A 57,671-nucleotide genomic window follows, 5' to 3' on the forward strand; every position below is an offset into this window, starting at 1 on the left:
ATATCATGTGTTTTCAAGAAATCTCTTAAAACTGCCTTGTTTTCTTCACCTATATGGTCAATTTCTATTTGATGTTTCATCGATTTATCCATCATATTTACATGTTCAGGCATACTTTTATACCCTCTACGAATACTTTTATTTACCAATAAATAGCACCCTGTTACCCCCGCATAGTATGGACCATTTTCTCCTCTTTCAGTAGTAACCCAACAAAGCCAGTATGCTTTTGCACCTTCACCTTCTACTACGTCTTTTTCTTTGATCCATTTTACGCCTTTTTCAACGCTAGCACGCGCATGCATTCCACCAATATCTATAAAAGCTTCCTTATTCTCAACATCAATAAATACGGGAGCGACATTATCTAAACTAATTGAACCAATATTCGTACCTTTATGTCCATCTAGCGGATCATTTTTTACTATATTAAACTTAAATCCTTTATTTTCAGCCACTAGAAAGCACCTCCTGTAATTTCAAACTCTTTAGTTTACGTTAACTATACTCATAAATACACTTTAAAACTCTGATTTATTCATCATACAGTTAATTGTATTTTACAATTTTTATACCATAAAACTCAAATCACTAAATTATCAACAAGACTGTGGTTCGCAATTATTATTAATTTAATTCATTTAATATACTAATAATCGCATTACGCACATGATCATCTTCTATTTCAGTAATAAGTTCTTTCGGATAATACAGTTTATAATCTTCTCTGTTTATTCCTGTAATACTGGAAATCACAAGTGATTGACTACTAATTTCTCTAATCTTACCATTGCGTCTCAACAAATGGATTGGCTGTCTGTTTGAACCTGGACGATCATAATCATAAGGTAAATCAGTAAATGATTCACTCACAAAGTAATAATTAGGATCTATACCTGCTTGTATGAATAAGTCATTCAATTCAGTGATTGTTATGATAGAACCATCAAATGGCATGTGTTTAAATAAATCACGGTTGATAAAACGACGCGCTAAATCGCTTAATATTTCATCTTCTTCATTAACCCATGCTTTTAAGTAATATAATACAACGACTTCATCCAAATCAACGTATTGTTCAATTGTCATGGTTCCTTCAAAGAATGGGATAAAATCGTTAGGCTGCATTTTAAATATATAACCTTCATCGTATAGTTGCTTAGCGCGTTTCAAACAACTATTAAGTAATACCTCTCCGCCCCTACTTACAGGATGAAAATAGATTTGCCAATACATTTGATAGCGACTCATAATAAAGTTCTCTACCGCATGCATACCACTTTCTTTAATTAACACTTCATCTTTAGAAGGACGCATTAATCTTAAAATACGTTCCATATCAAATTGACCGTAAGAAACGCCTGTAAAATAAGCATCTCGTTGCAAATAATCCATTCTGTCTGCATCAATTTGTGACGATATCATGGAAATCACTAACTTATTATCGTGTGTTTTATTAATAACTTCTGCCACTTGTTCCGGAAAATCATCAGAAACACGGCGCAGCACCTCATTTACTTCTGTCTCTCCAGTAATGATAGCTTGTGTAAATGCCTCATGATCAGTATTAAATATCTTTTCAAAACTATGTGAAAAAGGTCCATGTCCTAAATCATGTAAGAGCGCGGCGCATAGCGCTAATGGTCTATCTTCATTATTCCAAGCTTCTCTTCCATCAAAAGAGTCATCAATCAATCTACGCACAATTTCATATACTCCTAGAGAATGCCCAAATCGACTATGCTCTGCTGTATGAAATGATAAATATAAAGTACCCAATTGTTTAATGCGTCTTAATCGTTGAAATTCCTTTGTCTTGATTAAATCCCAAATGACTTGGTCTTTAACATGAATATATCTATGAATCGGATCTTTAAATACTTTTTCTTCAGGTAACTTCTGTGTAGCATAACTTGTAAATGTCAATTTAGTCCTCCTAGTTCACCACTATACTTGGCATATCATTTTAACGATTTACGCATCAATGCTAAGTCCATAGCTTCACCATACATTACATGAGTATATGAACGCACTTTTTCAAAACCTTTTTGTTCATAGAATGATACAGCATCGTCATTTTTATTATCGACTTCTAAATAAATATCGTCATATTCATTTTTAAAATAACTCAACCCTTCACTTAATAGGTTTGAGCCGTAACCATTATGTTTCCATGAAGGTCTAACGTAATGTGCAGACAAATATAACTCAGTTCCATTTATAAAGTTTGCGAATCCTATGATTTCATCATCTTCTTCAACAACTAAAAACAATTGATCTTCTAATCGTTTCAACAGATGTTGCTCATTATATGAAGCAGCTAACAATTCATTGACTGTCTTAGCTGCATAGATGTTTAGATATGTGTTATACCAAGCTTTCGTTGCTACATCTCTGATGCCAACAACATCTTCTGGCGTTGCTTTTCTAACTTTATGCATGATGCTCTCCCCTTATTTACGATAGGTAATAATAGCTATATTATATCATAATTCTAGTGTTCAAAATACTTTATCTGATTAGATAAAAAAAGTTTGAACAATAAAAATCATCGCTCAAACTTCCAACCATATATTTATTTATTACTTAATGTTTGTTGCCATTCTTCCGCTCTTTTCAGTGCATAAATGTCTTTTTCAATGTCACCTGGTTTTTCAGCAGTTCCAATAATATAACCAGCTAAACTTGCCCCTAAAAACTCCAAACTATATTTAACCTGTGTAATACATGGTTTCGCTTTTACTTTAGGGCAATCGCCACCAACAATAATCAATCTAAAATCTTTTTTAGACATTTGTGCTTTGAAATCTTTATATTTAGGATCCATTAATGTTTCAGACCAATGATCAATGAACGCCTTCATAGAGGCAGATAAACTATACCAATAAATTGGAGAAGCGATAATGACAGTATCACTTGCTAACACTTTATCAATAATCATTTTATAATCATCTTGATAAGATTCTATAAGCGTATTATCATGCCTTACATCTCTAACCGGATTCAATTGATATTCTGTTAAATCTATCCATTCGTAGTCGTATCCTTCTATGGCCATCTTAGTTAAATGAGCAGTATTTCCATCTGGTCGACTGCCCCCGAATAAAACTGTGATCATATTAATCTCCTTCTACTACCTTTTTAATGATATACTCATTCAAAATTTAAAAAATTACATTTTTATCAATCTACTAAACTTAATTAATAATCCTACACTAAACGGTAAGATTATTAAATAGTAGATTAAAAATACATTTATAATTTTATTTATTTGTTTCGAATACAGATATACATTTGTATATAATATATAAAAAGTAGACAAACGCACTTGGTTCATCTACTTCTTGCGCCTATTTTACTGGAAATATTTGTTCGATTTTCTCTATTTCGTCATCTGTTAACTTAACATCAAGTGTTGTTAAATTATCAACAACTTGATCAGAACGTTTAGCTCCAGGAATTACTACATCTAAAGATGGTCTAGTTAAATAAAATGCCAATACAATATGTGCCACATCTACTTTATGATTATCTGCAATATCTCTCAATTGTTCTACTTTTTCTAGATTTTCTTTAAATTTTTCACCTTGGAACTCAGGATTTTCAGCTCGTAAATCATTAAATGTACTATGCTCTGTATATTTACCAGCTAAAATTCCTGATACTAATGGGAAATATGGAATAAATGTAATTTGGTTTTCTACAGCATATTTGAAAATATGTTCATTTTCACGATTCAACAAGTTATATTCCATTTGTACCACATCTACATAACCATCTTTATTTGCTTCTTTTAATTGGTCTAAATTAAAATTCGATACACCAATCGCTTTAATCTTGCCTTCATCTTTAAGTTCCTTAAGTGCTGCTACCGCTTCATTTTTAGGCGTAGATTCATCAGGAAAATGTATATAATACAAATCAATATAATCTAGCTGAAGACGTTTTAGACTTTGCTCAACTTGTTCTTTTAAAAACTCAGGATTATTGGATAAATGTACATTACCATCTTCATCAAAATAGTGTGCACCCTTTGTAGCAATAGCATACTCATCTCTCGAAAATTCTTTCACTGTTTCTCCTACTAATTCTTCAGAACGCTCTGGACCGTATATAAAAGCAGTATCCAATAATGTAATACCATTCCTAACCGCCGTACGAACAGTTTCTTTACCTTGTTCTTCATCTAAATCATTATATAAATTATGTCCACCTACTGCATTTGTACCTAGCGCAATTGGTGATACATATACATCTGATTTTCCTAGTTGTACTTTTTTAGTCATTGTCTCAGCTCCCTGTAAAAATTGTTGGTTTAAAATTATCTCGATTAAACATATAGCGCTTGAATCACTCTTTTTTGCAAACTTCACTTTTATGTTTACCCCATTCAAACCATTTTAATAGTCCTTTATCATAATATTTTTATATAAAAACATTATAATTTATCCCTAAACAAATAATCTATATAAAATTTAGCATTATTTTACTAATATGATAAATATATTGCCTATAAAACGTTTTTTAATTATTCCTCGTAATTTACAAAAATCATATTGTCAAACTTCTTTTATCCATTCATTGGTAAAAGAAGTCTATAAAAAATCTAATATAGTACTCGCTCACTTCTCTTATTGCATGTTTTCCATAGCACTTAGTTTATAACAATGTGATAATTCCCATGAACACTGACAGTGAAATGCTTATAATCTCATATCATTAAATAATTCTGCATTAAAAAAATACACCTCTGTTTTAAACAGAAGTGCCTTTATTTTAAATAAGCTACTTATATAAGCGTCTCTTTTGGTGTTTAGTTCGTATTTTTTCGACGTGCTAACTTCTCTTTGAGCTTTTTATCTTGCTCTTCTTTACGACGCTTACGTTCTTCATTGCGTTCTCTTAAACGTTCTTCTTCTTCTGGATCTCTAGGTTTCTGTAGTTGCTTGACTACTTTGTCCATAAGTTCTTCTTCAGTCAGTGCAGCTAGCGGACGATTGTTCACAAACGCAAATGTTTTTCGTCTACCAGGGCCACAATAAGACTGACAACCAATTTCAATTTCTGCTTCAGGATCTAGCTTTGTTAATTTTTTTTCCAACGATTTACAATTAACACCCTGACAATCATCACAAATCAAAAATTTATTTTGCAACTACGTCTCCACCTTTCTAAATAGAATACTAATTTAAGTCTTACAACGTTAAGTTTCTGTTTTAATAATATAGACATATATCGATATATTCAATGTATTGTGAGCCTTATATTTACCAATTTCAACTCTACTTATTTTACTCTTTTCAGTAAAAATTTCAAGTTCTAAATTAAGTATGTAATGCAATAGTTCACCTATTTGTGTTCGCACAATGTGTATTCATAAATTAAAAAAGCAAATTATAATATGCGCATTACCCATACTATAATTTGCTTGAATCATATTGGTATTTTATGTCCACCATAGTTCTGGTGAAGCTTGTTCTATATTCACTGCTTTTAAATTACTCACGGCTTTATTAAATCCTTCTTCTATCGACATGATAGGATCTTCATGTTCTATACTTACTACATAATCATAACCGTTAATTCTAAGTGCGCTAATCATTTCCCCCCACACTTGTGGACTATGACCATAACCTACCGTACGGAATGTCCAAGCTCGAGTCTGTACATTACCATAGGGTTGCATGTCTGTTAAGCCATACATATTCACATTTTCTTGATCAATATATGTGTCTTTTGCATGAAAATGATGAATGGCATTTTCACGGCCTAATATTTTTATAGCAGCCACCGGATCAATACCTTGCCACCATAAGTGACTCGGATCCAAGTTAGCGCCAATAGCATCATTCGTTGCTTCTCTCAATTTCAACAAAGTATAAGGTGTATGTACTAAAAAACCCGCATGAAGCTCAATACCAATCTTCACGTTGTGCGCTTTTGCATAATCTGCTGCTTTTTTCCAATATGGTATTAACTTTTCTTCCCATTGCCATTCTAAAATCTTAGAATAATCTGTGGGCCATGGTGTGACTGGCCAATTCGGCAGTTTAGCTGTTTCATCTGATCCTGCTACTCCAGAAAATGTATTAACTACTGGAATCTTTAGTAAAGAAGCTAATTTAATCGTTTTAAATAACGTATCATGGTCGCGTTGTGCCTCTTCTAAATTAGGTGATATCGGGTTATTGTGACAACTCAACGCACTAATACTTAATCCTCTTTGCTGAATCGTTTCTAAAAATTTGTTGCGCTTATTTTCATCTGATAACAATGCCTCTAATGGACAAAAGTGATTTCCTGGATTGCCACCTGTACCAACTTCAATCATATCAACACCAGCACGCGCAACATAATCTAACATTTCCTCAAAATTTTTATCTTGAAATAAAACTGAAAACACGCCTATTTTCATATCCAACGCCCCTTTATTTTAATCATATTACAATCGAATACTATGACCCAATTCATCACTTTTATATATTGCATCTATTAAAACATTTATTTTTTGTGCTTGCATTGGTTGTACAACTAATGACGCTTGACCAAGACAACTTTTCACAAAATTAAGTGCTTGTCTTTGCGCAGCTATCTCCTCATCATGCTCAGCAGTTGCTTGTTCAGTAAAAAATGTGCCGAATCTCGGCTGGTAAATTTCAAAAGGATATAGACTGATTCCGCCATCTACACCAGAAATACTCAATTGTTTTGTATCTTCTTTAATATTGGCCGACCATGAACATTCAAACTGCATGGAAGATTTATCTTCAAAAGTAATAAAACTTGTGACATGATCATCAACATCAAACAATTCATTATCGAACGCCCCCCAGTCGTTAATCTGGTTAGGTATCTTACTGAGTCTATTGTAGGTCTTACCCATTACTTCTACTGGTTCAACATCACCTAACAACCACAATGATAAATCTAATAAATGACATCCATAGTCAATTAAACTGCCACCGCCTTGTAAAGATTTATTCGTAAAAACGCCCCATCCTGGTACTTTTCTTCTTCGTAACGCTTGCACTCGCGTTACCAATGCCTCACCAACAACTTTATCGTCTATAGCATTTTTGGCAGTAATAGCCGCATCTGTAAAACGGTAATGATATCCTATTGCAAGCAGTTTTCCAGCACGTGTTGATGCTTCTATCATTTGTTCACACTCTAACTGATTCATAGCCATAGGTTTTTCACAAAATACATGCACACCTGCATTTAATGCTGCAATACTTATCTCTGCATGAAACTTATTTGGTGTACAAATGGCCACAGCATCCACATATTCAAATAACGTTTCATATCGCTCAAATGTGTGCTCAATATGAAAATCTCGAGCAGTATTTTGCGCCAATGTCGAGTTGATATCTTGAACTGCAACGATTTCAACTAAATGGCTCAAATTTTGAAAAGATGGTATATGTCTCTGACGTGCGATGCCACCACAACCAATAATACCTACTTTCAACTTATCCATAGTATCAAACCTCCCCAACCTATTTCTCATCTATTTTTTCTAATGGTTGAGCATTTCCATATTGATGTTTCGGCGTTTGATTATTACACGCCCACTTCACACCATTTTTAATAATTTGTTGTACTTGTTTATTATAGTATGTCGGATAACTTTCATGACCTGGTCTAAAATAAAATATCTTGCCATTACCTCTCTTGAAAGTCACACCACTTCGGAATACTTCTCCACCTTCAAACCAGCTAATGAGTACCGTCTCATCAGGAACAGGTATATCAAAATGTTCACCATACATCTCTTCTTGTTCTAATTCAATGTAACTATCTATACCTTCAACAATAGGGTGTGTAGGGTCAACCACCCATAATCGTTCTTTTTCATCTGCTTCTCGCCATTTCAAATCACACGTAGTTCCCATTAATGACTTAAAGATTTTAGAAAAATGAGCAGAATGTAAAACTACAAGACCCATACCATCTAATACACGTGATTTTACTCTTTCTACAACTGATTCATCTACTTCTTCATGTGCTTTATGTCCCCACCAAATTAAAACGTCTGTTTGCTCTAGTAATTGTTCAGTTAACCCATGTTCTACTTCATCTAAAGTTGCCGTTTCCACATGATGTATTTCTTTTAAAAAAGAAGCAAGCGCGTGATGAATACCTTCAGGATAAACTTTTTTTACTTCAACATTTTCTCTTTCATGACGATATTCATTCCATATTGTAATATTCATATATTTTCTCCTCACTTTTATGCATTATCATTAAGATAAACTGCTTTTCCAGATTGCGCTGATTCATAAATAGCTTCTAATATCTGTGTTACTACAAAAGCCTCTTGTGGTTTAACGACAGGTTCCGTATCGTGAATGATGCTTTGAATCCATGAACGGGCTTCTTCTTCAGCTTCATCAATCTTTTCACTATCGTAGAAATCCACTCCTTCATTATCAACTTCAATTTTCGAAGTGTATAATGTTCCTAGATTTTCACCGTGAATTCTTAAGCCCTCTTTCATATCTGCACCACCATCTGTCCCAGATAAAGAGCATTTAGCTTCATCTACATCTAAGGAATTTAACGCCCAACTCGCCTCTAATACAATTGTTGCACCATTTTTCATCTTAATAAATCCGAATGCTGAATCTTCAACAGTAAAATGTTCAGGGTCCCATGGTCCCCATGCATTTGCAGCATTTTCTTTTTTGCCTAATTTATGGAAAGTCGAACCCATAACAGATTCTGCTTCATAATTATCCATCATCCATAACGTTAAATCTAAAGCATGTGTTCCAATATCTATTAATGGGCCGCCACCTTGTTTTTCTTCATCTAAAAATACGCCCCATGTAGGAACAGCACGTCTACGAATTGCATGTGCCTTACTATAATAGATTTCCCCAAGCTCACCTTGCTGCGTCACTTCATGTAAATATTGACTATCAGCTCTAAATCTATTTTGATAACCTATAGTTAGTTTTCTATTGTTACGTTTCGCAGCTTCAATCATACTTCTTGCTTCTTTGGAAGTTTTAGCCATAGGTTTTTCACACATGACATGTTTTCCAGCATCTAATGCTGCAACAGTTATGTCTTTATGTGTATTATTAGGCGTACACACATGAATGACGTCAATACTATCATCATGTAATAAATCATTGTAATCTTCATATACTCGTGCATTTTCCACACCATAATTTTCAGCTGCCTCTTTTGCTTTGTTAATGTCTATATCACAAAAAGCTACCACAGATACTTCAGTTAATTTTTTTAAACTTGGTAAATGTTTACCATTAGCAATACCGCCGCAACCAATGATTCCTACTTTTAACTTCATGATTTCATCCCCTTTTTAATTACCAATAAAAGAAAACGCTTACAAAAAATATTTTATAAACTTTTTTATACCTTTCATTCATAGTAAAATATAATGTTAAAAACACCAATAAGTTTGACGTATTTAGAAATTATATATTAAGATTAGAATGTATTTTCAAAATTCGGAAAATTTTCCAATGGATAGGTGGCCTCATTTCATATGATACTGGATCAACTCATAAATAAACACTTTGAACATTTAACAGAAAATGATTTACATATTATCAATGTCATACACCAATACAACGATCAAATTTCAAATATGAAAATTCACGACTTAAGTTTAAAAACACATACCTCAATTTCTACAATCCACAGGCTAGTTAAAAAACTTGGATTCGAAGGATATAGTGACTTCAAATTTTACTTGAAAATGGAAAGTAATGTACCACCTTCTCATCCAGTAGGCATCGATCCTATTATTGAAGATATTCAAAGAACTGTAGAACATCTCGAAATGTTCGATTACAAACCGCTTAATCAATTAATAGAAGCAGCGCCATTCATCTATATCTTTGGCACTGGCATGGCCCAACAAAATGTGGCACGTGAAGCACAACGTCATATGTTGTCCATTTCTAAAAAGTCTATTGTGCTTAATGATGAAACAGAATTTAAATTAGCTATCAATCAAATGAACGCTGATGATTTATTATTTATTATTTCTCTTTCAGGTGAAACTAAAAATTTAAAAGAACCTATACAATTAATCAAATCACGTGAATTTCGTTATGTGTCTATCACAACGTTACATGATAATTATATTGCTAAAAATGCAGCTTTCAATATATATGTTAATAGTGCACCAATTCAATTTTTTAATAAAACTGAGTATTTTAGTTTCACACCTTATTATGTTGTTTTTGACTTTATCGCAAGATCCTACCATAACTATAAAATTTCTTCAACATAAGGTCTTGTGTTGTTTTATATCGGAAAAATTATTTACAACTTATGAATAAATGCTAAGTGTCTTTATTTATAAGTTGTTCAAATGCTTCACGAACTTGTGATACAGATAAGCCGACAATCACTTGAACATTCTGACCACTCTTTACCAAACCATGTGCGCCGCCAGATGTTTTAAAGTAACTGTCATTTTTGACCTTTTCAGGATCTTTTACAGTAACACGTAACCTTGTCGCACAATTTGTTACATCGATGATATTACGCTTACCGCCCAAACCTTCTAAATACACATTTGCCTTTTCAACGTATTCATTTTCTGATGTTTGTTGATTTTCATTATTATGTTTCTTATTCGATTTATAGTCTTTTTTCGTATACAATTTTGTGTCGATATCTTCTTTTTCTCTACCCGGCATCGGTATATCAAATTTCAATATAATCCATCTAAATAGATAATAATATATAAATATGAAAAGAATACCTATTACAAACTGAGCGATATATGTCCCCCAATGTGTCCCAAATAGTGGAATCCAATTCGTAGCGGCTATTTCAATAAAACCGCCTCCTAAATTTCCTACTAATCCGAACATATTCATAATTGTAACCATTGTCGCACCTAATATAGCATGAATTAAAAATAAAAATGGTGCTACAAAAATAAAGGTAAATTCTAAAGGTTCTGTTATACCTGCAAAAACTGCTGTTAATGTTGCTGCAATTAATAGCGCGCCGACTTCTTTCTTTTTATGTGCTTTCGCCGTAGAATATATCGCTAGCGCAATACCAATAGAACCAAACATTTTAATATTTCCTTGTAGTAAGAAACCACCACCTGGATAGATTTCTTTTAATGGCTTGGTCGTTTTAGAGTATTCAGTAAGATGAGAAATCCAATAAGATTTAACACCTCCGTTCACAACAGCTGGACCATATTCAAATGGCGTATAAATAAAGTGATGTAGTCCTGTTGGAATTAATATTCTTTCTAAAAAATGGAATAACCATACACCAATATAACCAGATGAGGCTAAAAATACTTGTAATGATGCAATCCAATCTTGTACAATTGGCCATCCCCAGCTTGTCAGAAACGCTAACGGAATCATACAAAAGAAAGCAATCATTATAACAAATGGCGATCCTTGAAAAATACCCACAGATTCCGGTAATTTTTTATCATAATATCGATTATGCAGCCAAATCGCAATCCCTGAAATGATAAGTGCACCTATAATATTCGTATCTAAAGTTTTAATACCTGCTAATTCTGTGATTCCTGTTCCTTCACCTGCACTACCTTTAAAATCAACGCCAAAAGTAGGTCCCCATGTGCTTAATATGCCATTAATAAAATAATTAAACATTAAATAAGTAACTACGGATGACATGACAGCATGTCCTGCTGATTTTTTAGCAAGCGATATCGGTAATCCAATCACAAAAATAAGTTCAATATTTTCAAATAATGTCCAACCACCATTTTCAATTAACGACCATATTTGATACCACAAACTATGGCTATCAGCCAATTTTCCCATAATTGCCTCATTTTTAAAAAGTGTTGCGATACCAATGATAATACCAAAGAAAGGAAACAATAAAACTGGCACAATCATTGCACCACCAAATCTACGTATTGCTCCTCCAAATTTACGTGCTATATTCATAAAATCACCTTTTCGTTCGGTATTTTGAAAACGCTTTCTTAAAGTGATAATATGCCTAATTCACTTCTAGTTCAATGTTCGCTCAACATTTAGAGAAAAGATATCGAGGAATGATTTCTTTTTCACTAAATGGTAAATTTTCCAGTCTTTCACTACTTTGTTCTCATAAATAATTTCAACGCTTTTTAAAACCAAAAAAACAGTATTCTAATATTGCTACTAGAATACTGTTTCCTTATTATTGTCCGTTATATATATTAAATTCTAGTGGTTTTACTTCGTTTTCTATCCATTCATCATAAATCAAGCGCTTATTAATATCACTATTGATAATTGTGATACCACAATCGCCGCCGCCTGCACCAGACGTTTTAGCTGCGCCACCATATTTTTCAGCAACTGAACACAACACTTTTAAATGTGATGTTTCTATATCAATCGTAGCCTCTTTATCCATAGATTGTATAATTTCACGATTCAAGCGGATCATTTGCTGTACACCTTTAATATGATTCGTTTTAAACGCATGAATCAACTTTTCGACACATGCATGTGATCGTTCCAAGAATTTACCATAAAATGTAGGATCTGACTTCAAACGTTTAACTTCACTCACAAGATGATGAGATGAAGCTGGAGAACCAGTCCAACCAATAAGTACTTCCATGTTCTCAGGTGCCTGCAAAGGTTCAATATGAAGACCTGGCCAATTTTTCTTTAGCACTTCATTTACTGAAGTATCTTCTATTTGTTGTGAGACCCATTCATGATCAAAGGTGCTATATGCTAACCAACCTGTATAGACACTTACAGCAATATCTCCGCATGAGCTTAAGCTTTGTAGTTTCATATTAGCGATAACAGCAAGTTTATAGATATAGAGATTCGACAAATGCGTATCATAAAATTCATTTAACACTTTAACAACTGATACTAAGACTGCTGCACTTGAACCCAAACCATATTTATGACCGTTTGCATCGTCTAAATTACTATCAATCGTTAAATTAAAATGTTTTAGATGAATCTGGTTACTACGAACATATTGTTCAAATACTTCTATTGCTGTAATTACATATTTTAACTGTTTGGCTGCATGTACATCTGAGACTACAATTTTGTCTTCATTTCTTTGAAATGTTACAGGCTCATGATGTAAAGTCTTAGAATGTATAGTGCCATGGATTGCATTTGATTCTTCTATTGAAGCTGTTACAAAACGGTCTACTGCAATTAACACAGATTTATATCCAGGTTCAGTAACCGCGTATTCACCTGCAATATAAAGCTTTCCTGGTGCTTTTACTTGAATCATTTTATCTCTTCCTTATTCAATAATTTCAACGCCTGTACGTGTGATATCACTTGCAATCACTTGTTCTTCATCGAATGATTTATGTAGCGCATCTATTACAGCTTTTTGATTTTTCTTTTCCACTAGTATTTTAACATTGGGTCCAGCATCCATTGTAAAGTAACAAGGGTAGCCAGCTTCTCGACATTGATGAACAATTTCCATCACTTGATAACTATCACTTACCATATAAGTAAATGGTGGTTGTGCTCCTAAATTCGTAGCATGCATTCTTAAACCATTTGCTTCAATCACTTCACCTAATTGCGCAAAATCTTTTTGTTTGATTGCATGTTTAACTGCCGTTATATCTTCATCTACATGATCTAACCAATATTGATAGAAACGTGATGTATCACGTGTTAAAGACATACCGGTGCGGCTTGAAACTTTTTTCGACTTATTATTTATCACAACAAAAATCATCGCTAAATCATCTTCCCAATGGTCTGCCTCAATAGGAAAACTGTATGATGTCTTATCATTATGCCCTTTTTCCCATTCCACAAAACCACCAAAAATACTTCTAGATGCCGATCCAGAGCCCCTACGTGCGAGTCTAGATAAATCTTTATCTGTTAATTCTAAATTTAAAGCTTCATTACAGGCTGCTGCTAATGCAGCGTATGCACTTGCTGAAGATGCTAAACCTGCTGCTGTGGGAACAAAATTATCACTTTCAATATATGCATACATTGAAGTGCCACCTTGTTCTCGCACGATATTCATGAATTTGTTTATTTTAGTCGCTTCACTTTCATTTACAGCTTCTCCATTTAAAATAAGTGTATCTTTTGTATAGCGTTCATCAAATGTAACTTTTGTTTCTGTATAAAAGCGATCTAATGTCACAGATAAACTATTATTCATTGGAATAATGTAAGTTTCATCCGCTTTCCCCCAATATTTAATCAATGCAATATTTGTATGCGCACGTGCTTTACCACTATTAACCAATGTCATTAACCTCCTAAATATTCAATCCATGTATGATGTGCGCCTAAGCTCTGTGCGCTTTGTGCGATTTTTTCAGCAATTTCTAAATTTGTAGCAAGTACAATCATGCTACCACCACGTCCACCGCCTGTTAGTTTTCCAGCGATTGCACCTTGTTTTATACTTGCTTCAAGTAATGTTTCAATTTTATCATGGCTTACTGTTAAAGTTCTTAAATTATCTTGGCACAGATTGAAGATTGTAGCTAATTTTTCAAAGTTATGGTGCTCGATTGCATCACTTGCTTCAAAGACAAGTTTTCCAATGTGTTCCACATATTGCAGATACATTTCGTCTTCTTTACATAAATTATGAACATCTTCTACAGCTTGTTTTGTAGAACCACGTACACCTGTATCAATTACAACCATATATCCATTTAATTCCAAAGGTTTTAACATGGTTACTTCACCCTGCTGAAACCACACTGGTTTATTTGAAACAATAGTTTGCGTATCGATACCACTTGGCTTACCATGCGCAATACGCTCTGCCCAGTTAGCTTCCTCTATCAGTGTTTCATCTGATAAAGGTTTATTCAAATAGTCAAAACTTGCACGTACAAATGCTACTGCCATTGCTGCACTAGACCCTAAACCTCTAGAAGCTGGCAAATTCGTATCAATTGAAACTTTAATTGGCGTTGCTATATTGTACTTTTCTATAAAACGTGTAATGACAGCCTTCAAATGTTCAGGTGCGTATTCTAGCTCGCCATCATAAACATCACTACTTATGTATGAAGAATGTGAATCTTCAATAGCATCTATAGTCGCTCTCACTCTTCCAGTTGTAAAAGGAATGGCAATTGCTGGTTCTCCGAAAGTCACCGCATGCTCTCCAATTAATATTACTTTACCATTCGCTTCCCCGTATCCATGTTGTGCCATATTCTCAATCACCTTTAGTATATTCTTTAAATTTATATTTTATGTACTTCACACATCATTTTAGACGAAATCTTAATTTACGTTACTTCGCATATAATTATGCTACCGTAATAATTTCCCAGGAAATTTTACGCTTATTTCAATTATTCGACAATCTACTACACATTTATTTTAAGTATATATACTTGCTGTCTATGCTGGTATAAATATATAGATGTTTAGCTGAATTTCATTTTTATCATTATATATTATCTCATATTTTGCATATAATGCTATACATCTCAAGTCATAGTTATTTCTTCTATTATTATAATTATTCATAGTATTTAAAGTTATAAAAAAGTTAACACCTGCTACTAATTATAATCAATACGTTCCCATTATAAAACTCTGCGGTCTTATATTCAAAAAGTTAAGTTGAATTTCAATGAATTTATTCATAAACGTATTTTTAACTACACTTTCACTATATTACTTTTTTACCTTCTATAATTCAACAATTAGCAAAAACCAACCAGGAAAATTTCTTAATTAATGCATAATTATCACTCTTAATTTCCTGAAAAATTTGTTTCGAAATTTTAATCACTTTCTATATCATACGCTATTCAGAGCGTAACTATGGCAAAATATTAAATGTTTTGAGCTTTATATAGCTTGCTTTAAGTGTATGTATATTATATATATCGCTATATTTAATAAAAAAACGCAAATCGATATTTGTTAAACAAAGTATCGACCTGCGTTTTATTTATATTATTCCATTTTACGATTAATTTTTGCGTTACGCTCTATCATTTTTTCAAAATAGCCTTCATAACTCGCCCATTCATCATCTGTAATAGGCTCCATATTTAAACGTCCACCTAAATCTTTGAGTGCATATAATAATTGGAACATCACATCTTGTACGGTAATTGTTCTACCTAACAACGTTTCAAGTGAAGCCATACATAGCGGATCTATATTAGGATATTTGAATTTTGTTTCTTGTCCTTTTAGTGCGTGTTGGTAAAAAGCTCTCATCATAGCCGCACGTTCACTACCGTCACCTTCTACGCAAAGGTACACTTGAACAGCAATACCACCACGAACACGTCGCTGAGAAATGCCAGCAAATTTTTTACCATTAATACTTAAATCAAATTTCCCTGGACAATAAGATTGTTCTATCTCATGTGTTTCAATTTCCACATCTTCGTCTTCAAACATTTTAGCTATTAATAAATACATTACTGTAAATGCTTCATCAATTGTAATTTCATTTTTTCCTTTAAAAATAAGTGAAATATTAAGTATCCCTTGATCTAATACAACGCCAAGCCCACCGGAATTTCTTACAATCGCATTATACCCACGTGTTTCAGTTAGGTAACGTATGCCATCCTGTAAAAATGGTAAACGTGAGTCATGTATACCCAAAATAACAGTATGTTGGTGTATCCACGTACGTACCACATTACTAGATAAATCATTGCCCACACTTTCTGAAAATGTATCATCAAATGCAAATGACTGCATCGGTGCTAATCCAGATGAGTGGTCAATATAACGCCAATCTATACCACTAAAATATTTACTTGCTAAATCCATTATTGTAATGCTTGAGCAGCAGTGATGATTGATAAGTTATACACGTCTTCTATAGAACAACCACGAGATAAATCATTCACTGGTGAATTAAGTCCTTGTAATACTGGTCCTACTGCATCGTAACCTCCAAGACGTTGTGCAATTTTGTATCCAATATTACCCGCTTCTAAGCTTGGGAAGATAAATACATTTGCATCCCCTTGAATCTTAGCGTCAGGTGCTTTTTTCTTAGCAACTTCGGGCACAATTGCTGCGTCAAATTGGAATTCTCCATCAACAATAACGTCTTCAATGTTGTCAGCTGCAATTTTTTCTTGCGCTAAGCCTACTGCAGTTGATACTTTTTCAACATCGTCTGATTTTGCAGAACCTTTTGTTGAAAAACTTAACATTGCAACACGAGGTGTCATGCCAAAGCTTTTCGCAGATTTAGCACTTTCTACTGCAATTTCAGCTAAATCTTGTGCTTCAAGCGTAGGATTGATTGCACAATCACCAAAGATGTATTGCTCGTCTCCTTTAATCATAAAGAAGATACCAGAGGTTTTAGTTACACCTGGTTTTGTTTTAATAATTTGTAATGCTGGACGCACTGTGTCTCCTGTAGAGTGCGCTGCGCCACTTACTAGACCATCAGCTTTACCTGTATAAACAAGCATCGTACCGAAATAGTTTACATTTTTCAACATTTCTTGTGCTTGTGCTTCAGTCGCTTTACCTTTACGGCGCTCAACAAAAGCTGTCACTAATTCTTGCGTTAACTCACTTGTTTCTGGATCTATAATTTCTAACTCAGAAATATCCAATCCTTTTTCACTAGCTAAAGCCTTCACATTAGATTCGTTACCTAATAGCACAGGCGTAACATAATCTGTAGCTTGTAATTGAGTTGCTGCTGTTAATACACGTTCATCTTCACCTTCAGGTAATACGATTTTTACATTTTCACCTGAAAGTTTTTCTTGTAATACATCTAATAAAGACATAATGGCCTCCTCGAATTTTTAAATCTATTTATTTTCCATCACTATTATACGTCATTTTTTTATAGAATTCCATGTCACCAATTTGTAATCATTTGCTTATGTTATCTTCTTGCCTTTATGGTAGAATTTTGTTGTAAAGACAAAGAAACTTTAAAGGAGCGATTCAAATGCCACAAGCACCAGAAACATTAGACGGTTGGTATAGTTTACATTTATTATATGCTATTGATTGGTCTAGCCTACGTTTAGTTCCAGAAGAAGAACGACAATCTCTCGTAGAAGAGTTACAATCATTTTTAAATAAGCATGAACAGGCACGCACAAATCACGTTGGCGATCACGCACTTTATAATATTACAGGTCAAAAAGCTGATATTCTTTTATGGGCATTACGTCCTGAACTGAAAGACTTAAATGCTTTTGAAAATGAATTTAATAAATTAAAAATTACGGATTTCTTAATTCCAACATATTCATTTGTATCCATTATTGAATTGGGTAACTATCTTGCCGGAAAATCAGATGAAGATCCATACGAAAACCCGCATATTAAACCAAGACTCTATCCAGAATTACCACAATCTGAATATATATGCTTCTATCCAATGGATAAGCGTCGTAACGAAACATATAACTGGTACATGCTTTCATTAGAAGAACGACAAGAGCTTATGTATAACCATGGTAAAATTGGTCGTCAATATGCTGGAAAAATCAAACAATTCATCACTGGTTCAGTCGGTTTCGATGACTATGAATGGGGCGTTACCCTATTTGCAGAAGATCCATTACAATTCAAAAAAATTGTATATCAAATGAGATTTGATGAAACTACTGCAAGATATGGCGACTTTGGAAGTTTTTATGTTGGCCATATCATTACAAAAGAAAATTTACAAAGTCTTTTTTCAGTATAATTTACTGTCAGTAATATCTGCTTATATTGATTGTATTACTTATAACTGTCGACAAGGTCCATCACCTTGTTGGCAGTTTTTTGTTTTTATAATATATGCTATTGATTATAGAGATAACATTTATTGTGCTGATGCTTAATAATTCATTAATATGAATGCGTATAAATATAAAAAGGCACCCTTATTCAAATATAAGGGGCCTTTTTATGTAGTGTGTCTGGGAGAACTTTAAATCACTACTTCATTATTAACTGTTATATTGTCGCTACTCAATATATGTCTGTAACAGTTAACTAATATTATATTAACCTATTTGAAACATTTGAAACATAAATGACTTCCTAGAATTGTACAAAATTTATTTTTCCACTACTTTACTCATAAATTAATACGCCAATTCGTAATAATAAAGTGTTACAATGAAAAATAATAATTCAATAACTTATTCCCACCCAATGTTTCCATTAAGCATTGCGTTAGTTAAATACTTTATTATTGGTGATTAAATGACAACATACACTCAAAATATAGAAGGTTATGATGAACGATTAATTAAAGATGTTATCGTACTTGCTGGGAGAATTTTACTTGAATCTGGTGCCGAAGCCTCCCGTGTTGAAGATACAATGACACGCATTTCAACTACGTTAGGCTATACAGAGAGTCATAGCTTTGTTACAAACACAGTCATAAACTTTGTGTTGCATAACGAGTCATACCCGAGAATTTTCAGGATAAAAACGAGAGATACTAACCTCCATAGAATTTCAAGAACAAATGAAGTTTCTCGACAATTATCCTTAGGTAACCTTTCTCTTGAAGATGCTTATCAAGAACTAACTCAGATTCACACGGAACAAAGTATAAACCATGATTTACTTTTCAAATTTATAGCTTCTGCAATCATTTCAATCAGCTTTTTATATTTACAAGCTGGTCATTTCGTCGACGTAATTTCAACCCTTGTGGCTGGTTCCTTTGGCTATATTGTTGTCGAAATATTAGATCGCAAATTACACACACAATTCATACCCGAATTCATGGGGGCACTTGTCATCGGACTCTTTGCTGTAACTGGTCATTATTTCATACCAGGTGGTTCGATATCAACGATTATTATAGCGGCAGTAATGCCCATTGTACCTGGTGTATTAATTACAAATGCGATTCAAGATTTATTTGCTGGTCATATGTTAATGTTTACTACTAAATCTTTAGAAGCTCTAGTGACTGCTTTCGGAATCGGGGCTGGCGTTGGTACGATACTCATTATTTTTTAGGAGCAATGCCTATGTTTTGGATATTAAATTTATTATTTAGTTATACGGCTTCATTATTCTTCGGTGTCATATTTGATGTGCCGAAACGATTGTATAATACAGTTGGCATTGTAGGTGCTTGTGGTTGGATGATATATACACTTTTTTTCGAAGCCTTTCAATTACACACCATATACTCAAGTTTTTTTGGCAGTCTAGCACTTGGACTTTTAAGCCACATTATGGCCCGATTAAAAAAGGAACCCGTAATTCTATTTATGATACCAGGGATTATTCCACTTGTACCAGGTGGCCTGGCATTCGATGCCACTAAAAACCTTATAATATTGCAGTTCAGTAAAGCAATTAATACCATATTAGAAGTAATGTTAATCGCTGGTGCAATTGCATTAGGTTTACTTTTTGCCGATCAGATTTCAAAGCTCATTATTTCTGGGAATACAAAACGAAAAAAACGAATTTAAAATACAACGCTTTATTTAATGCAAACCAAAAAGCGACTCAACCCTTAGCGGACTGAATCGCTTTTTGATTTGCATTTCTTAAACAAGTACTTATTGATATTTAAAAATCCTCTGTGATATGCATCAAGAATTGTGCATTGAATCTAGCATATTGCTGTTACTATAGTAGCTACACTTTCTCTAACATTCTCAATCATATTTATACCTACTACACATTCCTAATAGGAAGCATCATGACAGCTCTACATATCTGGTAAAACAATATACGAATTAAAAGCCAACAAAGTATATGAACTTTGTTGGCTTTTAAAAATAGCACAAGTTATAACCATCACATGTAAATAACATGTTTTAAACTCTGGAAATCTTAAATACTATGCTTTATCTCCTTTATTTTCATTGATTAATATTTCCACTTCATCTTCTGTTCGATTCAAAATAAGTCTGCTCAGTTTATCATTATCCATTTTTTTCAACTTCGGATAACGTACTACAAAGAATATAAGACCTATCACTAACCAACCACCTAACGCAATGTAAGACGGCGCCGAAAGTGAAGCTGGCGAACCAGGAACTAAAAGTAGGAGTAAGAATACAAATGATACAATTGTGCCTATGATTGCAAATGTCTTGTATACTGGACCATATGTGTTACTCGATTTTTTATAACTAAAAAGTTTAGCTGCTGATAAACAAGTAATAAAGTATGCAATAGATACGCCTGTCGAAGACATGTCAACAATCCATGTTAATGCTGTACGTCCTAACCATGGTGCAATTAACGTAATAACCACTAAGAAAATAATTGCCACATATGGCGTTTTATATTTCTTATGTAACTTACTGAATATCGAAGGCATGATGCCTGAACGCCCCATTGAAAATAGCAAGCGACTAGAACTCATTAAGAATCCATTTAATCCTGTAAATATTCCCATTATTATTGCGATAGCTAATACAGCTAAACCGATATAACCAAAAGCATCTTGTGTTACTGCACCAGTTAACCATAAATTACCATTTAAGCTTGTAGAAGAAGTACTTAACCAACTTGTATAAAGTATCATCAATACATAAGTAAGTGCTGCAGCAAACAAACTATAAACGATTAATTTAAAAGTCTTATTAGGTGAAAAATCAAATTCTTCTGCTGTTTGAGGAATATTGTCAAAACCAACATATGCCCATGGCGCCACTGCCACAATCATAATAATGGAGGTAAACCAACCTTGCTTTTCATTTGTTAACGGCTGTAAATGTTCTAAAGAAAAATTACTGCCAAAAAATGATCCGAAAAACAATAGTAAGATTGTAATAACCATTGCCACACAGAAGTAAAACTGCAATGATCCCGACACACTAGAGCCTTTAATAGCAATGAACATAAAGACGATTAATAAAACTGATGCAATAAGTATTTCAGTAATATAAACGTCCCATCCTGCAATCGTATAAAGCTTGCCAGTCTCCAAAAGATCCGGCAATAAAAATTTGATTAATAAACTAAATGCTGTTGCGTTTAACGCTACAACACAAATGTACCCAAACGTTAAAAACCAGGAAGAAAAGAAACTTACGTATCTTCCAAAACCTAAAAAACTAAATGCAAATGCGCCACCAGAAACTGGAAAACGTTCAACTAATGCACCATAACTTACTGCGATAAGTATCATTAATAAAGCACCAATGACAATACCTATTGCTGCAGATATAGGACCAGATTGTCCTATCCAGTCACCAGGTAGAATAAATGCTCCCCATCCTATGCATGAACCATAAGCAATTGCCCACACAAATTTTTCAGATAAGTTTTGCTTTAAATCGCCTCTATCGACTTGATTGTTATTTTCACTCATAAATAAAATTCACCTCAGGGTTGTATTATAACCCCAAGGCGAATTCTTAAACAATTATATTTTTATAATTTAAACGTTCCGATGACGAGCATTAACCAACCAACGATAAATAAAACCCCTCCGATTGGTGTAACGGCACCAAGTATACGAATTTGTGTTAATGCTAAAATATAGAGAGAGCCACTGAAAAATACAATACCAAAGAATAATAACCAGCCTGACCAATTAACATTGATAGAAGTAGTACCACTAATTATGCCAAGAGCTATTAACCCTAGACCATGATACATTTGATAAGTAGTTGCCTTTTCCCAAACTGACATATATTTCTCTGATAATTTATTTTCTAATCCATGTGCACCGAAGGCTCCTGTTCCTACTGCCATCATTGCATTTAGTGCACCTAATATTATAAACACTTTCATCATATTAAATTACATCCTTCCAAATTTAAAAATCAAAAATTGAATCGCCATTTCCTATTTCATCATCAGTTACTAACTTATTAGATGAAAGTGAGGTATCTGAAACTGTATGCGGTTGTGCTTGTGACGTTACATTCCCACCCATTGCGCGAAGCTCTTCAGCAGATATTCCGTGATGATTTTGCTTTGTTTGAGACACTGGATTATCCATATTGCTTTGAGATGTCGATTTGAATGAGTTAGATACTGAAGACATATTATTATCTTTATAAGTTTGATTTGACGTATGTGTAATAAGACCGGTAAGTGTGTGAATGGCATACATATGCTTTTCAAACTCTACACTGTTATGTGCTTCATCTGCTTGCACTAGTTCTTGTTCAATCAATTGTATAATTTTCTCTTTTTCCATTTTTATTCCTCACCTTCACACCAATTTATAGGAGTCATCCCCTTTTCTTGCAAGTACATATTCGTTTGTGAATATGGTTTAGAACCAAAGAAACCTCGATAAGCAGATAATGGACTGGGGTGCGGTGACTGAATAACATGATGTTTCGCAGTATCAATTAATTTAATTTTCTGCTGTGCGGGTTTTCCCCATAAAATGAACACAACATTGGATAACTTCTTAGAAACAGCTGTTATTACTTCATCAGTAAAGGTTTCCCAACCAATATTTTTATGTGAATGCGCCTCACCTTGGCGAACGGTAAGTACTGTATTCAGCAACAAGACCCCTTCTTGAGCCCAATCTTGTAAATGAGGCGTAGTCCTTTTACAACCTAAATCATCTTCAAGCTCTTTATACATATTTTTGAGTGAAGGTGGAAATTTGGCATCTGGTTGTACTGAAAATGCTAAACCATGCGCTTGATTTGGCCCATGATAGGGATCTTGACCTAATATGACAACCTTCACATGCTCAAATGGTGTTAGATCAAAAGCCTGATATATATTATCTCTATCTGGATATATGATTTCTGTCGTATATTCTTTTTCTAGAAAATCATGCATAGCACTAAAATCATGTTTCGTGGTAATTTCATGAAAAACATCTGACCATTCCATATGCGTCTCACCTCATTTAATATATTAACATATCCCAATTACGTAAGTTAGAACCACTTCTCAATTTATTGAGATTAGTGGTTCTTATGCATGAGCCTTGGCTCACGTATTCCTTTTTACACTTCTCAATTTATTGAGATTAGTGGTTCTTATGCATGAGCCTTGGCTCACGTATTCCTTTTTACACTTCTCAATTTATTGAGATTAGTGGTTCTTATGCATGAGTCTTGGCTCATGTATTCCTTCTTTCACTTCTCAATTTATTGAGATTAGTGGTTCTTATGCATGAGCCTTGGCTCACGTATTCCTTTTTACACTTCTCAATTTATTGAGATTAGTGGTTCTTATGCATGAGCCTTGGCTCACGTATTCCTTTTTACACTTCTCAATTTATTGAGATTAGTGGTTCTTATGCACTCATGCGTTCTAGTCATATGGCATACAAACCTTCCAATTATCCTATCAAAAAATTAATTTCAAGGTCTTATTTTAACGCTTATATAACAATAACTACATATTTAGAATACTCGACAAACGTGATATGATATATTAAAAGATATTTAGGGAGTGAAGATTCATGGCATTGAAAAAAACATTAACAATTGCTGGTTCAGATACGAGCGCTGGTGCAGGTATGCAAGCAGATTTAAAAACTTTTCAAGAGCTAAACACATACGGCATTGTAGCACTTACCTCAATCGTTACAATGGATAAGGCAACTTGGTCTCACGATGTGACTCCAATTCCATTTGATGTATTCGAGAAACAATTAGAAACAGCAATTTCAATCGGTCCAGATGCTGTAAAGACAGGTATGTTAGGAACGCAAGAAATCATTAAACGTGCTGGTGAAGCATATATCGAGTCCGGTGCTAATTACTTTGTCGTTGATCCTGTTATGGTCTGTAAAGGGGAAAATGAAGTATTGAATCCTGGAAATACAGATGCGATGATTGAACATTTATTACCAAAAGCAACTGTCGTAACACCCAATCTATTTGAAGCAGGACAGCTTTCAAACTTAGGAACACTACACACTATTGAAGACATGAAAAAAGCCGCTGAAGTTATACATAAACAAGGTGCACAACATGTCATTATTAAAGGTGGAAAAGCCCTAGATCAAGATAAATCATATGATCTTTATTTTGATGGCTCACAATTCTATCAATTATCAACAGACATGTTCCAACAAAGTTATAATCATGGTGCTGGTTGTACTTTTGCAGCTGCTACTACGGCTTACTTGGCAAATGGAAAATCACCAAAAGAAGCTGTCATTGCAGCCAAAGCATTTGTCGCATCTGCTATTAAAAATGGTTGGAAAATGAATGATTTTGTAGGACCTGTTGATCACGGGGCATACAACCGTATTGAACATATTGACATTGAAGTGACTGAAGTTTAAAAATAATAATCTCACTTTAATATGTTGATACAAGCGAAAACATAGACTTCTGCTCGTATTATTTAATAGTAAACCCCCACACTGTAATTTGATATAGTGTGGGGGTTTTACATTCGCTCACCTTCTAAGATACTGTAACACTTTTCACATAACCATTAGTCATATGAAAAATAATATTTCCCTCGCCAACCTGATATTCATATAAGCCATCTGATGCACTTACCTTTTCACCATGAATTGGTGGCTGATATGTGAAATTCGCTCCAAATTGCACTCTCATTTCTTCTAAACTAACTGCATGCTCTTGTAAATCAAATTCAACTGAATTTGCTTTATCGCCATGTACTTGTTGGAAAATTTGATCATTAATGATTTTAACTGATGGCTGAGCTACATATTGACTGTTTACTTTAATACCATTAAATGTAACATTCCCTGAATTTAACCCATTATAAAAAGATTGACTTAACACAAATTTGCCGCCATCTGCTGTATATCCATAATAACTAAAGGAGGATTGCGTCGTAGTTGCAGTCGCTTCATTCTGAGAGATACTTCCTTCTGTAATGCTTACTCCAAGTGCAGTTCCGAATACCATACTAGTTGCTAACATTACTTTAGCAATCTTGTTCATAAAGCACCACTCCATTTCTTTTTAGAGTAATATTACTATTCAATTACAATGTTACATCTATATTACAAAATATGCAATGTGTATTTTATATAATAGCTAATTAAATGCTTCGTCTTTTGTATTATTTACTATGCGTGCTATGAAATTTACTGTTCTCTCAATATTTCACTACTTCGTCCTACGATAGTCGGATATGAAGTTGATACGGAAGCCCCATGTGATTGATTAATATATGTATTAGTATAATAAGTGTAGAGAGATAAAGGAGGGAATTACAACATGATTATCTACAAACAGGCTTTTGAAAATGGTAACCCCATATATGAAATTATCACCAAAACTTTCAAAGCGATAACTGTTAAATTCGATGAAAACTTCAGCAAAAACGAATTATATAAGTTACTCTCTCTACTTGAAGATGATATTGATAACATGAAATTGAGTTATTAAAAGCATTTTCAATCCATCGAAGAGACAACAGAAGTCCTATTGCAATAAAAAATTAGAAGAAACGATATACAAATAACTCCCGATAAGAACTTAAAAAGGTAACAAATCAAAGTATAGATAGGCCGTCCCCTTATCTATTACTTTGAATAACACATCCTTATAAACACTCACCCCTTATGAGTGACACATGAATTAGACAAAGATTGTCCCCTTTGTTTTGGCTTGGAGAGCAACCTCGAAGCTATTCTAATTCATGCGTCACTCTTTTTTATATGCAAAAAACATTTATTATGGTTACATAACATAAAAATCACCGTGTTCATCAACATTCTATTATTTTAAAAATAAAAAAAGACTCGAACTAAGTTCGAGTCGAGAACACATTTTATGCTTTATTTTAATTATACGCGCTTATCTTTTGCCCACCACATAGCTTTATCAGGATTATTTGCATAATACTCAGCTTCTTTATCAGTTTCTACATTTGGATAAGAACCTTTGAGTGATTTACCTGAAGTACTCACATGTAACAATGAAATGACTATAATACCTATCACACTAATTGCTGCCAAGTAATACGCAGGAGATAATGGATCACCTGTCTTAGCTACTAATGAAGAAGCAATTAATGGTGTTGTACCACCAAATAATGATACGGATACATTAAAAGTCACAGCTAATGTTCTATATCTAATATGTGTGTAGAACATTGTAGGTAATGAACCCGGCATAGTCGCTTCATAAGTTGATAAGAAAAAGCCTAAGATAAAGATTCCTACACAAATTAACACTAATGATGAAGATTGGAATAATGAGAATGAGATTACACTAAATACTGCTGTACCAATTAAACCAATTAAAAATACTTTTTTCTCACCTATTTTATCAGCAATTCTACCAAACATTAATGCTAATGGTATCATTACAGCCATAACCAATGTAATAAGTAAAGAAACTGTTGTACTATCAAGGTTTACAATTTCTTGTAAATACGACGGCATATAAGACGTTACCATATAGTTTGTACAATTAAAGAAGGCTACTGCTACGAAACATACCAATATATCTTTATAATAATATCTTACAATTGTTAAGAAACCTACGTTGTCTCTCTTTGTTTTAGTTGCTATTTCATTTTCATAAACTGGTGATTCTTCTAGTTTTCTTCTTAAATAGAAACCAAAAATACCTAAGAATAAACCAAGTATAAATGGAATTCTCCAACCCCATGATGCCATTTGGTCATCACTTAAGAAATAGAATAATAAACCACTTAATACTGATGCTGCTATATAACCTGATAATGTTCCTATTTCAAGGCCAGAACCAAGCGTATTTCGTTTTTTATCTGGCGTAGACTCTGCTACATACACCATTGCGCCTGCATATTCTCCACCTGTTGAGAATCCTTGTAATACTCTACCAAGTAAGAGTAATATTGGGGCCCAAACACCAATTTGATCATATGTAGGTAATAAACCAATGAGTAGCGTTGAGAATGCCATCATAATAATTGTTGTGGTTAATACTACTTTCCTACCGTATTTATCTCCAATCATACCAAAGATAATCCCACCTACTGGTCTAAGCAGGAACGCAATTGCAAATGTCGCAAATGTAAAAATTGTTTTGAGTTGATCATTTTCTACCGAACTGAAAAAGTTTTGTCCGAGTATAACTGCTAAATAAGAATATAGGCCAAAGTCAAACCATTCCATAGCATTGCCAATACCTGTAGCAAACACAGTCTTTTTGGCAGCTTTAGGATCCACCTTATTTATGTTACTTTTATCAAAATCCTTGTCATAATCCATGAACATGTCACTCCTTTAACATGTTATATTATTATACGTAGTTAATTTATTTTGTCAAATTGAATACAATTTTCTAATTTTTTATTTTATTATTTCTATTCAAAAAGCAATAAATTAGAATAAAAAAGAAAAAAGTAATCACATTTACTTTTTTTAATAAATCAACACTATATAAAAATACGCTGTCATTTAATTTTTAAGGATGTGGATTTTTACCCTCTTATCAAGATCCGAAACAATTACCTTCTCATTTTCAATATACTCAAAATGAATAAACTCATTTACTTCAACACTTTCAATGTACTTTATTTTATAAGCACTCCAATTTAATTTCAGCTTTGCAAAAACGATTTGCACTATCATTTGTCCAGGTACTATATGATTATGGATTGGATTTTCATCTTTTATAAGTTGTAAATATATTTTCACTTCATAGGGGGTAATTTGCATCATTTGAAATATCCTCCAAAAATATTTGTGTAATAGAAATACAATTTTCTTTATTTTTATTTATTTCTAATTTAAAGGTATATTTCATAAATTGACGCACTTTTTGTTTTCCTAAAAAATACATGTGGGCATTGTACTTTTCGTTTATATGAATTGTTGCCCTTTGGTCAATTTTAGTTTCCCTCAACAATATGTTTTGACGTAAAAACGGTTGGAACAGTTGAAATTCTGACCACAATCGTGCGCAAAATAAAGATGGAACTATAGTTGATGGTTGAAGCTTAAACAAATGATTATATGTTTGTACTTCTATTTCATCAAACATAATTTCTAATACTTCATGACCATCGTTCAAATAAGATTGCATTACCCATTCCACCCCCAATGCCCATCGTTGCAATTGTTCTATGGTGTTGTTCCATGTAAAATAATCTTGTTACTAACGCTGCACCACTTGCACCATAGGGGTGTCCTGTGGCAATTGCACCACCATAGATGTTTAGTTTCATTTCTGGTATGTTTAGTGCATGCTGACTTGCTATTACTTGAGAGGCAAAAGCTTCATTTAACTCGAATGCATCGATATCCTCTATTGCATAGTTTTGTCTTTTCAATAATTTCGAAACTGCTGGTACAGGCCCTATACCTAATAATGTTGGATCAACACCGACTGTACTACTGTCTATAAAATCTAACCCTGACTTAAATCCATAATCATGAGCGGTTTCCTTTTCCATCACCATTAGTAAGACCGCGCCGTCATTCTTCATACAGCAATTTCCCACTGTGATTGTTCCATTAGGTAACATCGGTTTCAAACGAGATAAAGTCCGCTGAGTTAATTTAGGTTTTATACTTTCATCTTTGTTAAACACTTTGCCATTGACATTAAAAGGCAGTATCTCTCGAGAAATAGTTTGATTTTCATATGCTTCTATAGCTTTTCTATGACTTTTCCAGGCATAATCATCCTGTGCTTCTCGTGGCACTTGATATACATGAGCTACTTTCTCTGCCGCTTCTATCATTGATGGGTCTTGTCCCTCTGGAGCAAAGGAAGCTCTCTCATAGAACTCAGGTAAATATGTCTCATATATAGATTGTGGCCTTTTAATTTTCCACGGTGCGCGACTGATACTCTCAACACCACCTGCTATGAATATTGTACCTGCACCTGCTTGAATCATCCGACAGGCATGAATAACAGCATCTAACCCTGAACCACACTGTCTATCAATTGTCACGCCAGGAATTTGTTGATTTAATCCAGCTTCTAGTAATGACTTCCTCGCTATATTTCCTCCGTTGCCAGTAACATTTCCCAAAATGACATCATCTATCGCTAACATAACCTGTGGATGCACATCTTTGAAATGGTTAAACAAAGGTTTTAATAATTGTTCAGGTTCTAAATGTTTAACCATTCCTCCATATTTACCGAAAGCCGTTCTTTTAGCTGCTACGATAACCGCTTCTTTCATGAGTTAAATCCTCCTTCTAAATAGCGCTGTTTCATTTGCTTACGTGCGATTTTACCACTTTGTGTGTATTCCATTTTATCTACTTTAATTAGTTTCGATGGTATTTGATACCGTGCTAAATGCTTTGATAAAAAGGTTTTACATGCTCGGTATGATACCTTTATATCACCTGTGTAAAGTAAAACTGAAATTTCTCCAAATTTTGCATGAGGTACTCCAATAACTAACACCTCATCAAAATATTCATAGGATTGCGCCACACGTTCAACTTCAGTAGGATAAACATTGCTTCCGCCAATAATCATACGGTCATATTTGCGACCGTGTAAAAATAAATATCCTTGTTTATCAAGTGAAGCAAAGTCTCCGGTTTCTATCCATTCTTTTTCTGAATCTTCGTCACCAACATAACCACTGAACGCCATATTACTTTGAATATTTAATAAACCTACCCCCTTTTCATCTCGATTGATTAATTGGATATTCACATTCTCAAAAGGCATGCCTACGGAATAAAGAGGAGCTTTATCATGGTAATTATAGCTAATAAAACTTGCTTCAGAGGTACCAAAAAACTCTATTAAACTAGCATTAGGTAGAAGTTGTTCTACTCTATTTCTAATTTTATATTGGAGCTTATCCCCCGTTGTAAAAATATAATGCCGCTGATATATCACTGTACGATGCGCAGTGTATGCTTCTAACATTGTAGGTACTAAAAACATAGCCACATGCTTACACTTAAGAAGCTGTATAGAATGTAATAAATTAGTCGCATCAAAGTGCGTTTGTCCTATAAATGTTCTCCCACTATACAATGCATAGATACATGCGTATAAAGATAACGAATGAGACAAAGGCCCTGGTGCAACTATCACATCTACCGTTGTATCAAAGAGCTTGTCATTCTGTTCAAATGAATAAATCCATGAAAGCTCGTTACGGTAATAGGCTTTTGGCAAACCGGTTGTTCCGGATGTAAATCCAACATGTAATAATGTCGCATCTTGCTTAATTAATTTACTATCTTGCTTCATCATCTTGATAACTTGATTATTACTATCAATAATAAAAGACATTCCATAATAGCTTATTAAAGTATCTATTTGTTGTTGCGACCACCTATAATCTAATAAACACGGAATACAGTCCTTTTCTAACAAAGCTAAATAATAAGTAATTGTTTGTAACGGATCTTCTATAATTAATGCTACATAACTCTGTCTCGGAATTTCATATAACGATTGCGCGCACTGCTGAACATTTTGTTCTAATGTTTGATAACTCACAGCAGATTGTTCAAATTTTAATGCACACTGGCTGGGTTGCACCCGTGCATGTTGTCTCATTTTATTTAACAGTTCTAACATCTAATCACACCATTTTGTAAACTTTTATATATTTTATATTAACATTACTAAATTAAAATATCTTCTTAATTTGGTGGTGACTACTTCAATAATATTCCCTTTTTTTCTACAGAAACTATTAACAATAGCTCATGCATTCGCCTATAAGTTATTAACAAAGTAAAATTGGGTAACTATTCCGATTCTATGTATTTAAAAAGCATTAACAATATAAATATTGTTAATGCTTTGAGATATAACCACCTATTCTAAATTTGCGTGGTTTTGTTGCATTGTTTCTTCATCAATATTGAGTTCAGACATTAAGTCTAACACAATGCTATCTAAAAATATTTGCGCCGCTTGTTCAAACAAACTACCTAATGGTTGTGTTGAACCTTCAGCATCATACTTGGTACCTGCAGGCAATTCAATAATAGAACTAGCAAGTTGACCAATGGCTGATGCTGGATTCGTCGTTAATAATACGACCTCAGCACCTATAGATTTCGCTTTATCCGCTAATAATTTTAAATGCTCCGTAGAACCCGATCCTGAAATAATTATAAATATATCATTCTCAGTAATTGAAGGTGTAGTAGATTCTCCAACAACATGCGCATACTTACCTAACTGGTTCAGACGCATTGCAAAACTGTTTGCAACGAAACCTGAACGCCCTTTTCCTGAGACAAATACTTGGTTTGCATTAACCACTTGAGTTAAAAACGCTTGCGCTTCACTATCTCTAACGTGAGACAATGTATGATCCAATTCATCTAAGATTAAACGATAATTTGTAATTTCACTCATATTATTTTCCTTCAATCGCAGCTTTACACTGTTTTGCTGCTTCAACAGGATCATCGGCATTGGCGATACCGCCACCTACTACAACTAAATCAGGATTCTCTGCAACAACTTCTTCAATTGTATCTGGTTTGATACCACCAATTACTGCAACTTTAGAATTCGTAATTACTGATTTAACTTGGCGTAAACTTTCTAGTGGGGATTCTCCTTCTGCTTGTAAATCATATCCAGTATGAACCGCAATATAATCTGCGCCTAAGGCATCCAATTCTTTAGCACGTTGTTTTAAATCTTGTACTGCAATCATGTCTACTAATAATTCTTTACCATTTTTATGTGCTTCTTCTACTGCACCTTTTATTGAAGCATCTTCAGCCACACCTAAAATTGTTATAACGTCAGCACCATATTTTATTGCCTGACTAACTTCATAATCTGCTGCATCCATAATTTTCAAATCTGCTAATACTTTAACGCCTTCAATGTTATCATCTAAATATTGTACTGCAGGTAATCCTTCATTAATAACGATTGGCGTGCCAATTTCTACAATATCAACATAATCTTTAACCTTATTGGCAAGTTCTGCTGCCTCTTCTTTATTTAATAAGTCAATTGCAAGTTGTAATTCCAATATGATCATCCCTTCTTGAATTAATGTATCATTAATAACTTAATAACCCATATTGCATCATGAAACATCAAATACTTTCACACAAAATGTTTACCCAAAGTGCGTTATATTAAACGAATTTATAGTTGTTGTGCTGATGCATCATCGACATATACTTCGACATTAGGGTGTGTGTGTAATATAGATGCTGGAAATTGGGAATCTGACTTAGTTTGTAATAACTTTTTAATTGCTACGCTCTTTTTTTCACCAAAAGCTAACAAAATAATTTTCTTTGCCTGCATTATAGTTGATAAGCCCATGGAAATAGCTTGTTTCGGAACTTCTGCCTCATCTTCAAAGTAACGGCTATTAGCTTTGATCGTACTATAAGTTAAGTCCACGATGTGCGTCCGACTATTTATATCTGTGCCTGGCTCATTAAAACCAATATGTCCATTTTCACCTATGCCTAAAATTTGAATATCAACAGGTCCTTGTTGATTGATAAGCGTTTCGTACCTTTGCGCCTCTTCATCTAGACATTCAGCATTGCCATTAGGTAAATGTATAAGGGAGGCATTAAAATGAGGATAACGTTTGAATAGATTTTCATTCATATAATAATGGTAACTTTCTTCATGATTATCAACCAACCCAACATATTCATCTAAATTAAATGTTTCAATTCCAGAAACATCTATATTATTACGAGAAAGTAACTCTACCAAAAAACGATAAACTTCTATCATCGTACCTCCAGTAGCTAACCCTAATTTACTATGGGGATGCTGTGTTATTTGTTTATATAATTCACAGGCTACATAAAAAGATGCATAGTCTCTTGTACCTAAATTAGTTATATTCATTATTTCTGCCCCCTAAACATGTAATAAAAGCATTTCTATATTTTTAGTATGTCATACTACTTACATATATTCATTATATGTGTCTATGATATATTTGACAGAAATAGATTTCCCTAATCATTTTAAGCTAAATATAAATTCTTTTATAAATAATTGAGCAGAGTTATACATTTCTGGTGTGGTTTTTAGTAGAATAGATAAATAATCTTAAAATAAATTGCGCTTGTTATATATAAAATTCACATTACTGGTAGAAAATGTATACAAGTCAGTTTAAACTATAAGGTAGACTTATATATTCTAAAATAATTGCGTAAAGCAATGACTATAATTGAATTTTGTAGTGTTAGGTTATGAAAGCAAGGAGGCAAAATTTTGGAACAAATAAATACGGAAAAAGTACAAGATTTACTTTCTTCATATGCAAATCAGCCTGTATACTTACATGTCGAAACCACAAACGGTGCATACGCTGCACACTTTGACCAACGTGTATTTAATGCAGGAACTTTTTTAAGAAACATCCAAGTTACTTACGAACATGCACAACTTAAAGGTGGTAACAAAGACCCTTATCGTGTAGGACTTAAACTTAAAGATAATGGTTGGGTCTATGTTCAAGGATTAACGCACTATGAAGTTAATGATAACGGTGAATTTCTATTAGCAGGTTTTAACTATGAAGGTCAACTTGCTGCTGCTCTAGAAATTAGTACGCAACCGTTTCAAGTATAAGGAGGGCGAATCATGGCAGAGGAAAGCCAAGTTTTAGTAATATTTCCACATCCAGATGATGAATCGTTCTCATCTGCAGGAACTTTAGCAAGATATATTGACAACGGTATTCCAGTCACATACGCATGCTTAACACTCGGACAAATGGGCCGCAATTTAGGTAACCCGCCATTTGCAACACGTGAATCGTTACCTAATATTCGAGAAAAAGAATTAGAAAATGCAATGGAAGCAATTGGTATTACTGATTTACGTAAAATGGGTTTACGTGATAAAACAGTAGAATTTGAACCCCATGACGAAATGGATGCAATGGTAAAATCTCTTATAGATGAATTAAATCCATCTGTGATTATTTCTTTCTACCCACAATTCGCTGTTCATCCAGACCACGAAGCGACTGCAGAAGCGGTCGTAAGAACTGTTGGTCGTATGCCTGAATCAGAAAGACCACGTTTACAACTTGTAGCATTTAGCAATGACGCACCTGAAAAATTAGGTGAACCTGACATTCTAAATGAGATCAGTGATTATAAAGAGGTTAAACTACGCGCATTTGAAGCTCATGCATCTCAAACAGGTCCATTCTTAGAACAACTTGCAACACCTGATGTCCCTGGCGAGAAAGTACACAGCTTCTTAGAAGTAGAACCTTATTGGACTTATAACTTTGAATCTTAAGTGGAGGCAATAGCATGACTGAATTTGACTTATCTACACGAGAGGGCCGTTGGAAGCATTTTGGTTCCGTGGACCCTATCGATGGTACTAAACCAACAATAAAAGAAAAAATGAAAGATTTACAAAGCACACATAAAGACTTCTTATTTGAAATAGAAGAAGTTGGAATTAAAAACTTAGTATACCCAGTACTTTTAGATCGATTTCAAACTGCTGGTAACTTTAGTTTCTCTACCAGTTTAAATCAAGATGAAAAAGGCATTAATATGAGCCGTATCTTAGAAAGTGTTGAAAAACACTATAATAATGGTATTGAGTTGAATTTCGACACACTTTATCAATTATTACGTAGCTTACAAGACAGTATGAATCAAAATGCTGCAGGACTAGATGTATCTGCAAAGTGGTTCTATGATCGCTATAGTCCAGTGACTCAAATCAAAGCAGTTGGCCATGCAGATGTTACGTATGGTTTAGCAATTGATAAAAAAGATGTAACGCGAAAAGAGATTACTATTGAAGCAGCTGTTACAACATTATGCCCTTGTTCGAAAGAAATAAGTGAGTATTCTGCACATAATCAACGCGGTATCGTCACTGTTAAAGCATATATTAATAAAAACGTTGCATTAACTGACGATTATAAAGATACAATTTTAGATGCTATGGAAGCAAATGCCAGCTCTATTTTATATCCAATTTTAAAACGCCCAGATGAAAAGAGCGTTACAGAACGTGCCTATGAAAACCCAAGATTTGTAGAAGACCTTATCCGTTTGATAGCTGCTGATTTAGTCGGCTTTGAATGGATAGAAGGCTTTGACATCGAATGTCGAAACGAAGAATCTATTCATCAACATGATGCGTTTGCAAAATTAAAATACAGAAAATAATTATTCAAAGTGTTAACATGAATCTACTAGATGTCTTGTTAACACTCTTTTTTTGCAAATTGCTAACTCATTATTCATACTTTTGCAGTTAGCTTCATTATTTTTTAAATTTCGTTAAAATATCCTACATAATTGCTTTAGAAACCTTTTATTTTTTAAAATTTTGCATATTAAATATTAAAATTTGCTAGTGTTATGTATGTAAAATTTATATTAAACTTATTATTATAAATTACCGTTAATTACAACATTTATACTTGTGGTGAATAATTATGCTTGATTATCGTTTAAATATATATAACAACGCAACTTCTCCTATCCATCGTCTACAAACAAATCATTTTTTAAATATTTACCTATTATTAGAAGGCACAATGACCTTACTACGCAATATGAATTTTCAACAACTTACCTCAGGATATCTATTTTATGTTTATGATAGTGATGCTATCAGCGTATTATCCTTTGAAGGCACTCTTTTATGTTTATCTATAAATAATTACTATGTTTACAACACGTCGATGAATCAATCAACAATTAAAAAATTATTAAATACAGTTGATGCAGCTTATCTAAAGTCAAATTTTATTGATATTATCTTTTCTATTATAAATGACTCTAATATTCAAACAGCAAAGCAATTAAATATGTTAAATCATATTAAAGTTCTATATGAAATGGACCCGGCATCAACTGATGATAATACTTTGACTTTAATCAAAAATGTCACAGCATATATTAATGACAATAATCAATATCAACTAACTTGTCAGCATATTGCTAACACATTTTTTGTACAACCTAGCTATTTATCTCGTGAGTTTTCCATAATGATGCACTGCACACTTTCAAACTACATTATTGCTTCAAAAATTTATTTTTCAATTTGTGATTTATTAGAGGGATTATTACTAGAAACAATTTGGAAAAAATATCAATTTCAGTCTTACGAGGACTATGTATATCATTTTCAAACTATTACAGGAAATATTCCTAATAAAAAAATATTCAAACTTTTTAAATATGAAAATATAAACGCTTTGACTTTACGTCAACAACAAATACTTAAACAAATTCAAGTTAAGTTATAAATTTACTGAGGTGATAAACATGAATACAATAGCTTATGAAGAAAAAAGACTTTTAATAAAAAAAGTTATAAAACAAAATTTAAGTCTCAATTTTTCAGAAATAATAATTTTAGATAAATTACTTATGCTTGATAAAGAAAAAGTTGATTTATCCTTACTCAGGCAAGCATTAAAATTAACACACACACCTATTTCTACACAGCTTAACCACCTCATAGAACTTGGTTTCTTTAACAAATCGAGAGGTATCCAAGACGAACGCTGCATTTACTTGTTTGATATAAATCTAATTAAAATTAAAGCCACAATAGAACAATACCATGTTATCGTAAATTCAATCATTAACGCTTAAATAAAATTGATTCTTCATAAATAAAAACTGGAAAACCCCTTACAATATGTACTAGGGATTTTCCAGTCTTTAATTATTTCTCGTCATTGGACAAAAAACTTTATTTTAGATGTTCGTATGGGCTATTTTTCACAAATGAAATGATTTGGTCTACGAATAATTTTGAGCGTAATTGGAATTCATTGTTATCTAAATATAAAGTACCATCTTCTAATTTATTATAATCTGTATCGTGCGTAGCAATTTGTGTTGGAACAGCAATTCCAAGCAATGTACGAACGATAAGACGTAAATGAGATAGTGGTTCTGAACTTACGATACCACCACTATTACAAACAAGACCTACTGGCTTCATCTTGAAGTCATCCATTGTTAAGTGGTCTAAAGCATTTTTTATAATACCGGAGTAAGAGCCATGATAGTTTGGCGTACCAATAACAAAGAAGTCTGCTTCTCTAGCTTTAGTTTGTAATGCTTCAATATTTTCTTTATAGGTCTCACTAGGATGGGACGCACCTGAAACATCTAATTGATGGATGGGACGTTCAGCTAAATCAAAAATCTCCGCTTCAAATTCATGTTCTTCGAAATGCCCTTTTAAAAAATGTGCTAATGCAGTTGTATTCGAACCGATTTTCGCACTACCTACGATTATTAAGCCTTTCATTTATTCATTCACCTCATATTATTATTCATTATTTTCTTTAAGTAATTTCATAATGGCTTTCCCTACACCACTTTGTTCATTTGTATCTGTTACATATTTTGAAACTTCTTTAACTTCTGAAGTCGCATTGTCCATTGCTACAGAATAACCAACACGTTCTAGCATAGATATATCGTTCAAATTATCGCCTATTGCCATAACATTTGTCATATCAATATTAAGACGCTCTGCAATGGTTGTTAATGCAATGCCTTTTTGTGCATCCGCATGTGTAATTTCAATATTGCCTCTTGATGATGAAGAAATCGCAAGACTTTCTGATTCTGCTAATTTTTTACTCATACGATCAATTTTTGTTAAATCACTGTCAAAAGCAAGTATTTTCATAACGATTTCGCCTGGTGTATTTTCTATTTTGTCATAGTTATCTACAACTTTTAAAGTGCCATTATCTATACGTTTTTGAATACCGCTTTTTATTTTTTCTACATCTGCTGTTTGACCTGCACGTTCTGCAATATCAATATATATCTCTAAATCTCGTTGAGGATTTTCTGTATAGATACCTAAGTTGGTATAAATTTGATAATAAACGTTTTCGCTAGCAAGTTCATTTGTAACTCTATTGATAAGCTCACGGTTTAAATTAGATGTACTCATGATATTAAATGATTCGTCTCTGACTTCAGCACCATTCAAACATATATACGGCACTTTTAAATCTGTTTGGTTAATCGGCGTGTTGGCTTCATAAAAAGCACGACCTGTAGCTATAACTACAGTAATTCCTTGAGATTGTGCATATTGGATTGCTTGAATATTTTCTTCTGATATTTCATGTGCTGCATTTAATAAAGTACCATCCATATCTGTCGCAATTAAGTTAATCATTCGTTCTCCTCATTTCCTACTATGATCAATAATACAAATTGAATTACACATCATTCTCATTTGCCATAATTTTGTAACATATTCATATTCTACCAAATGTTCACTCATTTGTATTATCCGCTGTTTGATTGATTTTTTTATTTTTCCTAATATTTTTGAAGAAATTTTTTAATAATTGTCCACATTCTTCTTCTAAAACACCTGTTTTTACTGTTGCACGATGATTGAATCTAGATTCTTGTAAGAGGTCCATCAGGCTTCCTGCACATCCACCTTTTGGATCTTTAGCGCCGTATACTACATGTGGAATCCGACTCATAACAACTGATCCTGCACACATCACACAAGGTTCTAAAGTGACATATAATGTACAATCTTCTAATCTCCAATTTCCACACAAAGCCGCTGCTTTTTGAATTGCTATATGTTCAGCATGTGCCGTTGGATCTTGCAGTGATTCACGCAAATTATGCGCTCGAACAATTACTTCTTCCTCTTTAACTATGACTGCCCCAATCGGTACTTCACCAATGGCCCCTGCCTTTTCAGCTTCAGCAATCGCAATTTTCATATAAAATTGATCTCTTGTCATGTGTCTCACACCTCACATATGGTACAATACTTATTGTCTATTTTAACATTGGAGCGGTAAATATGAAAAAACCTTTTATAGCTGTAGAAGGCCCGATTGGTGTCGGCAAGTCTTCTCTAGCAGATAAACTTAGTCAATCTTACAACTACTATCACGAAAAAGAAATTGTTAATGAAAATCCTTTTTTATCTGATTTTTATGAAGATATTTCTAAATGGAGTTTTCAAACGGAAATGTTCTTTTTATGTAATCGTTACAAACAATTTCAAGATATTGCAACCTTGCATTCAGGTATTGTAAGCGATTATCACATTTATAAAAATAAAATTTTTGCACACAATACACTCACACATACAGAATATAATAAATTTTCAAGAATCTATGATATTTTAACCGAAGATTTAGAAATGCCCAATATCATCATTTTTTTAGATGCAGATTTAGAAGTTTTAAAAGCGCGTATTGCACACCGTAATCGTAGTTTTGAACATCAAATTGAAGATAATTACTTACTAAATTTAAAACGTGATTACAACGCTTATTACCAGTCATTAAAAAATGATGGTGAACGCGTCATGCGCATCGATACAACCCATCTTGATTTTGTAAAACATAATGATGATTATCAATATATTTTAAATTTATTACAATCCCTAATTGGAGGAAAAATTCATGAATAAATATGGTATCCCTCAAGATGCTGTGATTACGATTGCTGGCACAGTTGGTGTAGGTAAATCAACCTTAACAAGTGCTTTAGCCGACCGTTTAAACTTTAGAACATCATTTGAAAACGTTGACCACAATCCCTATTTAGATAAATTTTATAATGATTTTGAGCGATGGAGTTTTCATTTACAAGTTTACTTCTTAGCAGAACGCTTCAAAGAACAAAAACGTATGTTTGAATACGGTGGCGGCTTTGTACAAGATCGTTCTATTTACGAAGATGTCGATATCTTTGCAAAAATGCATGAAGAACAAGGCACGATGACGCCTGAAGACTTCAAAACATACTCAGAATTATTTAATGCGATGGTTATGACACCTTATTTTCCAAAACCAGACGTCTTAATCTATTTAGAGTGTGACTATGATGAAGTGATTGATCGTATAAACCAACGCGGTCGCCAGATGGAAATTGAAACTGAGCCTGAATATTGGAAGAAATTATTCAAACGCTACGATGACTGGATTAGTGAATTCAATGCATGTCCTGTTGTACGTGTTAATATTAATGAATATGATTTACATGATGATCCAGACTCATTAGATCCTATCATTGATAAAATCAGTCGTATTATTGAAGCTTATCGCAAGGTCGACCAACGTTAGTCACTTTGACTAATCAAAAAATCTCGAATTATCCACACTCTTTAGCAGAGTCCTATTAGAACATTAAATTCTGATAGGACTCTTATTGTATTTAATGATTTAATATCTACTCGATGTGACTACGATAAATAATCTTTTCTATCTCATCATCTGTTACATATTTACTATAATAATCTTCATCGGTTTGTTCTAAACCAAATGTACTTGCCTTATCTTGATCTTCCGTGCCTATATAGAGTTGACCTTCTGTATCTTGATATAAGTCAAAAATAGCACCTTCATATCTTGCTTCTTGATACAATGCGTATAGTTCGTCTAAATCATCTCTTGCAACACGCTTGAAATATAATGTGTGTGCAGATGTGTTTGTCGTTTGTGCTTCAAAACCTTTTTCTAGTGCTTCGGCATCCTCAGTTACTAACACCACTTCATTGCTAATAATCTCAACTACTTTATATGTGTCTCCCTGATAAGTTGCATATTTACCATCTATCATTTGATCACCTCAATGCTATTATTAAATATAAAAAAATCATAATATACGTTATGTATATTATGACATAATTTGAGCGCGCCGCCTATTGATTTAATATACCTATAACATCATTCGCAGTTGCGACAACGTGATCAGCTTTATCAAATTCGTGTTCTAAACCAACACCAGTCAATACTGCAATAGATAGACCTAAATTGGCATTTATCCCTGTTTGTATATCATTTGCAGTATCACCTACAATCGTTACATCGCGTGGAGCTACTTTATAATTATTAAATAATGGATTTAACACTTCTGGATTTGGTTTTTCAACAGCATCAGCTTCAGTAGAAATAATAACATCAAAAAACTGACTAAAATTTGTAGCTTCTAAAAATTGTTGTACGCCTTTGTTAGAGTCACTTGTAACGATACCCATTTTATAACCTTGATTTTTCAATGTTGCTAATGTTTCATCAATGCCTTCTACAACAACATTTTCAGGAATTCGATTATCAACGAGTGTTTGACTTCTATTTTGTGCCCATTTGGTAACATCTTGATTAGCAATTTCGCAAAATGCTTGCACCATTTCATCTAATGCACCTGAGGCCATAATTGTACCAGGCTGTATCTCCCCATCTATAATGCCTAAATGCGTATATCCTGCTTCAACATCCTTGATATCTTCTTGATAAGTTGTCATAAAGTCATCTACTAACTGTAAACCAATCTTCATCCAACTACGATCAAAATATATTAATGTTCCATCTTTATCAAATAAAATCCACTTCATTGTTCGCACAGCTCCTATGTATTAACTATCTATTAGATTTATCACCATATTATATTTTAATATAAACTAGTAAAGCGAAACAAATAATGGAACTGAAAGTCATTTAATTTCAATATTTAGGCAATATTCGTATCATTAAATTGCTCTTAAGCAGTACTTTATCCTATTTGTTTTATCAATTCCAAATATCAAAAAAAACTTCAACCATCACATAATGGTTGAAGCTTTTTTGTATAAAATATCCAATTAATATCTAGGTACTACAACTCTCCATCCTTGAGGGTCTTCAAGTTTACCACTTTGGATACCAACATAATTATCATATAATTTTTGAGTAACTTCACCAGTTTCATTATTGTTAATTACGATTTCAGTGCCACCGTATTTCAATTGACCTACTGGAGATATAACCGCAGCAGTACCTGTACCAAACACTTCTGTAAGGGCGCCTGTATTATGTGCTTCAATTAGTTCATCAATAGATACACGACGTTCTTCAACTTCATATCCTAATTCTTTTGCTAATTCAATGATAGTCTTACGTGTAATACCAGGCAAGATACTACCATTCAATTCTGGTGTGACAAGTTTGCCATTCTCTACGAAGAAGATATTCATACTACCTACTTCTTCTACATATTTCTGTTCCACACCATCTAACCATAATACTTGGTCGTAACCTTGGGCAGCTGCATTTGTTTGAGCAAGTAAACTTGCCGCATAGTTCCCAGCAACTTTCGCGTGACCAACACCTCCACGAACTGCACGTACATATTCATCTTCAACGTAGATTTTCGTTGGTGTTAATGATGCACCACCATAGTATGATCCTGATGGCGATAAAATAATTAATAGTTTATATGAAGCAGATGGACGAACGCCTAAAATACCTTCTGTAGCAAAAACATATGGTCTTATATAGAGAGATTGGCCTTCACCTTCTGGTACCCAATCGCGTTCGATATCAACAAGTTGTTTCAATCCTTCTAAGATTTGTTCTTCATCTACTTGTGGCATATCTAAACGTGCTAGTGAATGGTTTATACGTTTAAAGTTTTCAGATGGGCGGAATAAATCAATTTCATCATTATGTTTATAAGCCTTTAACCCTTCGAATACAGACTGGCCATAATGGATAGCTTGTGCTGCTGGAGAAATTTCAATCGGACCATAAGGTACAATTTTTAAATCATGCCATCCTTGGTCAATATCATAGTCGAAACTTAGCATATAATCTGTGAAATATTTTCCGAAACCTAAATCAGTTGGATCCGGTTTCTCTTTTAGGTTTTCACGTTGTTCAAATTCAATTTTTTCTGACATGATGATTTCCTCCCAATGCAATTTTAAGTATTTATATTAAATTATACCAATATGAGAACTTCTGTTCAATAATTTTCAAACAATTTAAAATATATCAACAATACAATTTACTACTATTGAACAATGCTCCAATTAATTTAAGCAATACTATTCCTATTTAAGCTTTTATAATTACATGCTCTTCTATAAAATATAATGCTCATATAAATGTATAAAAATCTGTCTAACATTTAAAAGTTAGACAGATTTTTTATTTATGATTAGTCAGCTATTTAATATATTGATATTATGACTGTACTTTTTCTTTGTCTTCAATCGCTTCTAACATCACTTTAGTCATTTTGTTTAAATCATATTGTGGATTAAAGCCCCATTCTGCTCTAGCACAACTTACATCGATACTATTTGGCCAACTATCCGCAATGGCTTGTCGTACGCTATCCACTTCATAGTCTAATTCAAATTCTGGATAATATTCTTGAATTGCTTCTTTGACCATTTCTGGTTCTATACTCATAGCACTTAAATTATACGCGTTACGATTAATCAATTTAACGCCATCTGCTTCCATCAATTGAATAATTGCATCAATTGCATCTTCCATATACATCATATCCATAAATGTATTCTTATCGATGAAACTTGCATAGCGCCCTTCTCTTACTGCTTTAAAGTAAATATCTACAGCATAATCTGTTGTCCCACCGCCTGGTTCTTTAATGTGCGAGATTAAACCTGGGAATCTCACACTACGGGTGTCGACATTGAATTTTTCAAAATAGTATTGGCATAATAATTCGCCTGCAACTTTATTCACACCATACATAGATGTTGGACGTTGAATCGTGACTTGTGGTGTGTTTACTTTAGGTGTGGAAGGTCCGAAAGCACCAATTGAACTTGGTGTGAAAAATTGTAAATTAAATTCACGTGCAGCCTCCAATGCGTTCATAAGTCCCCCCATATTTAAGTCCCAAGCAAATAATGGATTTTTTTCAGCAGTTGCTGATAATAGCGCAGCCATATGCATAAACGTGTCTGGTTTAAATGATTCTACCAATTCATACATACGTGTTTTATCTGTAACATCTAGTATTTCAAATGGTCCATTCGCTATAGCTGAGTCCGCTTCAGGTTCTCTAATATCTGTCGCTAATACATTGTCATTTCCATATAATGCTCTACATTTAACAACTAGTTCTGTACCAATTTGTCCTAAGGCACCAGTAATCATAATTTTTTTCATATTTCTATCTCCCTTGTGTATTACAGAAATCGTAATGTTTTTTACACGTGGACAAAAAGCGTATTTTCACATATATAATAACATGAAAACGCTTTTATGTATACTTTGTGTGTACAATCTTTGTATATTCTATCAAGGTCGATTACTAATGTCTAGTTTTAATATAATGTTATTTATTTTAAATGTAATATTTTTTCTATTTTAACTTTCTTATAATCAAAATCAGCTGGTTGTTGGGCCAATTTCTCATTATTTTCTATAAGCGCTTTTAGTTTTTCCATTTGAAATTGCCACCCAGCAAAATCCAGTCCAATGTGTGGAAACTCATATGGTAAAAATTCCTTGAATATGAGCTCAGTTGTTGCTTCATCCTGATTCAGCTCAAATTTTACTTGTCCAAGATCCCAAGAATAACCAATCTCTTTATTATGCTCAAAATCAGTAATGTACATTTCTTTATATTCTTCACCATCTAAATGAAATAACATTTTGCCATCTTTTTTTCTTTCGCATATTTCTAATTGTGGAAACCATTGTTGTATCCCTTCTGTTGTACTTAGATAATTGAAAATATTTGACGCTGTCTTATTTATAGATACTATGAGCGTTTGGTAAACCCCATTATGATCTTTATCATATTCTACTTTCATCATTTACATACCACTCCTTATATCTCATAAAAATAAGCCAGAAATATCATGAAGTTGTGCTTTTAACACTCCGATGACTATTCCTGACTTTCTTTATTATATTCTACCCATTTTCTTTTGAAATTATTTGGAATTTTTGAGTTATTTTTTTACTTTACATAAGCAATACTTAAAAAGATAAACCGTAGTGGTGATACCACTACGCCTATATGCATATTTGATGTAATAAATAAGACCATAATTACAAATACAGAAATACAGAAATAATTGTATTAACTTAGCCGTATGAATACCTTAATACATTAAAACATTTTAAGTTGCGTTCAATTTAGAATTGTTCAACTATCATACAGTAAATAAAGTGAAATAATTTATTTTATTCTTAAAGTAGCTGATAGATTCAATAACCATTATATATTCATTTAAATTATTCAAACTTTTCTTGCAAATATTTGTAATCGACACGGGAATTATATACAATAAATTAAATGCTTAAAAGTCTGAAATGATCCTTTTGACTTTTTAAGTAAAGAAAGTTTGGTGAATATGGAAAAAGATAAAAAGAAATTATTACACAAAATGGTTAAGCCATTCGCGAAGACAAGTTATACAAAAAGTACAATTCAAATTATAAATACATTACTACCTCTTTTTGCACTCATTGTTTTGGGCGGCCTTTTATACAACGTACATTGGTCATTAGCAATCATTTGTAGTATTTTTGCTTCAATATTTTTAATTAGAACATTTATTATTTTTCACGATGCATGTCATGGATCTTATTTAAAAAAACAAAAGCACAATGATTTACTAGGAAATATTACTGGATTCCTCACATTCTTTCCATACAGAAAATGGCGTAGAGAACATCTCATACACCACGCGGGTAGTGGTAACTTAGAAAAACGTGGCATCGGTGATATTTGGGTAATGACTGTTGAAGAATACCAAGCTTCATCTAAGTTTACACGTTTATCTTACAGGGTTTATCGTAATCCTTTTGTGATGTTTGTAATTGGCCCATTTTTCTTAGTCTTTGTGTCAAATCGTTTTAATTCAAAAGATGCTAAATGGAATGAACGTCTAAACACATACCTCAATAATATTTTCTTAATTATATTACATGGTGGTCTTATATTTATTTTAGGCCCAGGGCAATTTTTCGCTATGATTGCACCTATGGTATTTATTTCTGGCATGCTCGGTATATGGTTATTTTATATCCAACATACCTTCGAAGATTCTTATTTCGAAGAAGCTTCTGAGTGGGATTATGTTAAAGCAGCAATAGATGGTAGCTCTTATTATAAATTACCAAAATTTATTCAATGGGTTACTGGAAATATAGGATATCATCACGTACATCATCTAAATCCTAGAATTCCTAACTATGCTTTAGAAGCTACACATGAAAATGTTAAACCATTGCATCATGCAACTTCAATTACACTTATCGAAAGTCTATCTTCATTGAAGTTTAAATTGTATGATGAAAGTCATAAACGTTTCATTACTTTTAAAGAGTTTTCAAAAAAATATAAAATACCACGCGCACAATCACAACGCTAATTGAGTGCTAAGTACAACAATTCAAAAAGGAACACCTACTTTCTAGTAGGTGTTCCTTTTTATGAGACTATGCTTTTCTGACTCTCGCTATTTTTCAATAAGTAATGTTTTAATCGCTTTAATATCTTCTGGCGTTGTCTGACAACAACCGCCCACAATTCTAACACCCTGTTCAATCCAACTAGGTAATTGGTCTATAATTTGACTACTATTCCCTTCATTTTCCCACTGCTTAGTTTCTGCATCATAATGCGCACCACCATTTGGATATAGTGCAATAGTTTGTGACAAGTCCTTTAGACCTTTATTCATAGCTTGATTAATACCTTCTACTGTTGAGCAATTAATGCCAAATATAGGGAGCGTTTGGCTATGATGTGTCATATATTCGCATAATGTTTCAAATGCTGTGCCATCTGACAAATCCCCTTGTTCGTCAACAGTCACTGATAACCAAAACGTTTGTGTATTACTATAACGAGGAATAATGTATTCGGCTATCGCTTTAATTTCACTAAAATTTGGCACAGTTTCAAATACAAAATCATTAATCCCCCTAGAGATCAGTGCATCGATTCTTGCCTTATGAAAATGATAGTAATCTTCTTGAGTTCGCTCATAGTTCCCCGTATATTCAGAACCATCACTTAAATATGACCCATAAGGCCCTAAGCTACCTACTACAACCTGATTATCATATGTGGCCTTGTTAACTTCTTCCACAGCAGTTGAAAATAATTGTTCAATTTCTTCTACCTTTAAACCAATATCTGAAAAAGTATCATAACTGGCTTGATATGTACTTGTTAATATAATATCAGCGCCTGCTTCTGTAAAAGCACTGTGGGCTTGTTGAATTTTGTTTGGTTGATGTCGCAATACTTCACTCGACCATAAAGATGAGTTTAAATTACAACCTGCTTGTTCTAATGTGGTAGCAAGACCACCGTCTAATATAATAGGACGTTGTGCAGTTAATTTTTCTAATAAGCGCATTTATGCGTCTCCTTTTTTATTATATTTAATATAGTAATAGGCTAAAGCAAGTACTGCAAATGGTAAACCAAAGTATAACGCAGGGGCTTGATTCGGGTCAAAAATCATACCGATACATGAAACAAGACACAGCGTAAAACCGATAATAGGAACAGCTTGGTGTATTTTCAAACTTTGATCTATTCTTTTAGCATTAAAATATGAAACACAGATACTCATCCAGACAATCACAACTGCTAATCCAGCTATCGACACGAGGACTACGTACAATGAATCTGCTACATATACACTTGATAATAATGCTAACAAACCACCAATCATACTAAATAATGTTGCTCTAATTGGCATTTGATATTTATTGAGATGACCAAACCATTTTGGGAACATACCTTCATTGGATAAACTCCAAATCATTCTACTTGCTGCATACAAACCTGAATTGGCAGCAGAAAGCAAAGCAGTGATGATAACTATGTTCATAATGTCACCAGCATACGGGATACCCATTTCTTGAAAAATAACTACAAAAGGACTTTTTAATGATTTACCTTGATAACTAGGAATTAAAATAGAAATAATAATGATTGTTCCTATAAAGAAGACAATCAAGCGCCATAAAGTTGCTCTAATTGCTTTCGGTATAACTTTTTCAGGTTCTTCAGCTTCCCCCGCTGCTATACCAATCAATTCCGTACCACTAAAAGCATAATTGACCGCCAACATTGTTAAAAATACAGAGCCTAGTCCATGTGGGAACGTAGGGTTTGTATATCGTTGCGTAATTGTATGTAAACCTTGATATCCAGTATAGTGAATCAATCCTATAATGACTAAAATACCTAGAAGGATAAACACTATAATTGCGATTACTTTAACTAGTGAGAAATAAAATTCGACTTCTGCATAAAAACGTGTCGATATAATATTAAATACTAATACTAAAATAATTGCTATAGTTGCAAATATGTATACAGGTATATCTGGAAGCCATTTTTGCATCAACAAACCGACAGCTGTAAATTCAGACCCCAGTGCTACTGTCCATGTTAACCAATAGAACCATGCAACGATGTAACCAACTGCAGGATGTATGTATTTACTAGCGTATACATGAAACCCTCCTGTCACTGGGTGTTTTATCGCTAATTGCCCTAAACATAACATGACTAGGTAGACTAAAATAGAACCAATAACATAAGATAAGACCGTCCCCAACGGCCCTGCTTGTTGCAATGTGTATCCAGAACTTAAAAATAGGCCTGTACCAATTACGCCACCAAAGCTCAATAGCATTAGATGACGTTGTTTCATGGCACGTTTAAACGTTGTTTGTTCCATATATCTCTTCTCCTCATCTTTAAGCACTCAATACTTATAAAAAATTTGAGTATAATTAATCATTCTATTTATTTCTGAAAATTTAGTCAATAGTAAATAAATGACTACTACAGAAGATACTTTAATAAAGTTAAGGTATCAGTTATTAAAATGTACATTAGTCAAATGTATTTCAAAGATTTATATAACGCTTTCTAAAAATACAAAACTTATATATATTCATTATTCGATAATTTCATACATTTTACATTTTTATGATAACAATATTATAATCAACCTTAATCCCTTGGTGTATATAGTTTACGTCTATAATATAATCGTTGTTTACAAGTCTGAATTTTCGAAATATTTATAAAAATTAGATTTCTTTATTGATTTTAATTCTCAATAAAGATAACATTCTAATAGTAAGTACATATATAATAATTACGCATTAAGGAGAATAACTATGGTAGATCATAATAACTTAGTATCTTCAACACAACAGATTACTAAGGAAGCTTTAAATAAATTAGGATTCGAGGAAGGTATGTATGAATTAATTAAAGAACCCTTACGCTTTTTAGAAGTACGAATCCCTATCCGTATGGATGATGGAACTATGCAAACCTTTACAGGTTATCGCGCACAACATAATCACGCGGTCGGACCTACTAAAGGTGGCATTCGTTTTCACCCAGATGTCACTAAAGAAGAGGTCAAGGCCCTTTCAATGTGGATGACTTTAAAATGTGGCATTGCAAATTTACCTTATGGTGGCGGTAAAGGCGGTATTATTTGTGATCCTAGACAAATGAGCAACCAAGAACTTGAACGTTTATCGCGCGCTTATGTTAGAGCCATATCGCAATTTGTAGGTCCTTCAAGCGATATACCGGCACCAGATGTCTATACCAATCCCCAAATTATGTCATGGATGATGGATGAATATAGTATGATTAATCGCTCAAACGCGTTCGCATTCATTACTGGTAAACCATTAGCTTTAGGTGGCTCATTAGGTCGTAACCGTGCTACTGCACTTGGTGCAGTCATTACTATCGAAGAAGCTACAAAACGTCGAAATATTTCTATTAATAATTCTCGTGTCGTCATTCAAGGATTTGGGAATGCGGGTAGCTTTATCGCTAAAATTCTACACGATATGGGCGCAAAGATTGTTGCAATTTCCGAAAGTTATGGCGCCCTTTACGATTCAAATGGTTTAGATATAGACCATTTAATCGAACTTAAAGAACAACATGGTCGAGTAACACATTTATTTGATGACGTTATTTCTAATAAGGATTTACTAAAACTAGATTGTGATATTCTTGTACCGGCTGCATTATCAAATCAAATTACTGCTGACAATGCCAATGATATTAAAGCTAATATTATTGCAGAAGCGGCGAACGGCCCTACAACTCAGGAAGCCACACGTATTTTAAATGAACGTGGTATATTATTAATCCCTGATGTTCTCGCTAGTGCTGGTGGTGTTACTGTATCATACTTTGAATGGGTGCAAAATAACCAAGGCTATTATTGGTCCGAAGAAGAAGTAAATACTAAACTACGTCATAAAATGGTTGATGCCTTTAATAATATATATGATTTAGCACATGACAGAAAAATAGATATGCGCTTAGCTGCTTACGTGATAGGTATTAAACGTACAGCTGAAGCTTCTCGTTTTCGTGGGTGGGCATAACCTTATAACTAAAACACTCGCACAAATGATTAGAATGATTTATACGAATACCGCTCAAAACTTAGAAAACCAAACGTTAAAAAGCGTTTGGTTTTTTTATAGAATACACCCTTTCTATGAAAAAAACTATTGACGATATCCCTAAAAATACAATTTAGAGCTTCTAACTTTCCCTAAAATTATAACTAATTTTTCTATCATATTATTATATTAAATATTAGAATTTTCAGATTTATTTGAAATACTAAAGATTACTCTATATAATTATTTACAATAAAGGGGATGATTTACATAATGAAAAATAATATTTACGGTAATGTACCATGCTTTTTAAATAGTAAAAACTTAGCACAATCTAACACACTCGATACAGATGTCATTGTTTATGGTGCTCCATTTGAAGGAGAAAGCACTTGGGGTGATTATACAGGTGTCGAACTTGGCCCTAAACAAATCAGAGTATCTTCAGCGCGTTATAGTCAGTATTTACCTGAACTCAATCATATTGATATCAGTGAACATTTAACTATTGGCGATGTAGGCGATGTGCCGTTTGTTGCGCATGACAATAAACAAAGCTATGACAATATAGCTGACTTCACTAAACCATTATGGGAAAGTAATAAATTTTTAGTAGGATTGGGTGGAGAACACGGGGTGACTTATCCTATTCTCAAGTCCTTAACTGAAACAGGTAAAAAAGTCGGTATTATTCATTTAGATGCTCACTATGACAACATGCCAGATTATGAAGGTGAAACTTATGCACGTAATACGCCATTTATGAGACTCTATGAAACTGAAGGTGTACGTAATGAAAGTATTATTCATACAGGCATTCATGGTCCTAGAAACAAACCTGAAACTGGTCGTTTCGCACAAGCATCTGGTGCTGTTACATTAACCATTAACGATATTCGTAATGCAAAAGATTTAAAACAATTTTCCCGTGATATCTATAATCAAGCAAGTGAGGAAGTTGATGTTGTATATTTAACTATATGTAGTGATGTGCTAGACTTCGCTTTTAATCCGGGTGGACCGGTCGATGGCAATGGTATAACTTCTTATGAATTACTAACAATGATTTACGAATTTGCATCTCTAGGTCTTTGTGGTATGGATTATGTAGAAGTCTATCCAATGAAAGATCCAAATCAAAATTCTGCACACTTTGTATCTACAGCAGTCTTGTATGTACTTGCTGGCCACGTCGATTATCTCAATAACATCAAATAACCCAAGGAGTGGTTGGCATGTTTAAAAATGCAGGAAAGATTTTAAAATCAATTGGTCCTGGTATGATTATCACTGCTTCATTCATTGGCCCCGGTACAGTCACTACAATGTCTCAAGGTGGCGCCGGATTTGGATATAGTCTGCTGTGGGCTGTGGTCTTTTCAATCATTGCCACAATTGTACTTCAAGAAATGATTATTCGTTTATCTCTTGTGACACGTGAAGGGTTAGGTGAAGCGATTCAAGAATTATTTTCAAATAAAATTGGTAAACTGATGATTGTATGGTTCACTTTAATTGCTGTTACGATAGGTTGTGCTGCATATATTAGCGGAGATTTGATTGGTACATCTCTTGGTGCCTCCTATTTACTTAATATACCCGAAAATATTGTTGCGCCAATTATTGGTGTAATCATTTTACTTATTGGTCTATTTGGAAATTATCGTTTCTTAGAAAAAATTATGATTTTTCTTATGGTCGTCATGGGAGTCATATTTATAACCACAATGGTTGTCATTAAACCCGATATCTTAGGTATTCTAAAAGGTATCTTCGTCCCTACAATTCCAAATGGCTCTATTATTACAGTCATTGCCTTAATCGGAACAACAGTAGTTCCATATAATTTTTTTATACACTCAACAGCTGTGCATGAACGTTTTGGTGATATCAAAGCATTAAAGTTTGCGAGATGGGACACAATTATTTCAATTACCATAGGTGGTATTATTTCAGCTGCAATCTTAATTGCAGCCGCGACACTCATGCATGGAAAAGAAATCACAAGTGTCATACAACTTGCCGGGCCTTTAAAGCCTGTCCTCGGAGATGCTGCACCTGTGACAATTAGTATTGGTCTATTTGCAGCAGGATTATCTTCCGCAATTGCTTCTCCGACTGGAGCTGCTGCCACAATCAGTAGTTTATTAGGATGGAAAGGTGGCATGGAAAGTAAAAAATATAAATATGTATTCACTATAATTATTATTATCGGAATCATCACATCTGCTTTAGGTTTCGAGCCACTTCAAGTATTACTTGTGGCACAAGCGCTAAATGGTATTATATTACCTGTAATAGCTATACTCATCTTTATTATTATCAATAAAAAGAATTTAATGGGTCATTATGTCAATACAATATGGCTCAATATTATAGGCGGGTTCGTTGTTTTAGTAGTATCATTCTTAGGTTTATACAGTCTCGTTGATTCCTTAAATATGATGATTTCCTAACCCTAATTTTTACTTAATTTAAAAAACTAAGTCCCTAGTATTATAAATACAAACCATAAATTAAAAGTAAGTGAAACTGCGCTGTTTTAGCATAGTTCACTTACTTTTAATTTTAATATCTTAAATCGTGATAATAGTCCATGTTCAAATGAATATTTAGACCATAAGCTTATTGTTAATAATCTGTATTTTTACACTTTCACTTTAATTGATTCACGTTACGCATAATGCGTACTTTTTTATAGCTATGCAAGTCATGAAGTTCTTTATAAGCAGAAAATAGTTGTTCATAGCGACTTACTTTTTGTTGTTCTGGCTCTACTGTATATAAAACTGGCTCTTTCATTGCATCAATCGCTTGATTAAACGTGCGATATGTACCGCCGCTTATCGCGCCTAAAATAGCAGCACCAATAGCAGGCGCATATTCACTATCCATAATAGTAATCGACTTATTTAATACATTCGCGTAGATATCCATAAGTAATTTATTCTTTTTTGGAATACCACCACAAGCAAAAACACGATCGACTTCCATATTCCACTCTTGGTATTGATTCATAATTATCTTTGTTCCAAAAGCAGTTGCTTCCATGTATGCTCGATAAATTTCTTCATGTTTTGTCTGTAATCCTATTCCAAATAAGCAACCTTTTAAATGACTATCGCTTAATACACTGCGATTTCCATTATGCCAGTCTAATGCGATGAGACCACTTTCTCCAGGATATAATCTCTCTGCTTTCTCAGTTAAAAATTCCAATATAGAAATACCGCGTCTATTTGCCTCTATGACGTATTCATATGGTGCTTGTTCGGCTACATATTCAAATAAATCTCCGACAGCTGTTTGCCCTGCTTCATATGCATATAATTCTGGTATAATACCACCTTTAACTGATCCTGAAATACCCGGTACTTTATGTTGCGTTTTACTTAGCATAAGGTGACATGTACTCGTTCCCATAACCATAGTCATCTCTTTTTCTTGAGTTGAGCCAATACCTAATAAACTCGAATGTGCATCAATTATAAATGGACTGACTTGGGTATCTGGAGAAAGCCCCAATTTTCGAGCCATCGTTTCACTAATTGTACCTGCAGACTCTCCTATATTGATGATAGTAGCATCGACTTTTGATCTTATAATTTCAGAAAGTTTATCATCCACTTTGTCGAATAAATCATAATGAAATCCTGATTTTTCTTCCCAAAACGCTTTAAATCCTAAACCACAATTAGACCTAATATTTTGATTTGTTAACTTATTTACTATCCAATCACCAGCCTCCATAATATCAGCTGTCTCAGCCATGATTTCTGGTGCTTTATTATTCACTTCCATTATTTTAGGTATCATCCATTCACTGCTTACATTGAAACCATAGTAACCTAACCATCGCTTTTTTTCCGCTAATGCTGTTTGAAATAACAAATCAGCTTCTGCTTGCGCACCATGATGTTTCCATAATTTCACATAAGCATGGGGATGATTTTGAAATTCTAATTTGTTATGTATTGGTTCCATATGTTCATCAACAAACATAACTGTAGATGAAGTAAAATCAATGCCTATACCGACAACTTCAGAAGGTGCGATATTTGCTTCTTCTAAAATTATTGGAATGCCCGCTTCAATTACTTCCATATAATCATTGGCATTTTGTAATGCATAACTCGATGGTAATTCCCTTCCATTTAGTTCTCCTTCAATTACCCCATGTGAATACCTTTTAATATATTTACTTATAATTTCCCCATTTTCAGTATTTACAAGAAACACGCGTCCCGAACTCGTACCAAAATCTACACCTATACTAAAAGTCATCTTATCACTCCAACTCCACGGCTTATAGAAAACGCTTTCTTAAATATTGATTAATATTATCTCAAAAATAGAGTTGCTTAAACAAGCGAAAGCATTCTAGATCCTTATGGATAATACTAAGCATAGTCAAGTAACGTTGTATCACGTTTCGCCAAACACTATTGAGTTGTCCATCATTGATATAACAAACCACGGTATCCACTAAATCCAATATACACATAGTTCCAAATAATGATTGCTTTAAATATGCTTTATTTCAGGCATCATTAACAGGTTGACAAGTTGTATCAAGATATATAAATAATAGCCGACAGTTCATCTTTTCGAGTCTTGCCCAAATTAAGTCACTGCCAGCTATTTATCACTGTCTCATTCATTTATGTTATGTGAGGCATTATTTATAAATCAATATCAACTAGCCCAAAGCTAATGGTGGCTTATACACCTGAATATGATGAAAATCCACCATCTACTGGTACTACAATGCCTGTGACAAACCCGCTCATATCATAATCCATCAGCCAATATAAAGTACCTAAAATTTCTTCAGGTTCACCAAATCGATTCATAGGCGTTTGCGATAGAATTTTGGCGGCTCGCGCTGAATAAGAGCCATCTTTATTTCTTAATAACGCTTTGTTTTGGTTTGTTTCAAAAAAACCAGGAGCAATGGCATTTACCCGTATTTTACCAGCAAAATACGTGCTTAACCATTGTGTGAAATTGCTTACTGAAGCCTTAGCACCACTATAAGCTGGTATCTTCGTTAGCGGTGTGAATGCATTCATTGAAGATATGTTAATGATTGTACCCTTTTCAGATTCTACGACATCTTTACCAAAGATTTGTGCTGGCAAAAATGTGCCTGAGTAGTTTAATTTAAATACTTTATCAACACCCTCTTCAGTCAAATCAAAGAAAGTATGATCTCCCGTTTCATCATACGTTTCGTCATTAGTAGTCGCATTTGCATCATTACCACCGGCACCATTAATAAGAACTGTGACTTTACCAAACTTATCATTAAAGTTCGCTTTAGCTTGAACGAGTGCTGTCTTATCTAAAACATCTGCTACTAACCTAACCGTTTGTATTCTATCTTTATCAATTTCATCTTGTAGTTGAATCATTTTGTCTTCAGAGCGTCCTAAGATACCCACATTGGCACCTTTAGCAACTAGCGCCCTCACAAACGTAGAACCTATAACGCCAGTCGCACCAGTGATCACTACATTCACATCTTTAAATTGTAACGTCATGATTTACTCACTCCTTCAATTAAACCATTTATATATGTTGCACCTAACGCTCTATCAAATAATCCGTAGCCAGCTTTTCCAGTTTCTCCCCAAATCATACGACCGTGGTCTGGTCTAATTGTTCCTTTAAAATGAATATCTCTTAATGCTTCTGCCACCGCCTTCATATCAACAGAACCATCTTTAGATAAGTGGCCTGTTTCTACAAATGAATATTCATCTAATCGCCTCACATTACGCATGTGTACAAAATGAATATAGTCTCCAAACGTTCTAATCATTGCTGGTAAATCATTTTCTGCAAGTGATCCAAGTGAACCTGTACAGAAACAAATACCATTATGTGTGTCTTTATTAATTGATAACAAACGATGATAACTTTCTTTATTTTTTATAATACGTGGAATTCCAAAAATAGACCACGGTGGATCGTCTGGATGTATAGCTAAATTAATATCATGTTCAATTGCTGTTGGTAAGACACCTTCTAAGAAATATTTTAAGTTATCCCATAATTGATCATCAGACATTTCACGATACGCGGAAATAAGCTGATTCATCTCTTCACGTGTATAACTTTCATCCCAGCCAGGTAAATTTAAATCAGTAGTTAATGGGTCAATGTCTTTAATTTGGTCATGCTTATAAATTAATGTATTTGAACCATCAGCAAATCGATAATCTAATTGGGATCGAGTCCAATCAAATACAGGCATAAAATTATATGTCACAGTTTTTATACCATGCGCTGCTAAATTAGCTAAAGATGTTTTATAGTTTTCTATAAGTACATCACGCTGTGGTGTGCCTAATTTAATTGATTCACTAACAGGTAAGCTTTCTACGACTTCAAATTTTAATCCACTTGTTTCTATAGTTGCTTTTAATTGCGCAATCTTGGATTTTGTCCAAACCTCTCCAACTGGCACATCATATATCGCTGAGACGATGTGTTTCATATCAGGTATTTGTTTAATATATGCTAATGTTACTGGGTCATCTACGCCATACCAACGAAATGATAATTCCATATTTATACCTCCTTAATGCCTTCAATTTTGAATAAATTTAAGGCATTGTTATAACAAATATTTTTCAGCATTGCTTCTACTGTATCTTCAGACAATGCAAT

At 33.6% G+C, this 57,671-nt stretch carries 60 protein-coding genes (2 of these 60 running past the window's edge); 17 read left to right on the forward strand and 43 right to left on the reverse strand.

Annotated elements, in window-relative coordinates:
• The 10 genes from PYW31_RS10935 to PYW31_RS10980 form a co-directional block, all read right to left on the reverse strand.
• Positions 1-458: the 5' portion of a YwhD family protein gene (locus PYW31_RS10935; RefSeq protein WP_046837061.1), read on the reverse strand. It extends 55 nt beyond the left edge of the window; only the first 458 of its 513 coding nucleotides appear in the window; its start codon is at positions 456-458; its stop codon lies beyond the left edge, outside the window.
• 169 nt (positions 459-627) lie between these two features.
• Positions 628-1,926 carry an HD domain-containing protein gene (locus tag PYW31_RS10940; protein ID WP_046837060.1) on the reverse strand — a complete coding sequence of 433 codons (1,299 nt, stop codon included), beginning with the start codon at positions 1,924-1,926 and terminating at the stop codon, positions 628-630.
• A 35-nt stretch (positions 1,927-1,961) separates the two neighbouring features.
• The gene (locus PYW31_RS10945; protein ID WP_046837059.1) at positions 1,962-2,441 is read right to left on the reverse strand and encodes a GNAT family N-acetyltransferase; all 480 of its coding nucleotides are present in this window, start codon (positions 2,439-2,441) and stop codon (positions 1,962-1,964) included.
• A 134-nt stretch (positions 2,442-2,575) separates the two neighbouring features.
• Positions 2,576-3,118 carry a flavodoxin family protein gene (locus tag PYW31_RS10950; RefSeq protein ID WP_046837058.1) on the reverse strand — a complete coding sequence of 181 codons (543 nt, stop codon included), beginning with the start codon at positions 3,116-3,118 and terminating at the stop codon, positions 2,576-2,578.
• A gap of 232 nt (positions 3,119-3,350) precedes the next feature.
• Entirely contained in the window at positions 3,351-4,286 is a 936-nt protein-coding gene (locus PYW31_RS10955) for an aldo/keto reductase (RefSeq protein WP_046837057.1), read from the reverse strand.
• 527 nt (positions 4,287-4,813) lie between these two features.
• The gene (locus PYW31_RS10960; protein WP_046837056.1) at positions 4,814-5,155 is read right to left on the reverse strand and encodes a YuzB family protein; all 342 of its coding nucleotides are present in this window, start codon (positions 5,153-5,155) and stop codon (positions 4,814-4,816) included.
• A 291-nt stretch (positions 5,156-5,446) separates the two neighbouring features.
• A complete protein-coding gene (locus PYW31_RS10965) occupies positions 5,447-6,415 on the reverse strand; it encodes a sugar phosphate isomerase/epimerase family protein (RefSeq protein WP_046837055.1) in 969 nt (322 codons plus the stop codon).
• Between the two features lie 27 nt (positions 6,416-6,442).
• Complete coding sequence (locus PYW31_RS10970; protein ID WP_046837054.1) at positions 6,443-7,480, reverse strand: Gfo/Idh/MocA family protein; 1,038 nt, start codon at positions 7,478-7,480, stop codon at positions 6,443-6,445.
• A gap of 19 nt (positions 7,481-7,499) precedes the next feature.
• Positions 7,500-8,216: a ThuA domain-containing protein gene (locus PYW31_RS10975; protein WP_046837053.1), complete on the reverse strand. Its 717-nt coding sequence runs from the start codon at positions 8,214-8,216 to the stop codon at positions 7,500-7,502.
• A gap of 17 nt (positions 8,217-8,233) precedes the next feature.
• Positions 8,234-9,319, reverse strand: a complete 1,086-nt coding sequence (locus tag PYW31_RS10980) for a Gfo/Idh/MocA family protein (protein ID WP_046837052.1) — start codon at positions 9,317-9,319, stop codon at positions 8,234-8,236.
• A gap of 201 nt (positions 9,320-9,520) precedes the next feature.
• On the opposite strand from PYW31_RS10980, the gene PYW31_RS10985 reads away from it, so the two are divergent.
• Positions 9,521-10,273 carry a MurR/RpiR family transcriptional regulator gene (locus PYW31_RS10985; RefSeq protein WP_046837051.1) on the forward strand — a complete coding sequence of 251 codons (753 nt, stop codon included), beginning with the start codon at positions 9,521-9,523 and terminating at the stop codon, positions 10,271-10,273.
• Positions 10,274-10,325: 52 nt separating this feature from the next.
• On the opposite strand, the gene PYW31_RS10990 is transcribed toward PYW31_RS10985, so the two are convergent.
• The 6 genes from PYW31_RS10990 to pta form a co-directional block, all read right to left on the reverse strand.
• Complete coding sequence (locus PYW31_RS10990) at positions 10,326-11,939, reverse strand: alpha-glucoside-specific PTS transporter subunit IIBC (RefSeq protein ID WP_046837050.1); 1,614 nt, start codon at positions 11,937-11,939, stop codon at positions 10,326-10,328.
• A gap of 238 nt (positions 11,940-12,177) precedes the next feature.
• Complete coding sequence (locus tag PYW31_RS10995) at positions 12,178-13,254, reverse strand: phosphomevalonate kinase (protein WP_046837049.1); 1,077 nt, start codon at positions 13,252-13,254, stop codon at positions 12,178-12,180.
• A gap of 12 nt (positions 13,255-13,266) precedes the next feature.
• Positions 13,267-14,250 (reverse strand): diphosphomevalonate decarboxylase, encoded by a 984-nt coding sequence (gene mvaD, locus PYW31_RS11000; RefSeq protein WP_046837290.1) that lies wholly within the window; start codon positions 14,248-14,250, stop codon positions 13,267-13,269.
• 5 nt (positions 14,251-14,255) lie between these two features.
• Positions 14,256-15,179, reverse strand: a complete 924-nt coding sequence (gene mvk / locus PYW31_RS11005; protein WP_046837048.1) for a mevalonate kinase — start codon at positions 15,177-15,179, stop codon at positions 14,256-14,258.
• A 756-nt stretch (positions 15,180-15,935) separates the two neighbouring features.
• Positions 15,936-16,772 carry a lipoate--protein ligase family protein gene (locus PYW31_RS11010; RefSeq protein ID WP_046837047.1) on the reverse strand — a complete coding sequence of 279 codons (837 nt, stop codon included), beginning with the start codon at positions 16,770-16,772 and terminating at the stop codon, positions 15,936-15,938.
• The gene (gene pta, locus PYW31_RS11015; protein ID WP_101116861.1) at positions 16,772-17,761 is read right to left on the reverse strand and encodes a phosphate acetyltransferase; all 990 of its coding nucleotides are present in this window, start codon (positions 17,759-17,761) and stop codon (positions 16,772-16,774) included. The genes PYW31_RS11010 and pta overlap by 1 nt, the downstream gene beginning before the upstream one ends.
• A gap of 164 nt (positions 17,762-17,925) precedes the next feature.
• Between pta and hemQ the strand changes: the two genes are divergently transcribed.
• From hemQ to PYW31_RS11030, 3 genes are all read left to right on the forward strand, one after another.
• Positions 17,926-18,675: a hydrogen peroxide-dependent heme synthase gene (gene hemQ / locus PYW31_RS11020; RefSeq protein ID WP_046837045.1), complete on the forward strand. Its 750-nt coding sequence runs from the start codon at positions 17,926-17,928 to the stop codon at positions 18,673-18,675.
• A gap of 506 nt (positions 18,676-19,181) precedes the next feature.
• Positions 19,182-19,955 (forward strand): threonine/serine exporter family protein, encoded by a 774-nt coding sequence (locus PYW31_RS11025; RefSeq protein ID WP_046837044.1) that lies wholly within the window; start codon positions 19,182-19,184, stop codon positions 19,953-19,955.
• A gap of 11 nt (positions 19,956-19,966) precedes the next feature.
• The gene (locus PYW31_RS11030) at positions 19,967-20,419 is read left to right on the forward strand and encodes a threonine/serine exporter family protein (RefSeq protein ID WP_046837043.1); all 453 of its coding nucleotides are present in this window, start codon (positions 19,967-19,969) and stop codon (positions 20,417-20,419) included.
• A gap of 374 nt (positions 20,420-20,793) precedes the next feature.
• Here PYW31_RS11030 and PYW31_RS11035 read toward each other — a convergent pair whose 3' ends face one another.
• The 4 genes from PYW31_RS11035 to PYW31_RS11050 form a co-directional block, all read right to left on the reverse strand.
• Complete coding sequence (locus PYW31_RS11035; RefSeq protein WP_046837042.1) at positions 20,794-22,275, reverse strand: APC family permease; 1,482 nt, start codon at positions 22,273-22,275, stop codon at positions 20,794-20,796.
• Between the two features lie 62 nt (positions 22,276-22,337).
• Positions 22,338-22,700, reverse strand: coding sequence for a DUF423 domain-containing protein (locus PYW31_RS11040; RefSeq protein ID WP_101117528.1), 363 nt, complete (start codon positions 22,698-22,700; stop codon positions 22,338-22,340).
• A gap of 25 nt (positions 22,701-22,725) precedes the next feature.
• On the reverse strand, positions 22,726-23,112 hold the full coding sequence (locus PYW31_RS11045) for a DUF5327 family protein (RefSeq protein ID WP_046837040.1): 387 nt from the start codon (positions 23,110-23,112) through the stop codon (positions 22,726-22,728).
• Positions 23,113-23,114: 2 nt separating this feature from the next.
• On the reverse strand, positions 23,115-23,771 hold the full coding sequence (locus PYW31_RS11050) for a uracil-DNA glycosylase (protein WP_046837039.1): 657 nt from the start codon (positions 23,769-23,771) through the stop codon (positions 23,115-23,117).
• A 577-nt stretch (positions 23,772-24,348) separates the two neighbouring features.
• Between PYW31_RS11050 and thiD the strand changes: the two genes are divergently transcribed.
• Positions 24,349-25,179 carry a bifunctional hydroxymethylpyrimidine kinase/phosphomethylpyrimidine kinase gene (gene thiD / locus PYW31_RS11055; RefSeq protein ID WP_046837762.1) on the forward strand — a complete coding sequence of 277 codons (831 nt, stop codon included), beginning with the start codon at positions 24,349-24,351 and terminating at the stop codon, positions 25,177-25,179.
• 124 nt (positions 25,180-25,303) lie between these two features.
• Here thiD and isaB read toward each other — a convergent pair whose 3' ends face one another.
• A complete protein-coding gene (gene isaB / locus PYW31_RS11060; RefSeq protein WP_046837761.1) occupies positions 25,304-25,813 on the reverse strand; it encodes an immunodominant staphylococcal antigen IsaB family protein in 510 nt (169 codons plus the stop codon).
• A 279-nt stretch (positions 25,814-26,092) separates the two neighbouring features.
• On the opposite strand from isaB, the gene vraX reads away from it, so the two are divergent.
• The gene (gene vraX, locus PYW31_RS11065; RefSeq protein WP_046837760.1) at positions 26,093-26,263 is read left to right on the forward strand and encodes a C1q-binding complement inhibitor VraX; all 171 of its coding nucleotides are present in this window, start codon (positions 26,093-26,095) and stop codon (positions 26,261-26,263) included.
• 401 nt (positions 26,264-26,664) lie between these two features.
• Here the strand turns inward: vraX and PYW31_RS11070 are convergent, their stop codons facing one another.
• The 8 genes from PYW31_RS11070 to nagB form a co-directional block, all read right to left on the reverse strand.
• Positions 26,665-28,077, reverse strand: a complete 1,413-nt coding sequence (locus tag PYW31_RS11070; protein ID WP_046837759.1) for an MFS transporter — start codon at positions 28,075-28,077, stop codon at positions 26,665-26,667.
• 189 nt (positions 28,078-28,266) lie between these two features.
• On the reverse strand, positions 28,267-28,530 hold the full coding sequence (locus PYW31_RS11075) for a hypothetical protein (protein WP_046837758.1): 264 nt from the start codon (positions 28,528-28,530) through the stop codon (positions 28,267-28,269).
• Complete coding sequence (locus PYW31_RS11080; protein WP_046837757.1) at positions 28,508-28,894, reverse strand: hypothetical protein; 387 nt, start codon at positions 28,892-28,894, stop codon at positions 28,508-28,510. The genes PYW31_RS11075 and PYW31_RS11080 overlap by 23 nt, the downstream gene beginning before the upstream one ends.
• On the reverse strand, positions 28,866-30,008 hold the full coding sequence (locus tag PYW31_RS11085; protein ID WP_046837756.1) for a thiolase family protein: 1,143 nt from the start codon (positions 30,006-30,008) through the stop codon (positions 28,866-28,868). Before PYW31_RS11085 ends, PYW31_RS11080 begins: the two co-directional genes overlap by 29 nt.
• Positions 30,005-31,378, reverse strand: a complete 1,374-nt coding sequence (locus PYW31_RS11090; RefSeq protein WP_046837755.1) for an AMP-binding protein — start codon at positions 31,376-31,378, stop codon at positions 30,005-30,007. The genes PYW31_RS11085 and PYW31_RS11090 overlap by 4 nt, the downstream gene beginning before the upstream one ends.
• A gap of 243 nt (positions 31,379-31,621) precedes the next feature.
• Positions 31,622-32,170 (reverse strand): 6-phospho-3-hexuloisomerase, encoded by a 549-nt coding sequence (gene hxlB, locus PYW31_RS11095; protein WP_046837754.1) that lies wholly within the window; start codon positions 32,168-32,170, stop codon positions 31,622-31,624.
• 1 nt (position 32,171) lies between these two features.
• Positions 32,172-32,804 (reverse strand): 3-hexulose-6-phosphate synthase, encoded by a 633-nt coding sequence (gene hxlA / locus PYW31_RS11100; protein WP_046837753.1) that lies wholly within the window; start codon positions 32,802-32,804, stop codon positions 32,172-32,174.
• A 119-nt stretch (positions 32,805-32,923) separates the two neighbouring features.
• The gene (gene nagB, locus PYW31_RS11105) at positions 32,924-33,652 is read right to left on the reverse strand and encodes a glucosamine-6-phosphate deaminase (RefSeq protein WP_046837752.1); all 729 of its coding nucleotides are present in this window, start codon (positions 33,650-33,652) and stop codon (positions 32,924-32,926) included.
• 375 nt (positions 33,653-34,027) lie between these two features.
• Between nagB and PYW31_RS11110 the strand changes: the two genes are divergently transcribed.
• From PYW31_RS11110 to PYW31_RS11130, 5 genes are all read left to right on the forward strand, one after another.
• Complete coding sequence (locus PYW31_RS11110) at positions 34,028-34,387, forward strand: YojF family protein (RefSeq protein ID WP_046837751.1); 360 nt, start codon at positions 34,028-34,030, stop codon at positions 34,385-34,387.
• Positions 34,388-34,399: 12 nt separating this feature from the next.
• Positions 34,400-35,068 carry a bacillithiol biosynthesis deacetylase BshB2 gene (gene bshB2, locus PYW31_RS11115; RefSeq protein ID WP_046837750.1) on the forward strand — a complete coding sequence of 223 codons (669 nt, stop codon included), beginning with the start codon at positions 34,400-34,402 and terminating at the stop codon, positions 35,066-35,068.
• Positions 35,069-35,082: 14 nt separating this feature from the next.
• Positions 35,083-35,961: a GTP cyclohydrolase FolE2 gene (folE2, locus tag PYW31_RS11120; RefSeq protein WP_046837749.1), complete on the forward strand. Its 879-nt coding sequence runs from the start codon at positions 35,083-35,085 to the stop codon at positions 35,959-35,961.
• Between the two features lie 272 nt (positions 35,962-36,233).
• Positions 36,234-37,052 carry a transposase gene (locus tag PYW31_RS11125; RefSeq protein ID WP_053042488.1) on the forward strand — a complete coding sequence of 273 codons (819 nt, stop codon included), beginning with the start codon at positions 36,234-36,236 and terminating at the stop codon, positions 37,050-37,052.
• 19 nt (positions 37,053-37,071) lie between these two features.
• Complete coding sequence (locus PYW31_RS11130) at positions 37,072-37,404, forward strand: transcriptional regulator, SarA/Rot family (RefSeq protein ID WP_046837748.1); 333 nt, start codon at positions 37,072-37,074, stop codon at positions 37,402-37,404.
• Positions 37,405-37,504: 100 nt separating this feature from the next.
• Here PYW31_RS11130 and PYW31_RS11135 read toward each other — a convergent pair whose 3' ends face one another.
• From PYW31_RS11135 to tadA, 3 genes are all read right to left on the reverse strand, one after another.
• Entirely contained in the window at positions 37,505-38,071 is a 567-nt protein-coding gene (locus PYW31_RS11135) for an NADPH-dependent FMN reductase (RefSeq protein ID WP_046837747.1), read from the reverse strand.
• A gap of 21 nt (positions 38,072-38,092) precedes the next feature.
• Positions 38,093-38,962, reverse strand: coding sequence for an HAD family hydrolase (locus tag PYW31_RS11140; protein WP_046837746.1), 870 nt, complete (start codon positions 38,960-38,962; stop codon positions 38,093-38,095).
• A 100-nt stretch (positions 38,963-39,062) separates the two neighbouring features.
• Positions 39,063-39,554 carry a tRNA adenosine(34) deaminase TadA gene (tadA, locus tag PYW31_RS11145; RefSeq protein ID WP_046837745.1) on the reverse strand — a complete coding sequence of 164 codons (492 nt, stop codon included), beginning with the start codon at positions 39,552-39,554 and terminating at the stop codon, positions 39,063-39,065.
• A 62-nt stretch (positions 39,555-39,616) separates the two neighbouring features.
• Between tadA and PYW31_RS11150 the strand changes: the two genes are divergently transcribed.
• Both PYW31_RS11150 and PYW31_RS11155 read left to right on the forward strand, forming a co-directional pair.
• Positions 39,617-40,234 (forward strand): deoxynucleoside kinase, encoded by a 618-nt coding sequence (locus PYW31_RS11150; protein WP_046837744.1) that lies wholly within the window; start codon positions 39,617-39,619, stop codon positions 40,232-40,234.
• Entirely contained in the window at positions 40,227-40,889 is a 663-nt protein-coding gene (locus PYW31_RS11155; RefSeq protein ID WP_046837743.1) for a deoxynucleoside kinase, read from the forward strand. The genes PYW31_RS11150 and PYW31_RS11155 overlap by 8 nt, the downstream gene beginning before the upstream one ends.
• 106 nt (positions 40,890-40,995) lie before the next feature.
• Here PYW31_RS11155 and PYW31_RS11160 read toward each other — a convergent pair whose 3' ends face one another.
• The 5 genes from PYW31_RS11160 to PYW31_RS11180 form a co-directional block, all read right to left on the reverse strand.
• Positions 40,996-41,385, reverse strand: a complete 390-nt coding sequence (locus PYW31_RS11160) for a hypothetical protein (RefSeq protein ID WP_046837742.1) — start codon at positions 41,383-41,385, stop codon at positions 40,996-40,998.
• 82 nt (positions 41,386-41,467) lie between these two features.
• Entirely contained in the window at positions 41,468-42,160 is a 693-nt protein-coding gene (locus tag PYW31_RS11165) for an HAD family hydrolase (RefSeq protein WP_046837741.1), read from the reverse strand.
• A gap of 246 nt (positions 42,161-42,406) precedes the next feature.
• Positions 42,407-43,483, reverse strand: a complete 1,077-nt coding sequence (locus PYW31_RS11170) for a branched-chain amino acid aminotransferase (RefSeq protein WP_046837740.1) — start codon at positions 43,481-43,483, stop codon at positions 42,407-42,409.
• A 286-nt stretch (positions 43,484-43,769) separates the two neighbouring features.
• The gene (locus PYW31_RS11175) at positions 43,770-44,729 is read right to left on the reverse strand and encodes an NAD-dependent epimerase/dehydratase family protein (protein WP_046837739.1); all 960 of its coding nucleotides are present in this window, start codon (positions 44,727-44,729) and stop codon (positions 43,770-43,772) included.
• A 173-nt stretch (positions 44,730-44,902) separates the two neighbouring features.
• Positions 44,903-45,382, reverse strand: coding sequence for an SRPBCC domain-containing protein (locus PYW31_RS11180; RefSeq protein WP_235602244.1), 480 nt, complete (start codon positions 45,380-45,382; stop codon positions 44,903-44,905).
• 543 nt (positions 45,383-45,925) lie between these two features.
• Here PYW31_RS11180 and PYW31_RS11185 point away from each other — a divergent pair.
• Positions 45,926-46,948, forward strand: coding sequence for a fatty acid desaturase (locus PYW31_RS11185; RefSeq protein ID WP_046837738.1), 1,023 nt, complete (start codon positions 45,926-45,928; stop codon positions 46,946-46,948).
• Between the two features lie 87 nt (positions 46,949-47,035).
• Here the strand turns inward: PYW31_RS11185 and mmuM are convergent, their stop codons facing one another.
• Together mmuM and PYW31_RS11195 are read right to left on the reverse strand one after the other, a co-directional pair.
• Positions 47,036-47,944 (reverse strand): homocysteine S-methyltransferase, encoded by a 909-nt coding sequence (gene mmuM, locus PYW31_RS11190; protein WP_046837737.1) that lies wholly within the window; start codon positions 47,942-47,944, stop codon positions 47,036-47,038.
• Positions 47,945-49,282 (reverse strand): amino acid permease, encoded by a 1,338-nt coding sequence (locus PYW31_RS11195; protein ID WP_046837736.1) that lies wholly within the window; start codon positions 49,280-49,282, stop codon positions 47,945-47,947. It lies immediately after the preceding gene.
• A gap of 448 nt (positions 49,283-49,730) precedes the next feature.
• Between PYW31_RS11195 and PYW31_RS11200 the strand changes: the two genes are divergently transcribed.
• The 3 genes from PYW31_RS11200 (at position 49,731) to PYW31_RS11210 (ending at position 53,452) form a co-directional block, all read left to right on the forward strand.
• Positions 49,731-50,975 carry a Glu/Leu/Phe/Val family dehydrogenase gene (locus PYW31_RS11200; protein ID WP_046837735.1) on the forward strand — a complete coding sequence of 415 codons (1,245 nt, stop codon included), beginning with the start codon at positions 49,731-49,733 and terminating at the stop codon, positions 50,973-50,975.
• A 294-nt stretch (positions 50,976-51,269) separates the two neighbouring features.
• On the forward strand, positions 51,270-52,214 hold the full coding sequence (locus tag PYW31_RS11205) for an agmatinase family protein (RefSeq protein WP_046837734.1): 945 nt from the start codon (positions 51,270-51,272) through the stop codon (positions 52,212-52,214).
• A 17-nt stretch (positions 52,215-52,231) separates the two neighbouring features.
• Complete coding sequence (locus PYW31_RS11210) at positions 52,232-53,452, forward strand: Nramp family divalent metal transporter (protein WP_046837733.1); 1,221 nt, start codon at positions 52,232-52,234, stop codon at positions 53,450-53,452.
• Positions 53,453-53,651: 199 nt separating this feature from the next.
• Here PYW31_RS11210 and PYW31_RS11215 read toward each other — a convergent pair whose 3' ends face one another.
• From PYW31_RS11215 to uxaC, 4 genes are all read right to left on the reverse strand, one after another.
• Complete coding sequence (locus PYW31_RS11215; protein WP_046837732.1) at positions 53,652-55,280, reverse strand: ribulokinase; 1,629 nt, start codon at positions 55,278-55,280, stop codon at positions 53,652-53,654.
• A 437-nt stretch (positions 55,281-55,717) separates the two neighbouring features.
• A complete protein-coding gene (locus PYW31_RS11220; protein ID WP_046837731.1) occupies positions 55,718-56,539 on the reverse strand; it encodes an SDR family oxidoreductase in 822 nt (273 codons plus the stop codon).
• The gene (locus PYW31_RS11225) at positions 56,536-57,570 is read right to left on the reverse strand and encodes a mannonate dehydratase (protein WP_046837730.1); all 1,035 of its coding nucleotides are present in this window, start codon (positions 57,568-57,570) and stop codon (positions 56,536-56,538) included. The genes PYW31_RS11220 and PYW31_RS11225 overlap by 4 nt, the downstream gene beginning before the upstream one ends.
• Positions 57,571-57,572: 2 nt before the next feature.
• Positions 57,573-57,671, reverse strand: partial view of a glucuronate isomerase gene (gene uxaC, locus PYW31_RS11230; protein WP_046837729.1) — the final stretch only. It continues 1,308 nt past the right edge of the window; the window shows 99 of its 1,407 coding nt (coding positions 1,309-1,407); its start codon lies beyond the right edge, outside the window; it ends in the stop codon at positions 57,573-57,575.

The sequence above is a fragment of the Staphylococcus succinus genome, from assembly GCF_029024945.1.
Classification (GTDB): Bacteria; Bacillota; Bacilli; order Staphylococcales; family Staphylococcaceae; genus Staphylococcus; species Staphylococcus succinus.

What these genes read in the sequence shown, in the direction of transcription:
- bshB2 (WP_046837750.1), top strand. Translation starts at nt 34,400, where the DNA reads ATGGCAGAGGAAAGCCAAGTTTTAGTAATATTTCCACATCCAGATGAT.
- PYW31_RS11185 (WP_046837738.1), top strand. Translation starts at nt 45,926, where the DNA reads ATGGAAAAAGATAAAAAGAAATTATTACACAAAATGGTTAAGCCATTC.
- PYW31_RS10950 (WP_046837058.1), bottom strand. Translation starts at nt 3,118, where the DNA reads ATGATCACAGTTTTATTCGGGGGCAGTCGACCAGATGGAAATACTGCT.
- tadA (WP_046837745.1), bottom strand. Translation starts at nt 39,554, where the DNA reads ATGACAAGAGATCAATTTTATATGAAAATTGCGATTGCTGAAGCTGAA.
- PYW31_RS10945 (WP_046837059.1), bottom strand. Translation starts at nt 2,441, where the DNA reads ATGCATAAAGTTAGAAAAGCAACGCCAGAAGATGTTGTTGGCATCAGA.
- PYW31_RS11220 (WP_046837731.1), bottom strand. Translation starts at nt 56,539, where the DNA reads ATGACGTTACAATTTAAAGATGTGAATGTAGTGATCACTGGTGCGACT.
- PYW31_RS11070 (WP_046837759.1), bottom strand. Translation starts at nt 28,077, where the DNA reads ATGGATTATGACAAGGATTTTGATAAAAGTAACATAAATAAGGTGGAT.
- PYW31_RS10965 (WP_046837055.1), bottom strand. Translation starts at nt 6,415, where the DNA reads ATGAAAATAGGCGTGTTTTCAGTTTTATTTCAAGATAAAAATTTTGAG.
- thiD (WP_046837762.1), top strand. Translation starts at nt 24,349, where the DNA reads ATGGCATTGAAAAAAACATTAACAATTGCTGGTTCAGATACGAGCGCT.
- PYW31_RS11205 (WP_046837734.1), top strand. Translation starts at nt 51,270, where the DNA reads ATGAAAAATAATATTTACGGTAATGTACCATGCTTTTTAAATAGTAAA.
- hxlB (WP_046837754.1), bottom strand. Translation starts at nt 32,170, where the DNA reads ATGAGTGAAATTACAAATTATCGTTTAATCTTAGATGAATTGGATCAT.
- PYW31_RS11155 (WP_046837743.1), top strand. Translation starts at nt 40,227, where the DNA reads ATGAATAAATATGGTATCCCTCAAGATGCTGTGATTACGATTGCTGGC.
- PYW31_RS11130 (WP_046837748.1), top strand. Translation starts at nt 37,072, where the DNA reads ATGAATACAATAGCTTATGAAGAAAAAAGACTTTTAATAAAAAAAGTT.
- hemQ (WP_046837045.1), top strand. Translation starts at nt 17,926, where the DNA reads ATGCCACAAGCACCAGAAACATTAGACGGTTGGTATAGTTTACATTTA.
- PYW31_RS11150 (WP_046837744.1), top strand. Translation starts at nt 39,617, where the DNA reads ATGAAAAAACCTTTTATAGCTGTAGAAGGCCCGATTGGTGTCGGCAAG.
- PYW31_RS11030 (WP_046837043.1), top strand. Translation starts at nt 19,967, where the DNA reads ATGTTTTGGATATTAAATTTATTATTTAGTTATACGGCTTCATTATTC.
- PYW31_RS11195 (WP_046837736.1), bottom strand. Translation starts at nt 49,282, where the DNA reads ATGGAACAAACAACGTTTAAACGTGCCATGAAACAACGTCATCTAATG.
- PYW31_RS11160 (WP_046837742.1), bottom strand. Translation starts at nt 41,385, where the DNA reads ATGATAGATGGTAAATATGCAACTTATCAGGGAGACACATATAAAGTA.
- PYW31_RS11170 (WP_046837740.1), bottom strand. Translation starts at nt 43,483, where the DNA reads ATGTCAGAAAAAATTGAATTTGAACAACGTGAAAACCTAAAAGAGAAA.
- PYW31_RS11175 (WP_046837739.1), bottom strand. Translation starts at nt 44,729, where the DNA reads ATGAAAAAAATTATGATTACTGGTGCCTTAGGACAAATTGGTACAGAA.
- PYW31_RS11035 (WP_046837042.1), bottom strand. Translation starts at nt 22,275, where the DNA reads ATGAGTGAAAATAACAATCAAGTCGATAGAGGCGATTTAAAGCAAAAC.
- PYW31_RS11050 (WP_046837039.1), bottom strand. Translation starts at nt 23,771, where the DNA reads ATGGAATGGTCAGATGTTTTTCATGAAATTACCACGAAACATGATTTT.
- PYW31_RS11140 (WP_046837746.1), bottom strand. Translation starts at nt 38,962, where the DNA reads ATGATTAACTTAATTGCGACAGATATGGATGGTACTTTATTAAATGCA.
- vraX (WP_046837760.1), top strand. Translation starts at nt 26,093, where the DNA reads ATGATTATCTACAAACAGGCTTTTGAAAATGGTAACCCCATATATGAA.
- isaB (WP_046837761.1), bottom strand. Translation starts at nt 25,813, where the DNA reads ATGAACAAGATTGCTAAAGTAATGTTAGCAACTAGTATGGTATTCGGA.
- PYW31_RS10990 (WP_046837050.1), bottom strand. Translation starts at nt 11,939, where the DNA reads ATGAATATAGCACGTAAATTTGGAGGAGCAATACGTAGATTTGGTGGT.
- PYW31_RS10970 (WP_046837054.1), bottom strand. Translation starts at nt 7,480, where the DNA reads ATGGATAAGTTGAAAGTAGGTATTATTGGTTGTGGTGGCATCGCACGT.
- PYW31_RS11025 (WP_046837044.1), top strand. Translation starts at nt 19,182, where the DNA reads ATGACAACATACACTCAAAATATAGAAGGTTATGATGAACGATTAATT.
- PYW31_RS11135 (WP_046837747.1), bottom strand. Translation starts at nt 38,071, where the DNA reads ATGAAAGGCTTAATAATCGTAGGTAGTGCGAAAATCGGTTCGAATACA.
- PYW31_RS11040 (WP_101117528.1), bottom strand. Translation starts at nt 22,700, where the DNA reads ATGAAAGTGTTTATAATATTAGGTGCACTAAATGCAATGATGGCAGTA.
- PYW31_RS11215 (WP_046837732.1), bottom strand. Translation starts at nt 55,280, where the DNA reads ATGACTTTTAGTATAGGTGTAGATTTTGGTACGAGTTCGGGACGCGTG.
- PYW31_RS10975 (WP_046837053.1), bottom strand. Translation starts at nt 8,216, where the DNA reads ATGAATATTACAATATGGAATGAATATCGTCATGAAAGAGAAAATGTT.
- PYW31_RS11200 (WP_046837735.1), top strand. Translation starts at nt 49,731, where the DNA reads ATGGTAGATCATAATAACTTAGTATCTTCAACACAACAGATTACTAAG.
- mmuM (WP_046837737.1), bottom strand. Translation starts at nt 47,944, where the DNA reads ATGCGCTTATTAGAAAAATTAACTGCACAACGTCCTATTATATTAGAC.
- folE2 (WP_046837749.1), top strand. Translation starts at nt 35,083, where the DNA reads ATGACTGAATTTGACTTATCTACACGAGAGGGCCGTTGGAAGCATTTT.
- PYW31_RS10985 (WP_046837051.1), top strand. Translation starts at nt 9,521, where the DNA reads ATGATACTGGATCAACTCATAAATAAACACTTTGAACATTTAACAGAA.
- PYW31_RS10980 (WP_046837052.1), bottom strand. Translation starts at nt 9,319, where the DNA reads ATGAAGTTAAAAGTAGGAATCATTGGTTGCGGCGGTATTGCTAATGGT.
- nagB (WP_046837752.1), bottom strand. Translation starts at nt 33,652, where the DNA reads ATGAATATAACTAATTTAGGTACAAGAGACTATGCATCTTTTTATGTA.
- PYW31_RS11010 (WP_046837047.1), bottom strand. Translation starts at nt 16,772, where the DNA reads ATGGATTTAGCAAGTAAATATTTTAGTGGTATAGATTGGCGTTATATT.
- PYW31_RS11045 (WP_046837040.1), bottom strand. Translation starts at nt 23,112, where the DNA reads ATGGAAAAAGAGAAAATTATACAATTGATTGAACAAGAACTAGTGCAA.
- PYW31_RS11125 (WP_053042488.1), top strand. Translation starts at nt 36,234, where the DNA reads ATGCTTGATTATCGTTTAAATATATATAACAACGCAACTTCTCCTATC.
- PYW31_RS10995 (WP_046837049.1), bottom strand. Translation starts at nt 13,254, where the DNA reads ATGATTCAAGTAAAAGCACCAGGAAAGCTTTATATTGCAGGTGAATAC.
- PYW31_RS11090 (WP_046837755.1), bottom strand. Translation starts at nt 31,378, where the DNA reads ATGTTAGAACTGTTAAATAAAATGAGACAACATGCACGGGTGCAACCC.
- mvk (WP_046837048.1), bottom strand. Translation starts at nt 15,179, where the DNA reads ATGGCACAACATGGATACGGGGAAGCGAATGGTAAAGTAATATTAATT.
- PYW31_RS11080 (WP_046837757.1), bottom strand. Translation starts at nt 28,894, where the DNA reads ATGCAATCTTATTTGAACGATGGTCATGAAGTATTAGAAATTATGTTT.
- PYW31_RS11075 (WP_046837758.1), bottom strand. Translation starts at nt 28,530, where the DNA reads ATGATGCAAATTACCCCCTATGAAGTGAAAATATATTTACAACTTATA.
- PYW31_RS11165 (WP_046837741.1), bottom strand. Translation starts at nt 42,160, where the DNA reads ATGAAGTGGATTTTATTTGATAAAGATGGAACATTAATATATTTTGAT.
- PYW31_RS11210 (WP_046837733.1), top strand. Translation starts at nt 52,232, where the DNA reads ATGTTTAAAAATGCAGGAAAGATTTTAAAATCAATTGGTCCTGGTATG.
- PYW31_RS11180 (WP_235602244.1), bottom strand. Translation starts at nt 45,382, where the DNA reads ATGATGAAAGTAGAATATGATAAAGATCATAATGGGGTTTACCAAACG.
- PYW31_RS11085 (WP_046837756.1), bottom strand. Translation starts at nt 30,008, where the DNA reads ATGAAAGAAGCGGTTATCGTAGCAGCTAAAAGAACGGCTTTCGGTAAA.
- PYW31_RS10955 (WP_046837057.1), bottom strand. Translation starts at nt 4,286, where the DNA reads ATGACTAAAAAAGTACAACTAGGAAAATCAGATGTATATGTATCACCA.
- PYW31_RS11225 (WP_046837730.1), bottom strand. Translation starts at nt 57,570, where the DNA reads ATGGAATTATCATTTCGTTGGTATGGCGTAGATGACCCAGTAACATTA.